39 protein-coding genes are annotated in these 50628 nt (G+C 45.9%); 12 read left to right on the forward strand and 27 right to left on the reverse strand.

From position 1 onward, the window contains the following. Positions 1-121 precede the first annotated feature (121 nt). The 5 genes from add to A8708_RS01145 form a co-directional block, all read right to left on the reverse strand. Positions 122-1159, reverse strand: coding sequence for an adenosine deaminase (gene add, locus A8708_RS01125; RefSeq protein ID WP_068661737.1), 1038 nt, complete (start codon positions 1157-1159; stop codon positions 122-124). Between the two features lie 225 nt (positions 1160-1384). Continuing rightward, entirely contained in the window at positions 1385-2413 is a 1029-nt protein-coding gene (locus A8708_RS01130) for a FecCD family ABC transporter permease (protein WP_068661738.1), read from the reverse strand. Between the two features lie 12 nt (positions 2414-2425). After that, complete coding sequence (locus tag A8708_RS01135; RefSeq protein WP_068661705.1) at positions 2426-3466, reverse strand: FecCD family ABC transporter permease; 1041 nt, start codon at positions 3464-3466, stop codon at positions 2426-2428. 14 nt (positions 3467-3480) lie between these two features. After that, on the reverse strand, positions 3481-4491 hold the full coding sequence (locus A8708_RS01140; protein WP_239696482.1) for an ABC transporter substrate-binding protein: 1011 nt from the start codon (positions 4489-4491) through the stop codon (positions 3481-3483). 87 nt (positions 4492-4578) lie between these two features. Then, positions 4579-5274 carry a DNA alkylation repair protein gene (locus A8708_RS01145; protein WP_068661706.1) on the reverse strand — a complete coding sequence of 232 codons (696 nt, stop codon included), beginning with the start codon at positions 5272-5274 and terminating at the stop codon, positions 4579-4581. Positions 5275-5391: 117 nt separating this feature from the next. Here A8708_RS01145 and A8708_RS01150 point away from each other — a divergent pair, with 117 nt between their 5' ends. Next, complete coding sequence (locus A8708_RS01150; protein WP_068661707.1) at positions 5392-6189, forward strand: Cof-type HAD-IIB family hydrolase; 798 nt, start codon at positions 5392-5394, stop codon at positions 6187-6189. 679 nt (positions 6190-6868) lie between these two features. Here A8708_RS01150 and A8708_RS01155 read toward each other — a convergent pair. Beyond that, the gene (locus A8708_RS01155) at positions 6869-7324 is read right to left on the reverse strand and encodes a GNAT family N-acetyltransferase (protein WP_068661708.1); all 456 of its coding nucleotides are present in this window, start codon (positions 7322-7324) and stop codon (positions 6869-6871) included. Positions 7325-7590: 266 nt separating this feature from the next. Between A8708_RS01155 and A8708_RS01160 the strand changes: the two genes are divergently transcribed. After that, positions 7591-8442, forward strand: a complete 852-nt coding sequence (locus tag A8708_RS01160; RefSeq protein WP_068661709.1) for an SDR family oxidoreductase — start codon at positions 7591-7593, stop codon at positions 8440-8442. A gap of 949 nt (positions 8443-9391) precedes the next feature. On the opposite strand, the gene A8708_RS01165 is transcribed toward A8708_RS01160, so the two are convergent. The 5 genes from A8708_RS01165 to A8708_RS01190 form a co-directional block, all read right to left on the reverse strand. Next, positions 9392-10246 carry a carbohydrate ABC transporter permease gene (locus A8708_RS01165; protein WP_068661740.1) on the reverse strand — a complete coding sequence of 285 codons (855 nt, stop codon included), beginning with the start codon at positions 10244-10246 and terminating at the stop codon, positions 9392-9394. Positions 10247-10310: 64 nt separating this feature from the next. Next, positions 10311-11186 carry a carbohydrate ABC transporter permease gene (locus A8708_RS01170; RefSeq protein ID WP_068661710.1) on the reverse strand — a complete coding sequence of 292 codons (876 nt, stop codon included), beginning with the start codon at positions 11184-11186 and terminating at the stop codon, positions 10311-10313. A gap of 167 nt (positions 11187-11353) precedes the next feature. Beyond that, entirely contained in the window at positions 11354-12700 is a 1347-nt protein-coding gene (locus tag A8708_RS01180) for an extracellular solute-binding protein (protein WP_068661712.1), read from the reverse strand. Positions 12701-12832: 132 nt separating this feature from the next. Beyond that, positions 12833-14386: a response regulator gene (locus A8708_RS01185; protein WP_068661713.1), complete on the reverse strand. Its 1554-nt coding sequence runs from the start codon at positions 14384-14386 to the stop codon at positions 12833-12835. After that, positions 14383-16179: a sensor histidine kinase gene (locus A8708_RS01190; RefSeq protein WP_068661714.1), complete on the reverse strand. Its 1797-nt coding sequence runs from the start codon at positions 16177-16179 to the stop codon at positions 14383-14385. Before A8708_RS01190 ends, A8708_RS01185 begins: the two co-directional genes overlap by 4 nt. 205 nt (positions 16180-16384) lie before the next feature. On the opposite strand from A8708_RS01190, the gene A8708_RS01195 reads away from it, so the two are divergent. The 4 genes from A8708_RS01195 to A8708_RS01210 are packed head-to-tail and all read left to right on the forward strand — an operon-like array spanning position 16385 to position 20313. After that, positions 16385-17053, forward strand: coding sequence for a helix-turn-helix transcriptional regulator (locus tag A8708_RS01195; RefSeq protein ID WP_068661715.1), 669 nt, complete (start codon positions 16385-16387; stop codon positions 17051-17053). Continuing rightward, positions 17050-18159 (forward strand): alanine racemase, encoded by a 1110-nt coding sequence (locus tag A8708_RS01200; protein ID WP_068661716.1) that lies wholly within the window; start codon positions 17050-17052, stop codon positions 18157-18159. Before A8708_RS01195 ends, A8708_RS01200 begins: the two co-directional genes overlap by 4 nt. A 37-nt stretch (positions 18160-18196) precedes the next feature. Then, positions 18197-19801 carry an N-acyl-D-amino-acid deacylase family protein gene (locus A8708_RS01205; protein ID WP_068661717.1) on the forward strand — a complete coding sequence of 535 codons (1605 nt, stop codon included), beginning with the start codon at positions 18197-18199 and terminating at the stop codon, positions 19799-19801. 47 nt (positions 19802-19848) lie between these two features. Next, a complete protein-coding gene (locus A8708_RS01210; RefSeq protein ID WP_028557558.1) occupies positions 19849-20313 on the forward strand; it encodes a RidA family protein in 465 nt (154 codons plus the stop codon). A 280-nt stretch (positions 20314-20593) separates the two neighbouring features. Here A8708_RS01210 and A8708_RS01215 read toward each other — a convergent pair whose 3' ends face one another. From A8708_RS01215 to A8708_RS01285, 16 genes are all read right to left on the reverse strand, one after another. Next, positions 20594-21733 (reverse strand): toxic anion resistance protein, encoded by a 1140-nt coding sequence (locus tag A8708_RS01215; RefSeq protein ID WP_068661718.1) that lies wholly within the window; start codon positions 21731-21733, stop codon positions 20594-20596. Between the two features lie 30 nt (positions 21734-21763). Further along, on the reverse strand, positions 21764-23449 hold the full coding sequence (locus A8708_RS01220; protein ID WP_068661719.1) for a vWA domain-containing protein: 1686 nt from the start codon (positions 23447-23449) through the stop codon (positions 21764-21766). Between the two features lie 16 nt (positions 23450-23465). After that, positions 23466-24206 carry a hypothetical protein gene (locus A8708_RS01225; RefSeq protein WP_068661720.1) on the reverse strand — a complete coding sequence of 247 codons (741 nt, stop codon included), beginning with the start codon at positions 24204-24206 and terminating at the stop codon, positions 23466-23468. Between the two features lie 257 nt (positions 24207-24463). Next, positions 24464-25315 (reverse strand): hypothetical protein, encoded by an 852-nt coding sequence (locus A8708_RS01230; protein WP_068661721.1) that lies wholly within the window; start codon positions 25313-25315, stop codon positions 24464-24466. A 184-nt stretch (positions 25316-25499) separates the two neighbouring features. Beyond that, positions 25500-25721 carry a helix-turn-helix domain-containing protein gene (locus tag A8708_RS37025; RefSeq protein ID WP_082927199.1) on the reverse strand — a complete coding sequence of 74 codons (222 nt, stop codon included), beginning with the start codon at positions 25719-25721 and terminating at the stop codon, positions 25500-25502. A 144-nt stretch (positions 25722-25865) separates the two neighbouring features. Beyond that, positions 25866-27248 carry a hypothetical protein gene (locus A8708_RS01235; RefSeq protein ID WP_068661722.1) on the reverse strand — a complete coding sequence of 461 codons (1383 nt, stop codon included), beginning with the start codon at positions 27246-27248 and terminating at the stop codon, positions 25866-25868. Positions 27249-27750: 502 nt separating this feature from the next. Next, complete coding sequence (locus A8708_RS01240; protein WP_068661723.1) at positions 27751-30600, reverse strand: AAA family ATPase; 2850 nt, start codon at positions 30598-30600, stop codon at positions 27751-27753. Continuing rightward, positions 30590-31165 carry an ABC-three component system middle component 1 gene (locus A8708_RS01245; protein ID WP_068661724.1) on the reverse strand — a complete coding sequence of 192 codons (576 nt, stop codon included), beginning with the start codon at positions 31163-31165 and terminating at the stop codon, positions 30590-30592. Before A8708_RS01245 ends, A8708_RS01240 begins: the two co-directional genes overlap by 11 nt. Before the next feature lie 2 nt (positions 31166-31167). After that, a complete protein-coding gene (locus A8708_RS01250) occupies positions 31168-32796 on the reverse strand; it encodes an ABC-three component system protein (protein WP_239696484.1) in 1629 nt (542 codons plus the stop codon). Between the two features lie 703 nt (positions 32797-33499). Beyond that, the gene (locus tag A8708_RS01255; RefSeq protein WP_167355841.1) at positions 33500-35284 is read right to left on the reverse strand and encodes a methyl-accepting chemotaxis protein; all 1785 of its coding nucleotides are present in this window, start codon (positions 35282-35284) and stop codon (positions 33500-33502) included. Positions 35285-35369: 85 nt separating this feature from the next. Then, positions 35370-36401: a galactose/methyl galactoside ABC transporter permease MglC gene (gene mglC / locus A8708_RS01260; RefSeq protein ID WP_068661726.1), complete on the reverse strand. Its 1032-nt coding sequence runs from the start codon at positions 36399-36401 to the stop codon at positions 35370-35372. Positions 36402-36419: 18 nt separating this feature from the next. Beyond that, a complete protein-coding gene (locus tag A8708_RS01265) occupies positions 36420-37937 on the reverse strand; it encodes a sugar ABC transporter ATP-binding protein (protein WP_068661727.1) in 1518 nt (505 codons plus the stop codon). Positions 37938-38084: 147 nt separating this feature from the next. After that, entirely contained in the window at positions 38085-39176 is a 1092-nt protein-coding gene (locus A8708_RS01270) for a galactose ABC transporter substrate-binding protein (RefSeq protein WP_068661728.1), read from the reverse strand. 114 nt (positions 39177-39290) lie between these two features. Next, a complete protein-coding gene (locus A8708_RS01275) occupies positions 39291-40259 on the reverse strand; it encodes a substrate-binding domain-containing protein (RefSeq protein ID WP_068661729.1) in 969 nt (322 codons plus the stop codon). Next, positions 40256-42010 (reverse strand): histidine kinase, encoded by a 1755-nt coding sequence (locus A8708_RS01280; RefSeq protein ID WP_082927202.1) that lies wholly within the window; start codon positions 42008-42010, stop codon positions 40256-40258. Before A8708_RS01280 ends, A8708_RS01275 begins: the two co-directional genes overlap by 4 nt. Positions 42011-42078: 68 nt before the next feature. Then, entirely contained in the window at positions 42079-43737 is a 1659-nt protein-coding gene (locus A8708_RS01285) for a response regulator (RefSeq protein WP_068661731.1), read from the reverse strand. A gap of 524 nt (positions 43738-44261) precedes the next feature. Between A8708_RS01285 and A8708_RS01290 the strand changes: the two genes are divergently transcribed. From A8708_RS01290 to A8708_RS01310, 6 genes are all read left to right on the forward strand, one after another. Continuing rightward, positions 44262-45218, forward strand: a complete 957-nt coding sequence (locus A8708_RS01290; protein WP_068661732.1) for an AAA family ATPase — start codon at positions 44262-44264, stop codon at positions 45216-45218. A 7-nt stretch (positions 45219-45225) separates the two neighbouring features. Next, entirely contained in the window at positions 45226-46359 is a 1134-nt protein-coding gene (locus A8708_RS01295) for a DUF58 domain-containing protein (RefSeq protein WP_068661733.1), read from the forward strand. Next, positions 46340-47722, forward strand: a complete 1383-nt coding sequence (locus A8708_RS01300; RefSeq protein ID WP_068661734.1) for a DUF4129 domain-containing protein — start codon at positions 46340-46342, stop codon at positions 47720-47722. Before A8708_RS01295 ends, A8708_RS01300 begins: the two co-directional genes overlap by 20 nt. Before the next feature lie 161 nt (positions 47723-47883). Then, positions 47884-48054 (forward strand): hypothetical protein, encoded by a 171-nt coding sequence (locus A8708_RS35190; RefSeq protein ID WP_157264501.1) that lies wholly within the window; start codon positions 47884-47886, stop codon positions 48052-48054. A 305-nt stretch (positions 48055-48359) separates the two neighbouring features. Next, the gene (gene hprK / locus A8708_RS01305) at positions 48360-49274 is read left to right on the forward strand and encodes an HPr(Ser) kinase/phosphatase (protein ID WP_068661735.1); all 915 of its coding nucleotides are present in this window, start codon (positions 48360-48362) and stop codon (positions 49272-49274) included. A gap of 95 nt (positions 49275-49369) precedes the next feature. Further along, a complete protein-coding gene (locus tag A8708_RS01310; protein ID WP_204787447.1) occupies positions 49370-50236 on the forward strand; it encodes a hypothetical protein in 867 nt (288 codons plus the stop codon). Positions 50237-50628 lie beyond the last annotated feature (392 nt).

A 50628-nucleotide genomic window follows, 5' to 3' on the forward strand; every position in this document is an offset into this window, starting at 1 on the left:
CTGTCGGCTATGTACTTCCGCCACCTCGCGGTGTACTGGAGACTTTCACTCCTTAGTCGTTGCGCTGCCAAGCGCACAAAAATCTGTTGCGTAATCGCAACAGATTCTCTTCCACCTTCATTTAATTATACACACCTAAGCTGATGAGCTCGGCTTCCATCTCGCTTCTAAAAATCCTTTTGTCGTGTTCTTCCATAAAAGCGGCTTCCACGCCATTCATGATCAACTTCACGAGTTCCGGTGTTGTAAAAGCGAAGCGGTCGGCAATCGTGCGATACTCCTTCGTAATATCGGTTCCCGACACACTAGGATTATCTGTGTTGATCGTTACGATCAAACCTTGTTCCAAGTACGCCCGGATCGGATACGCCTCCCAGGAAGCCACAGCCTTCGTTTGGATATTGGAGATTGGACACATTTCCAATGGGATACGGCGGTCTTTGATCATCTCTAGAATAGCGGCATTCTCCCCAAGCCTCACCCCATGCCCGATTCGGGTGGCACCTAGATGCGCGACAGCCTCGTAGACGTTAACCGCACCTGCAGCCTCGCCAGCATGAATAGTAACTGGAATGCCCAGCTTATGTGATCTTGCAAACACTTCCCGGAAAAACTCAGGCGGATAATTCGCCTCATCGCCAGCCAAATCAACAGCAACGACGCCCTTCCCTACAAATTTGGCGGCCGCTTCAATGACTTCCAAATTATCCTCATAGGAGTGATTTCGCATACAAATAGCTATTACACCGAATCTCGTCCCATAATCGCTCCTTGCGCGCTTTAATCCTTGGGTGACATAATGGAAGGTCTCTTCCAAGGTTAACCCCATGTTGCGATGCAATTGAGGCGCAAAGCGAACCTCCACATAGCGACAGTTATGCTCCAAGGATTGCTCTATGACTTCATAAGCAACTCGTTCTAAAGCTGCACCTGTTTGTAGAAACTTCGTCGTAAAATCAAATTTTCCTAAGTATTCAATCAGACTGCCACAATCGTCTGTCACTCGCATATGCGGGATCAGCCCATCCTTATCATAGACAGGGAGTGATATGCCTTGCTCAAGAGCGAGCTCCAAGATCGTCTCGGGCTTCACACTTCCATCCAAATGTAAATGAAGATCCACCTTCGGCAATCTCGCTAACAAATCATTTGTTCGCATGTGAGCCATCTCCCATCTCTCCCGTTGTCCCTCGTAGGCGCCAGTGCGCTAGAGAAGAATTTTTATTACTTTAATCTAATGTGATGATTATGTCAATATACATTACACTATGTTGCCATTTTATCATATGCGTCACCTTATCTAACATTTCTTATTTTACTTATAAAATGAAAAAAAATCCACATCAGGCTACTAAGCCTACTGTGGATCTCTATGTTCGCCTTCTTACGAAGCTCTCGTTCGAACTAATAAGTACAGAAAGTATGGCGCTCCAATTACAGCGGCCACAATTCCCGTCGGAACTTCTGTTGGCTGAAACATCCCCCGAGAAATCGTATCCGCGACAATTAGCAGCAGCCCTCCCGTGAGTGCCGAAGCTGGAATCAAGAATTGATGCTTAGGTCCAACTAACCTTCGAGCAAGGTGTGGTCCTATCAAACCTACGAAGCCGATTCCACCACCGACAGCGACACATGCGCCTGCCAGCGCAACAGCTGCAGCTAGCAATCCAAGTCGTTCCCGTTCCATTCTAATCCCGAGCCCAATAGACGTCATCTCTCCCAGATTCAATACATTTAACACATTGGCTTTATATATGACGTATGGAATAAGAATGACGATCCAAGGTAATAAAGCGACAACAAACTTCCAGTTAGTTCCCCAGATACTCCCTGCTAACCAGATCTGAACGAACTGAAAATCAGTCGGATCCAAGCGAATGCTCAGAACCATCATCAGGGAAGCAATACCAGCGGAAACCGCGATCCCCACAAGGAGCAAACGGGATGAAGAGATTCCTTTACCTTTGACATACGAAAGCGTATAGATCAAGAAAGCAGCCAAACCCGCGCCAAGCATAGCGATCATCGGCATGAAGAATAGCGGTGCCCCAACATTATTGGGATAAAAGGATACGACCAGAATGATGGCAAGTCCTGCTCCTGCATTAATGCCCAGAATCCCTGGGTCAGCTAACATATTCCGCGAAATCCCTTGCAGGATCGCTCCAGAAACCGCTAAGCCAGCTCCTACCAGTATTGCAATCACGATGCGTGGAAGTCGAAAATCCCATAGAATAATGCTTTGTTTGGCAGTACCGCCTCCAAAAAATGTTCGCAGCACTTCAAGCGGACTCAAACGGATTACGCCCGTATTCATACTTATAATAAAAACAATAATAATGAGGACTATTAAAATTGACATCACCGCGATCGCTTTAGCCAATCTCGGCTTCTTGATGCTTCCAGGTTGCATGGATGCCACTTTCTAATCCCTCCCCTTTTTACGCGCTAGATAGAGGAAGAAGGGCACACCAATTAGTGCAATAATGGAACCTATCGGTGTTTCAAATGGCGGATGGACCATGCGCGCTCCGATATCCGCCAGCACAACCAACAATCCACCTAATACGGCAGAAGTCGGGATGATCCAACGATAATCAACACCAACGAGATAACGAACAACGTGCGGGATAATAAGACCAATGAATCCAATAGCCCCTACCGTTGCTACTGCTGCACCTGCGAGAACTAGAACCAGTACAAAGGCTGCTAGCTTCACAAGCCCCGTCCGCAGACCGAGACCTGTTGCAACATCTTCCCCCATGCTTAACAGCGTAATCCAGGGTGAGATGAACATTGCCCCAAGTAAGGCAACGATAATCCAAGGTGCCATAATATCAACTTGCAACCACTTCGTACCCGCAACTCCTCCTGCAAACCAAAAAGCGAGATCCTGACCAATATGGTAGGAAATCGCAATCCCTTCACTGAGTGCCACGAGTAAGGCACTGACAGCAGACCCCGCCAGAACGATTCGAACAGGTGTTACGCCACCCTTGGCCAACGCACTAATGCCATAGACAAGTCCCGTCCCTATTGCAGCACCGAGGAATGAGAATAGAATGACATAATGAAATGGCAGATGCGGTAAAAAGGCAAAACACAGGGCAAGCATGAAGCCTGCACCTGCGTTGATACCAAGAATACCCGGGTCCGATAACGGATTGCGTGTAACACCTTGCATAATCGCCCCTGCCACAGCAAAAGCAGCCCCAACTAAAGCGCCAGCGATTGCTCGTGGAAGCCGTAATTGTTGGATGATCAAATGCTGAGTTGAATCCCCATTAAATTGAAAGATGGCTTGCCATACCTCGCCGAAAGAGATATCTGCTGCCCCAACTGAAATAGAGGCAATCAGGCTAATCAGCAACAAAGCCAGTCCACCAAAAATAATGGCTGATGCAGTCAATGGACGGGATTTCAATGGAGGATGGCTTGCGGGAACTTGGCTTTTTGAACCCGTCATACCTTAACCCCCAATTATTTAATAAGTTTAACGATATCGTCCATCACACGCTCGCCAGCGATGACACCGTTGTACAACCAGCTACTTGTCTTGTCTATTTCAAATACTTTACCTGATTTCACAGCGGGAACGTTCTTCCACAGTGGATCTTCCAAGTTGCCTGCTTGACCTTTATCGCTGTTAACCAAGAAAATATAGTCTGCGTCTAATTGAGCAAGTTTTTCTAGTGAGATTGGCACCCAATTAGCTTTCGCTTCAGGCAGTACGGCCAAAATATTAGGCAGTTTCAACCCAAGGTCTCCATAAGCAACCGCGCCGCTGGCAACTTTACCATTAACGACATAAAAGTTTTTATTCGTTACCCATAGAATGGCAACCTTTTTATCCCCAATAATGGGAGCAAGTTTTGCTTTTGTTTCTGTTACTTTTTGATCATATTTTTTGAGCGCTGCGTTCGCCGCATCTGTCTTATTAAGAATTTCGCCCATTTTCAAAAGCGTCTTACGGTAATCCGCTATTACTTCACTGCCGAGCACAAATGTCGGTACAACTTTGGAGTACTGCTCATATAGACCTTTCTCAACCGCCGACTCACTGCCAACGATCATGAAATCCGGAGTAACTTTCAATATGGATTCCACGGGAAGCGTGGACGCAATGGGAGGAACACCAGCTAACTGTGTTTGCAAATAATCTTGCACGCTTGTTTCTTTAACCGACCATTGAACAATCGGTTTAATGCCTAGTGTGAGAAGCGGATCCTCCAAGTAGGAAGCGATGACTGCTTTCGGATTGGCGGGTACTTTCACGTCGTGTCCCATGCTATCTTTAAGAACTTTATCTAGGGCAGGCGCAGGCGTCGCTGTCACTGCTGCAGTAGCTGCCGGAGCAGTTGACGTTGCAGGTGTTGTTGTGCTCGCTGCTTCTTTATCGCTTCCACAAGCTGTTGCGAGTAGAGCGGCCATACATACGGAAAGGACAGTGAATGTAACTTTAGTAGTTTTAGTTGTATTGAAACGTGACAAGGTGGACCCTCCTGAGTATCTAATTATGTATGATATTGATTCTCAATTCATAATAATGAAAATGATTATCAATGTCAACAAATTCAGCTATATCCCAGTATTTCCTTGTTTTTTGTGAATGACCTTCAGTGCTTCACGTACACTCAGGGGTGATAAGTCATGATTGGCGACGAACGTTTGCACAGACTCCGCATCCGTCTTGGAATATTCACGCAGTGCCCATCCAATCGCTTTGCGGATGAAAAACTCCTTCGAATCAGCCATCGTTGTAATGCAGTGAAACAGCAGCGGCACATCGGTCTTCTCTTTATATTTCAACTGAAATAAAATCGCTGTTCGCTGAAGCCACATATGATTGGAAGCTAACCATTTCTCTACGTAGTCTGGGATTAACGTTGGAAACCGTTGGAGATGATAACCGATCAGGTGATCCGCCACCGTATCTACCGTGTCCCACCAGGATTGGGTGACGATGTAAGACTCCAGCACATCAATGTGCGCAGCATGTACTGTTTTTCTTATTTGCAGAAGTATCATAATAGCCGTGTAGTGGAACTCCCGCTCAGGCAAGGACCAAAGCTCTTGAGCGACGCGAACAGCCTCCTCCCCTTTCGGAAAGCCATGCTCCTTCGTGAATTGTTTGGTCAGAGAAACGCGCTCCGGATTACGAATCCCGAGGAATGGAAAATGATTCTTCATATACGCTTCCATGCTTGGTGCATTTTCCGTATTTGCATGCGCTCTAAGCCATTTTTCCAAGTTAATCGTGTAGGGGGATGTCATCGTGAAAGTGCCTCCTTATAGCTGTCTCATATGCACTTATTGTAGCAATTCGCTAGCAATTCGGGTATGCTATTAGCAGAATTTTAATAGAGATGATGAATAGGATCGGTGAGAAACATGACGTATAAATTAGTTGCTGCTGACTTGGATGATACGCTGTTGCGTGATGATTTGACGATTTCACAAGAGACAATTGAAGCTATGCATCTAGCTGTTGCCAAAGGGGTAACGGTCACTATCGCCACAGGAAGAAGCTTCCCTTCTGCTGCCAAAATTGCCAATCGTATCGGACTCAACGTGCCCATCATTACGTATCAAGGGGCTTTGATCAAAAACTTATTGGACGAGAACGTCCTCTATGAGCGCACCGTCCCTGTGGAGAGTGCCCGCTTCCTTCTCGATTATTGTGAGAAGAACAACTATCATCTTCAGCTTTACCATGGGGATGAGCTTTATGCAGCTGAGGATAACGATAAGATCAAAAACTATGTGAGCTTGTCCAAGACACCTTATATCATTGGTGATTTGCGTCAATGGATCGATATCCCGCAGCCAAAGCTGCTGATCGTGGACAAACCGGAGGTTTGCGACCAAATTCGTGAGGAGCTTCTCCCTCTACTGGGAGATAAACTGCATATCACGAAATCCAAACCGCACTATTTGGAGTTTATGCATAAGGAAGGTACGAAGGGACATGCGATCACGTTCCTCGCTGAGCACATCGGATGTTCATTAGATGAAGTAATTGCACTGGGCGATGCCTGGAATGATCGGGAAATGCTGGAAGTGGCTGGCCTCGGCGTTGCCATGGAGAATGCGCTGCCTGAGCTGAAAGCGTTGGCGAACTTCGTGACGAAGAGCAATAACGAGGATGGCGTGAGGCATGTGTTGGAGAAGTTTGTTTTGGCGGATTGATCCGTGGACGAAATGAAATGAGAGAAAGAGGTCCTTGGGGACCTCTTTTTTGTGTGGATAGAAGATAACTTAATAGTACTATAAAAATATAGTACTTTCTTGAGAATTAACACTAACCTATTATTAATTTAATGAAATAAGTTAGGTGGGAACTACAATTCATACAAATAGGATATTTAGAGCAAATTTAATTGGTGTAATTCTAATGGTAATATTGCTCAACTTGATATGGGCCATTCCTTGCATGGAATTTGAATGCATGATCATTTTCATTTTACTTTTTATTTGTTGTTTAATTTTTATCGTGTACTTTCTTGCTTTGTTTATATATGCAAAACTAAATCAATATTCCTGCTCAGTTGGGTGGTTTTTGTTCCCCATTATGAACTTAGCCTTTTTTTATGGCTTCATATCTCATATTTCGGATGTTGTTTATGTATGGATTGGCCTTAGTGGAGTGCTACTATTTATGACAATCAAACTACTAAACATAAAATTTTCATCTTATTTACTTGGACTTTCCATTAATATGATTTTATTTACAATATATTATTTATTCTCATTTCAATTCAGAATATGGCCATTTTGATATTAAAGAATTCTAACCCCTCTTGTAAGACTACGCCACCATCCAAAAAAGACCTCCAGCAACATCCTGAAGGTCTCCGCTATCACGCGCTTATAATTCCAACGTCATAAATGAACTTAATGGGTCATCTGTATAATCCGCGAATGGTCCACAATAGGTAAACCCAAACTTTTCATATAATTTCCTAGCTGGTTCGAACGCTTCCATGGAGCCTGTCTCTAAACTAATTCGCGTATAGCCGCGTTGTTTCGCTTCATTAATAATGTGATCGAGAATTTGCCTCGCAACGCCCTTCCTATGATGTGCTGCGGAAGTTCGCATGGATTTTAATTCGCCATGTTGACGATCCAATTCCTTGATCGCCCCGCAACCGACTAAATCCCCTTGTTCCCAACCACTCCAAAATGTGATACCAGGTTTCTTCAATCCATCCAGATTTAAGGCATGTGTACTCTCTGGCGGGGATAACGATTGCATATGTAGAAGATGCTCCATAATGAGCGCTCTTACTTCAGGACCCGATAAGTCATCCACTTTGATCTCCATAACGGCCTCTCCTCTGTCTCTAATTTTTAATCACTAGAATACAACATTACAACGGTCAATTACAACTACTCTTGGGATGAAGCACAATAGGGAGAGCACTGATTGTGTACTGTGACAATGCAACTATAGGTACTAGACAGTAAGGTTGTTGGTATGAGAACATGAGTTATTAGTAATTATGTAAGCGTTATCTATTTCTTTAAGGGTATAAAGATTTCATATGCTTAATATCCATAGCCATGAGGTAAAAAAGGAGCGTGTATCCTATGTTCGATGGCGCATTACTCCAGGATAAAGTCATACTGATTACCGGCGGCGGCACAGGGCTTGGCCGCGCGATGGGTGAGAAATTCCTGTCGCTCGGCGCAAAGCTTGCTATCACGAGTCGGCGTGAAGAGGTACTGGCGAAAGCTGCGGCAGAAATGAGTAGTGACGGCGGGGATGTGTTCTACCATCCCTGCGATGTCCGTGATCCGCAGCAGGTAGCTGCCATGATCACGGCCGTGGAACAGCACTTCGGTCGCATCGACGTGCTGATCAACAATGCGGCGGGCAACTTTGCCAGCCCGACTGAGCATTTATCACCGCGAGCGGTCGATGCGGTGCTGAACATTGTGCTCCACGGGACGTTCTACACCACATTGGAGCTGGGTAAGCGGTGGATCGAGCAAGGCATAGGAGGTACGATGCTGAACATCGTCACCTCCTATGCCTCCACCGGATCCGCCTTTGTTGTGCCTTCCGCCGCCGCGAAGGCCGGCGTACTTGCTCTTACCCGCTCACTCGCCGTCGAGTGGGCGCGGTACGGGATCCGGCAAGTCGCGATCGCGCCGGGGCTGTTCCCGACCGATGGCGCGTGGAGCCGGCTGGCTCCCACGCCCGAGCTGTCGCAGAAGCTCTTGCACCGCGTCCCTCTGGGGCGCGTTGGGGAAAAAGATGAGCTGGCGAACCTCGCCGCTTATCTGATTTCGGACTTCGCCGGGTATATTAACGGCGAAGTGATCACGATTGACGGCGGCGAGTGGCTGCAAGGCGCCGGGCAATTCAATGACCTGCTCGAGGTAACCGATGAGCAGTGGGTTTCCCTTGCGGAGATGACCCGCAAGGGGAAATCGTAGGGTTGGATTGCTCGCCGATTGCGGATTAGTCAGGTTTTATCGAATTAATCTTGCTATCTGCCGCAACAAACCCTAGTTAGTCCCAAATAACACAACTAAATCGACTAGAATATGTCCCTAGCTAAGAAAATGGAGAAATAAGTGGGCATTTGACAATTCGGCGCATCTGTTGGGTGGATTAACTGGAAAAACTACATCTAAATCTATACATTTTAGAGATTTTGATGAAATAAATGGAAAATGTACATCTAAATATGAGGAATCGTGCTGTTTATTAGAAATAGTTAAAATTAGATGGAGAAAATCCAGTTATCTTCCTTTTCCAATGGAATTAGGTAGAAATAACTGGATATTCTCCATCTATTTGGTTGCTGGTAGGCAGATCTACTCTACTCTACTCTTCATATAAAATAGGCTTACAGATGTAAACCCTTCATCTGTAAGCCTATTTCTAGCTACCGCCGGGGTGGTCTGAGCTTAGCTGTAGGAGTTGGATTGGCGGTTATACTTAGTTGATGTGTTTCTGATTTGCGGGTTGCCGGGTTGCAGCATATTATTGGGGTTGCTGAGTTACTAGGCCACTGAACGCTGTGTTACAAACTTGCTGAATTACTAAGTCGCTGAACGCTGTGCTACTAACTTGCTGAGTTACTTGGTCGCTGGACGTCGTGTTACCAACTTGCTGCGTTATTTGGTTGCTGGGTACCGTGTCACTAACTTGCTGTGTTACTACCCCGCCAAGTTGATACTTAGTAGCTGTGCTACTGACTTACCAGTTAGCTACGTAATCCTGGAGTTCGTTGAGTTCCTGACTTACTAGGCCATCGATTCACCGACATCCCCGTTCGTGGTGGGATGAGATCGAGCGCCGCCAATTATCCCTAACATTTACGTCTCCCAACGTTGACGCTCAGCTTGTATTTAAGCATTTACTCACTGAGGCTTACCCTTACCCCTTCACAGCCCCTGCGGTCATACCCTTCATTATCTGTTCCTGGAACAGCAGGAACACGATAATCGTCGGTAGTACGGCAATGGCTAGTGCAGCCATCGTCAATTCGTAATCGGTCATGTAGCCTGTGGCGAAGGCGGATAGGCTGAGCGGTACGGTTTTGAGTGCAGGCTTACTAATGAAGACCAATGCAAAAGCGAAGTCGTTCCAGAACCGGAGAAAGCCCAGAATGGCAACGGTTGATAACGCAGGAACACTGAGCGGAAGCATCATGCGGAAGAAAATGCCCCAGTAGCCCGTACCATCGATCAGCGCGGCCTCTTCGATTTCTTTGGGAATACTCACTAAGTACGCAGCTACGATGAAGATGGCTAATGGCAATTCAAATGCGACATAGGGCAAAATAAGTGCACCGTACGTGTTCAACAACCCTACTTTTTTCATAATAATAAATAGCGGTACAAGTGTGCTATGAATCGGAATGAGCATGCCTAGCAGGAACAAACCTGTGAAGAATGCCTTCAACTTAAACTCAAAACGCGCGATAATAAAGGCCGCTAAAGCGCCAAGAATCAGTGTCAGCACTAAGGAAGCTACCGTTACAACGGTGGAGTTCCATAAGGAAAGGCCCATTCCCGAGACTTTCCATGCGCGGACTAAGTTATCCCACTTCCATACGGTTGGCAGCAGAAAAGGCCGGGAATAAAATTCTTCATTTGATTTAACAGCACTAATAAATAACCATATTAATGGATACAACGTGACCAGTGCATACAAGGATAGAACGGTATTGATGGCGCCGCGCGTCCATACTTTACGTTGTTTAGCTCCAGCGGGAATACCCGTCTGCATCGCTACAACCTGCTTCATAGATGTCCCTCCTACAAGAGATGAATGATGATAATAGTTGATCTGCCTAACGATAGTCTCGCTTCATGAGATATTGACTGCCCACGATCAGAAGCAAGCTAAGAATAATAATCGCTGTAGATAATGCACTGCCGAATCCGAAACGATACACATTGAAAGTGCTGTTGTACATATAGGATGCCAACAATTCCGTAGAATGCGCAGGGCCGCCGCCTGTCATGACATAGATCAGATCGAAGGCTTTCAAAGAGCCTGAAATACAAAGCACGATCGCTACCTTCACCGTATCCCAAATCATTGGCAATGTGACGGCAAATAGTTTACGCACGGGTCCGACACCATCCAACTGGGCAGCGTCTTCAATTTCAGGTGAAATATTTTGTAAGGCAGCAATGAACATAATCATGTAAGGACCAATATAATTCCAGATGATCGGCACCATCAGCGCGAACATCGATACTTTCGGATCGGAGAGCCAAGCTTTCTTCCAACTATCAAGATGGGCACCATCAAGCAAGAAGTTCAGAATACCGATTTGCGGGTGGTAGATGTAACCCCAGATAATCCCGACGACAACAGAAGATAATACCATGGGCATAAAGACGGAAGCTCGAATGATACGTTGAAAAGGCGTGCTGCGCATCAAGAGCAGCGCTAAGATCATAGCGATCGGAACCTGCCCGAAGACGGAAGCGGCAACGATAAGCATGTTATTTTTAAAAGCTTTCCAGAAGATCGGATCTGTAAATACCTCCATATAGTTATCCATCCCAATAAACTTCGCTGCGCCAATGCCTTTCCAATCGAAGAAGCCATAGTACGCCGACCAGAACAGGGGAACGATAACAAAAAACAAATAGATGATTAAGGCTGGAAGGAGCCCTATGGTGATGAATCCTCTCATTCTTGCGGACACGTTCATGATGCCCCTCCTTGTAAGCTTTTTTGGAAAAAAGACTCCAGCCGAGCTGAGGCTGAAGTCCTTTGGCACAAATAAGAATTTATATGTTTCACATGATAAGTCTGCTATTTGTCTAGATAAACGCTCGCGTCCTTTAAAGGACGGCGTAGTCGTTTATTTCGCTAACCTTATTTGCCGATAGCTTTCGCTTGCGCATCTTGCACTTTCTTCGCAATATCTTCTGGCTTACCGCCCATTAGAAGCTCTTGAAGTCCATTGTTCACCACATCTGCGCTGGATGAGCTCAGTCTGCCGTCATAAACAGGCGTCATTTTCACGGTGCCCATCATTTTGTAAACTTCAGCGAAGAGGGAAGTTACTTTGCTTGTATCCAAAGCTACTTTGTAACTAACAAGCTGATTGCCTTCTAAAATCGCTTTCTGTGCTTCTGGACCAGACAACGCGTAGATCAGCTCGTAAGCGGCAGCTTTTTGTGCGCCAGTTACTTTTTTGCTCATACCTAAACCTGTTCCAACAACACCAGAGAGTGTGTTCGGATCACCCTTCCCATTCGGTACGGATGGCAATACGGTAACGGCCATGTTCGCAAGCGCTTCTTTGGAAGCGCTAGCTGCTAGGTTCGGCAATGCCCAACCGCCATCGATCATCATCGCGGCTTTTCCTTGCGCGAACATTTGTTCCATCTGTGTGTTATCAATGCTGTTGAACCCTTCTTGGAAAGCGCCTGCTTTGCCAAGCTGTTGCAGGTACGTTAAGGATTGAACGAATTCAGGATCCGTAAACTTCGCCCCATTTTGATCAACAGCCTTCAAGAACCATTCAGTTCCTGTCACACGGTCAGCCAAGGAGCTTAGGATACTCGATTGTGCAACCCATGCCGCTTTGTTGCCGAGCGCGATTGGCGTTACGTTATTCTTTTTGAACGTATCCACCAGTTTCATCATGTCGTCCCACGTTTTCGGGGGTTGAACGTTATATTTGTTGAAGATTTCTTTGTTGTAATAAAGAATGGATGTTGGCGATAAGGCCATTGGCGCTGCATATGTTTTGCCAGAAATCGTGAAATCGTCGAAGGAACCTGGCATAAAGTTGCCCTTCCACTCTGCTTTACTATCCAGAAGCTCATTGATCGGTTGGATCAAGTCCCCACCGACGAATTCCTTCGTCATTACGCCTGGCCACATCACGAACAGATCCGGCATTTCATTCGCTGCCGCTACGGTTTTAAGACGCGGACGGTACCCATCGGGTGGAATCCCCTGAATATCCAACTCCACATTCGGATGATCCTTCTTGAATTTATCCATATATTCGCGCATCGTTTTGGCACGTGTATCTTCGCCTGTATAGTTGTGCCAGATCGAAAGCTTCACTTTCTCACCAGGTTTCGCTGTCTCTGTTTTAGCTGGTGCCGTGCTGCCTTGTGCCCCATCTGTAGTTCCACTCGACCCACAACCTGCTATCAACGAAAGTGACATCGCAGCCGCCAGTGTAACGATAAATGACTTTTTCATTCGTTCGGACCTCCTAAAAGTTTCGTAGCAACTAGCTCCACTACTTGCAAGCTCTCTCCGTTACTCCTTTAGTATAGGGGACAATGTTCTACAGAGGTACGGGAGAGACTTCGGCGCGAAGGGGGACATTGTTCAGTCTTTGCCCCCTTGTCGATATTCGGACGGCGCTCTTCCTGTATGCTTTTTGAACTGCCCCGTAAAGTATTTGATATCCTCATAACCCACGCGCCTTGCAATATCGCTCACTTTCAATTGCGTACTCTGCACAAGATCTGTTGCCAGCTTCATACGTTCCCGAGTCACGAACTCTAGATACGTATACCCGGTCTCCCGCTTAAAAACCTCACTGAAATGATTAGGATTAATATGGACGAAACCAGCCACTTGCTGAAGCGAAATCGGCTGATGTAAATTATCTCGAATGTACGCAATCGCCTTATGGATGTACGCATATTTATTCTGATGGAGTCCCTGGTGGAATATGCCCATAATCCCTGAGAGCACCTTGAACACCTCCTCTTCAGGACGGCCTTCGCCTTCTAGCTTGGATAGTGCACTGAGTACCGACTGATCCTGCTCGGCAGTGCTAGCTCTCTCTAACCAACGATGGCCTGCTACCACGATCGATTGTAAATAACCTTGAACGGACATTGGCGTAGCCGCGGCATCCTCAAGTTGTGTGCGAACCTTCAGATTCACCCAATGTCTAAGGTCCGTCGCGTTATCTTTCATTAGAATCGCCGCTAGCTCTGTTTCTTCTTTCTCCGAGCAAACCGTCCGGCTCCCGCTTCGATCTTGAATATCTTGCAGGGTGTAAAGCCCACTTGGGCCTAACAGACCTTGGTAGGCGAACACTTCCTTCGCGGTGCAATAGGACGCACGCAGCCCCTCATCATCGTACGCAACAGGTCCCAGCGATGCAAAAACCGTGCATTTCAGTGTTTCGGTAACTCGTTGGAGCGCTTTATGTAGCCCTGGGACATCGGTTACCCCAACTTCATATCGAACGACCATAACGAAATGGTCCTTTTGCATCAGCGTCACACAAGGGAGAAGTTCGTACAACATATTCTCTGCGGCTCCTTGCAGAAGATTAGCGAAGGTCACCCAACCCGAACAGGATACGAGAAGCACCTGCCTGGCAATTCCCACCCCCTCATCCGCGGAGGAGTCGACACCGTTTTTGCGAAACCAATGATGTAACTGGGTACGCGCTTCTTCATCATCGTGTAAACCACGATTCAAAGCCCTGTCCAACAATTGTGAGCGAAGCGCTGCCTGTTGAAGGTTATCCTGCTTCATCGACTCCCATTTATCCATGATGTTCTGCTGCGCTTTCAACGCTGCTTTGATGATCTCCTCTGGACGGCTTGTTTTCAGCAAATAATCGGTCACGCCTCCGCGTAAAGCCTGCTGAGCATAGTTGAAATCATCATATCCCGTGAGAATAACGATCTCCGTATCCGGTAGAATTAACTTGATTTCCCGGGCAAGCTCAATACCATCCATCCCAGACATCCGGATATCGGTCAGCACAATATGTGGCTTCTCCTGCGGAATGCGCTCTAATGCCTCTTCAGCCGATGAAGCGGCAGGCAGCAGTTCCAATCCAAGCTCTTTCCAATCAATTACGGTACACAAGCCCGTACGAATAATCACTTCATCATCCACAATCAGAATTCTCATAGGGACAACTCTCCTCTCTCTCTCGGAATCAGGAATGTAATGCGGGTACCCGTTCCCAGCGTACTCTCCAGCACAAGACCCGCACCCGCGCCATAGTGCAGCAGTAACCTGCGATGCACATTGATAAGTCCATAACTGGTCACAACTTTCTTCCTCTCTTCATCCGCTTCACTTCGGATCCCTAGCTTCTGATTAGCCGAAGCCAACTGCCCATGAATATCTCTGAGCTTCACTTCATCCATCCCGATGCCCGTATCCTCCACCACAAATTTCATATCATGCTCCCGCAGCTCGCCGTGGACATAGATGTGGCCTTTGGTTTTCTTCTTCTGAATGCCGTGAATTAAACTGTTCTCTATCAAGGGTTGGAGCAGCAGCTTTAACATGATATTTGTCGTCATTTCAGGGTCAATAAAAAATTCGATCTCGAACTGATCCGGGAATCGAATCGCTTGTATGTACGCATAGTTCTGTGCGTGGGACACCTCTTGTTGAACAACACAGAACTCCTCTCCCTTATTTAAGCTAAAGCGTAAGAAATCACTGAGCGCACCGACCATCTCGGCAATTTGTCGATCTTTGTTCATCAACGCAATCCAATGGATAGACGACAAGGTGTTGTATAAAAAGTGCGGATTAATCTGTGCTTGGAGCGCCATAATATCCGCCTCCTTCTTCATCGCTTCGTTCAGCTGAACTTGATCCTTGAGACGACTGATCCGGTCACTGAGCTTATTGTAGCTGTGAACGAGCAGGCCGACTTCATCTACGCTCCTCACTTCAAACGTCGGAATCATCTCGTCAGGATTCAAATCTTTGAGATATTTGGTCAATTTCATGAGCGGGTTCGTGACCCATCGTAAGAAATAGATGACCAGCGCCATGGCAAGTAAGAGTGCAATAAGGATGGTAACAGCCGTTACGGTCAGGACGAAGCCATTTTGCTTTTGATAAATTTCGGTCGGAATGAATCCGACTAATTTCCAGCCCACGCGTGGAAGTCCGTTGTATAGAACGGTATAAGGATGCATGCCTTGCAACACATTCGACACACCGCTTGTTTCTGTAAGTCCATGCAGATTGGGGAATACTTCGGACATATCCTTCATCAGCCACTTCCGATCGCCGCCAGCAATAATACGATTATTCGCATCTACCAGGACGACAAACCCACTCGTTTCCCAGCCCGCATCCGTCAAATAATGCTCAATCTCTGATTGATCTAGGGAAAAGGATAAGGTGCCTAACGCTTTGAACAGAGAGAAATCCCGAATCGGTCTCACCAGTGAAATCACCTTGCGTAAACCGTCAGAGGTTTGAATGTCATAGAGCGGTGACCACCATTTGGGAGCCGATTTATTCGTTGTTTCGTACTGTTGCAGAAGTGGCGCCAGGCCAGAATTCGTAATCGTTGTTGTATATAACACAGGATTACTGTTTTTCGGGGTAATCGTAATGTTGGCAATATACTTTTTGGAATAGGATAAGTTCCATAGTGTCCCAATAAGCTGCGAATACAGATTAATATCACTTTCTTCTTTGCCAAGGTAGGCCTGAACATCCCTCTGTCCAATCAAGAAGATTGACATGTTCTCTACGTCCTGAATAACAAAATCAAGCTTATCTGTCATCTGCCTCAAGGTGTTCATCCCTGCCTCCTTCGCTTTATCCTCGGTGACCGAGGTTGCAATTCGATAGGAGACCGTTCCCATCGTAAGTAAGGGTAAGACGACTGCGAATAAAATGAGCAATGAGAGCTTGCGATTGAGTGATTTGGCAAACCACCGCTTCATGGGAAATCCTCCATTCATCTAGCGATCCTACTTCTGGCAACACTTAGCATTCCTCATACCACGATCTTTTTACCATAGTATCATGAGCGAACCTGGAAAATCATACTTTTTTTTAGCCTAACAAACTTTTTGTTTGACATTCGAAAAGTTTGTGTTACCATTTTGCTCAGAATAACCTACAAGCTGTGAGGGGGGGATAACTGGTATGGAATCCATTCAGGATGAATTTGAATTTCTGACCGATATGGTGACTGGCCTTGCTGCTCAATTCGGCGAGAACTGCGAGGTTGTGCTGCACGATTTGACTGGTTCCTATGAGAGCACCATTGTCGCTATTGCCAACGGTCATATCACGGGACGCAAAATCGGAGATCCTGGCACGAATCTTGGTCTTGAGCTGCTGCGAGGCAATCATGTAAACGGCAACAAGTTCAACTATTTGACCCAAACGAAGGACGGACGCATTCTGCGCTCCAGCTCGATTTATATGAAAAATAAAGCGGGCAAAATTATCGGTTCTCTCTGTATTAACACAGACATCACGGATCTCATGGTCGCTGAGAAAACACTGAAGAATCTCATTAACCCTGCTGGCGAGCAAACCGAGGTGAAGGAATCGTTCGTCACGAGTGTCAGCGATCTCCTCGATGCTCTCATTCAAGAAGCGCAGGAAATCATCGATAAACCTGTTGCTGTTATGACCAAAGAAGATAAGATGCGCATGATTCAGCTTCTCGATGCCAAAGGGGCTTTTCTGATCAAAAAAGGCGGCGAGAAAATTTGTACGTATCTCAACATATCCAAATACACGCTGTACAGCCATCTGGAAGAAGGCAAAAGTAACGCGAAAGAAAGTGAGAGTGAATCCCTATGATGGTCTCCCTAGAAACGCCTTGTCTCCTGATCGATACGGATATTTTGGGACGTAATATTGCCTTTATGGCGGACCGTGTTCGTCAACATAGCGGCGTGAAGTTAAGACCCCATGCGAAGACGCACAAGCTTCCTTCTGTCGCTCAGCAACAAATTGACGCTGGCGCTGTTGGCATCACTGTTGCCAAAGTGTCAGAGGCCGAGGTTATGGCAGCGCATGGAATTGCTAACATCTTCATCGCGTACCCGTTGGTAACCGCGAGCAAGATCGAACGCGCGATTCGCATCAGCGAAGGGATCGAGCTTATCGTTGGCGTGGACAGCTTGGCCGGCGCCAAGCTGATGGAACAGACTGCGTCCAAGCATGGCCATACGCTGCAGGTGCGGTTAGAGATTGACACCGGGCTGCGCAGAACCGGTGTGCCGTATGAAGAGGCCGCCGCGCTGGCTGCGGAGATTGCCGGTATGCCGCATCTGCGGCTAACCGGCATCTACACGTTCCGCGGCGCGCTGCTTGCTGGCAAGCCCACGCTCGACGTGGCGGCCGCTGGCCTAGAAGAAGGCCAGCTGATGGTACAGCTGGCCGACCGCCTTAGAGCCGCTGGCATCGCTATCGCCGATGTCAGCGTGGGCTCGACGCCGACGGCTCTGTATGCCGCGGCAGTCCCAGGCGTGACGGAGGTGCGCCCTGGCACCTACGTCTATCAAGACCGGATGCAGGCGCAGCTAGGCGTCTGCGAGCTTGAAGACTGTGCCGGCAGCGTGCTCGTCACCGTCGTGAGCCGACCCTCGGCGGATCTCGCGATCGTCGACGGCGGCAGCAAGACCTTCGCAACGGATGTGCAGCCAGGCACACATCCCTTGCAGTTACGAGGCTTCGGCCATATTCATGGCCTCGAAGATGCACTGCTCGTGCGGATGACCGAGGAGCACGGCATGGTCGAGCTTGGGCCTCTGGCACAAGCTGCTGGTTTGAAAGTCGGCGACCAGCTGCGCATCATTCCGAATCATATATGCAGTACGGTTAACCTGCACAATCATGTTGTGATGCAGCGTGAAGATACATGTGATCGCGTGCCTGTGCTTGCACGAGGCATGCTCGAATAATTGAAGCAGCTGAAATAAATCTGGGAGGTGCCCCATCATGTTGGATCTACTACTGAAAAACGGACGCATCGTCGATGGCACTGGTAATCCTTGGTTTGCTGGCGATGTCGGTATCCAAGGCAACCAAATTGTCGCTATCGGTCAGCTCCATGAGGATGCCTTGAAGGTCATCGATGTGAATAAACAAGTGATCTCGCCTGGCTTCATTGACGGGCATTGCCATTCCGATCTGATGATTTTTGATTATCCGCACAGTGAAATCAAAATGCGTCAAGGCGTTACCGCCGAAGTCGTCGGCAACTGCGGGCTCGCTCCCGCTCCCTTCGTTCCTTCCCAAGCTGAACTTCTCCAAAGTTATGTTCAGCCAGTGTTAGGTCAAACCAAATGGCCATGGCCATGGGAAACCGTTGCCGAGTATATGGAAGCTGTCGCAAACTCGCGTCCCTCTGAGCATATGGCTACCTATGTGGCACATGGGGCACTGCGTATCGCGGTGATGGGATTCGCCAATCGTCCAGCAACTGGGCCCGAGATCGCACAGATGAAGGTGATGCTGGAAGATGGCCTGCGGGCTGGTGCAATTGGCTTCTCGATCGGGCTGCTCTATGCGCCAGGCAGTTATACGAGCAAAGAAGAAATTGCGGAGCTCTGCTCCGTTTTACCGAAGTATAACGGCCTGTTCTCTACGCACATTCGCGGTGAGGGAAACAATTTGTTGCCTTCCGTCAAGGAAGTCATCTGGATTGCGGAAAAGGCCGGGGTTTCGCTGCATATCTCTCATCTCAAAGCTGCCGGCAAACGCAACTGGGGGCAAATCAACGATGCGCTGGAGCTCATTGAAGATGCACGCTCACGTGGCATGGACGTCACTTGTGATGTGTACCCCTATAATGCAGGCTCCACCAGCTTAACGACGATTCTTCCCCCTTGGGTTCTCGAAGGCGGAATCGAAAGTGCGCTTGAAGTGCTGCGTGATCCTTCGCTTCGTGCCCGTGTTCGCGATGAATTGAGCCACGAACAGACGACGTGGGACAACTTGGTTTGTTCCACGGGCTGGCAAAGTGTGTTCCTCTCCGCCATGCACACGGAGCGCAATCGCCACCTCGAAGGCAAGCACCTTGCCGAGATCAGCGAAATTCGCGGGCAGGAGCCAGCGGAATGTATGATGGATCTCCTTTTGGAAGAAGAAGGCCGTATCTCCATCGTCTACTTCCATATGTCTGACGAAGATGTGAAGCAAGTTGTTGCTTATGATAAATCACTCATCGCGTCTGATAGTCTCACTTGTGATACCGGTAAGCCGCACCCTCGCTTATATGGGACATTCCCTCGCGTATTCGCGAAATATGTTCGGGAGAATCGTATTTTGACTCTGGAGCAGGCGGTGCGCAAAGTGACATCGTTCCCTGTTCAGCGCTTCAAGCTGGGCAAGCGAGGGCTAATTGTTCCTGGCTACATCGCGGATGTGGCGGTGTTCAATCCGGATACCATTCAGGATCATGCGACATTCGAGAATCCGCGGCAGTATCCAGACGGTATCTCGCATGTCGTCGTGAATGGCGCCCTTTCGTTGACCGGTGGTCAACACACGCATGCGCGGGAAGGCAGCTTCATTCGCGCACAGCATTGCTGCAAGCACTAAATTTTCTAATAAAACCTAAACTTAACTTTGACTTGGAGGTCATTCACATGTCCGTTATTGAACAACGTTTGCAAGAGCTTGGTATCACGCTTCCCCCTTCACCAGAACCGCGTTTCACATATATTCCATGTAATCAAACAGGGAACCTGATCTACTTGTCCGGTCAAGATTGCCGTATCAACGGTGAACTTATGTATGAAGGTAAACTCGGCCGCGAAGTCACGATCGAGCAAGGCCAAGAGGCAGCTCGTCAGACGATCATCAACTGCTTAGCGGTAATGAAAGGGTATCTTGGCGATTTAGACCGCGTTGTCAAAATCGTCAAAATGCTTGGCTTCGTCAACAGCGAATCCGGTTTCGGCGACCAACCATACGTCATCAACGGTGCATCCAACCTGCTTGTTGAGATCTTTGGCGAAAACGGCAAACATGCCCGCTCCGCGATCGGAACGAGCGACCTGCCTTTCCACACACCTGTGGAAATCGAACTAATCGTTGAGATTCGCGATTAGAAAACCTTTGACCAGCAGTCAAAACTAATTAACTGGAAAATGTACAGCTATTTAGAAGGAAATTCCGCAAATTTTTGATTTAAATGGAAAATAGGTAGTTATTTATCACCAATTTTGCTCAAAGAGTTAAACATCCAAAAAATAGCTGTAGGTAATCCAGTTATTCGGCATTTGAAGCCTGATTCTATGGATTTAACTACAGGAAATCCAGTTATCTCATTTCAAGAATAGAACAAAACAAAAGGAACCTCAGACTTTACTAAGTCCAAGGTTCCTTTGCTTATAACCCCACAGCCGCGCCTCTCTCCAACCGCAGAATCTGCTTCTCTCCCGTTTCAGCCAGCTCACGGAATTGGGTAATCGTTTCGCGCATTTTGGGCAGCGCTTCTTGCTTATACGTACTGATCGCCTGCAAGGCTTCAAAGCTGTCAGCGAAAGCTTTTTTGAGCGAATCTGCTGAAATGCTGGCTTCAATCGCACCTTTTTGAATTTCCACACCTTGCTGCTTCAACATCTGCCCTGTATGTTCAATGAACGTATTGGTCGTGTTATACAAAGCATTCAGTTGCTTTAGCACCACCCTCTGATTTGCTAGGGCACTTGCCGCCGTAACAGCAACTCGCAGAGCTGCAACCGTTACTGTACTTGCACGATCCACACCGCGGATAAGTTCCTTATTATTCCTTATAACGACTTCAAAGGTGATAAAGCCCTGCTGATTGACTGCCATCATCGCTTGCATATCGAGCGTCCTCTGACGAAGTGGAAAAAGCACCTCTTCCGTTATGAATTGGATCTTCTCCGGATCATCATTTCGAGCTTTGGCAAGCGCGATCTGGGCTTCAATCGATTCATCCATATAGGAAACCAATTGGATTTCTTTACGAAGTTTTTTGGTAAGATCCCGCAGCGCATGCTGTTCGAGAAGAAGTGTTGTATTGTCATCCTTGAGCCCTAACTTCCCTTTATTCAGCGTTTCGATAATCTCGGCAATGACCATATCTGCCTTATCAAACTGATGGAAGTAGGAGCGCAGCGGATTAAAAAACTTCCCTAGAAACCCGCGTTTGACGAAGTCGATCCCGCTAGGATCGAGGTCTTTCATTTGAAGTTGCAGCTCCCCGAGTCCCTTAGCCACAATCCCCCCCTCATCACCAGCCCTCGATAGCTGCCCTATTGTCACTTGGAGCAAAGCATTTTTCTGAGAGGATGCTCGCATCGTTTCAATGCCGAAGTTTTCTACCGCAGCTAGAATATTTTTGCGTTTCTCCAGCGAATCGAGATCGATCTCCATGATCGTCTGCACATTCTGTTCTGCTTGTGCTTTCAGCTTTACAACTTCCTCGGCCACAGGCTTCACTTGTTCCTCAACAACGGCTTTGAGCACCTCATCGCCAGCAATCTCCAACGAAAAAGACATTCGAATTCCCCCTCATAAGGTAAATTAATCCTACATCTGGACGTTAAGTAGATTACTTATTTTATAAACAACATCATCCGTGTCTGCATTGATACTTGCTGCCTCGTTAATACTCGAAATGCTCTGAAGTGCCGCAATATCGGCATTATATCCAATCGTATAGATGGGAATCTGCAATGTCTCGATCAAGCCTCGAATGTCCTTCAAGGAATGTCCTGCATTGGTTTCTCCATCACTCAGTACGAAGATAATCGGTTTCACATTCGGATCCCCTACCATGTAGTCCTCCAGCATTTTCATAGCAACCGCAATGGCATCGAACGTAGCTGTGCCTCCACCTGCCTGGAGCGTACCCACAGTGCCCACAAACAGTGATTGTTGATTCGTATCATACTTGGCAATGGGGAGATTGATCGTCACCCCGTTCGAATAGGATACAAGACCAATTCTATTTTCCTTGCCCAGGTACTTCTGACCTTTGAGCAGGGATTCTTTCAATCGACTAAGCGGTTTACCATCCATGCTGCCTGATACATCCGTCACAAAAACAGCGGCAATCGGCTTGCTTCCATTTTTCTTTTCCTTCCAAACCTTCTGAGCAGTTGAAAGTGTATTGCCATCTATCGCAGAGAGCTCACTCTTGTAATTGTCTAGCCCATTAAACCCTTTATCCTTAGCTGCTTGTTGATATTTCGCCCCCCCAACAAATTCAGCAAATCGCTTAATTACATCAAGTTTCACGAGGGGCAAATCACCAAGGGCATAGAGCGGGCTGTCGTGCCTATATCCAAAAGGTGTAAATACATAGTCATTCGTAAGCTCTGCCGCATTCTGGAATGTCTGGTATTCCAATACAAAACCATCCAACATCCCCGATTTCGCAGCGTCTCGCATTTGTATAGTTGTAGATGCGATAAACGGTACGTTGGTTTGGAATTTCTCAAATTCTTGAACGGCCTTCTCACTAATTGGATTTCTATTATCCCATGTGCTTAAAGCTGTTACGAGGAAATTAAGACCGGTTGAACTCGCAAAAGGGTCCGTATAGCCCATAGCAAATTCATTATTTGAAATAGCTTGCGTCACGGTATTCACATTAATGGAGCCGTATTTGGCCACGAGGGCATCATATTTTTTCTTCGCGATCACAATGCCAGGAACATTCCCTACCAGACTTTTGGTGACTAGTTGTATTTTCGGACCGCCCGACTTGATCATCTCTCCCCATAACTCGTTGGAAGGCGTGAACGCATCCGGCACATATTTACCTGACTTGATATAGTCCGTCGCCGTTCCAGAAGCAATATTACGAATTTTCACAGAGGCCGTCTTCCCGTTAACCATAATCTGCGCTTTATTAAATTCATTCGCTACATCCGTTAACCAACCATCCACCCCGCTGCCCGACTTCTCTGTAGAGGAGAAAATTTCTACGAAATAATCTGTCGTATTATTCACTGTGATTGGAAATTTCGAAATATCAGGCAGCGATGAAGCGACATCGGCTGGATTAATATCAATCTGTCCTTTGACGGGTGTTCCATTCACCACGGAGATCTTGTCATACACCTTGTTCAATTGCTTAGCTGCACTCTCCGCTGTCACTTGATTTTGGGATTTACCCAAGTTAGCTGTAAAAGAAACGCCCGCATACACACCGATAAATACAATAATGACGATAAGCAGCGATATGAAGAAGAACTTCGTTTTATTCATGTTAGGAGCACCACCTCTACGGTTTGTAGAATTGTGTTTGCTTGATCAAGGCATCAATCTCTTGCATGCCAGGCATTTGCCCGATATCGCCATTCGCCATGCTATCCAGTTGAGAAATTTCTAGCAGCAACCTATCCAATTTGAGCAAAATTTCTTCATTAATATGTAGAGAAGATTTAACAAACGACATATGTGCCTTATATACAGTTCTTTTTTCTTGCAAAAACTCGGGAGATAACTGGCTCGTTGACTGTTTAGTGATGCTTTGGAACTCTTCTTCATCGAACACATGGAGACGGTTTATCATACTCCGTATATTGTGAAAAAATAACTTCTCAACCTCTCGCGTCGTAGAAGCAAATTTCTGAAAGCTAAGTCCGCTCGGTTCAAACCTCTGGGTGAGGACACTTCGTATCGTCTCTTGTTTCTTACGCATTCGCTCCAATTGATGCAAGCCAAGCGCAATTTCCTGTGCAAGGGATTTAATTCCTTTGAATTGTTTCAGGGCCCCCTCCAGATCTTCAGGGCTCTTCATCTGTTTGATAGGGAGTCGTAGATTTGACTTCATAACTATGCTGTAAATGCCAAATAGTAATAGGAGCGTACTTCCGAGCAGAATGGATACGGTGAATGCCGTTTCTAGTGCGCTGTGTCCGATACCTATCCCTAGAAATCCCGGTGAAAGCATAACAATATCAAACAAAGCAACCCCGCTCGTTAGCACAATTAATTTCGTTATTTTACGTGCAGCTTCCATCAAAGGAACTCTCTCCTCTCTTCGTAATTTCTAATCCAACTCACCCTGATCACAAGGAAATATCCGTCTGTTTCGTTTACTATCGCACGAAGTATGCTGATATTGCATTATATGCAGGACATATAGGACATATCTGCTTTCTGCTGTTCAAAGTGGAAGGAAAGATGTCCTTGAGCCATTTTATTCTCGCTAAAATGACAAAGGCTGTCCCACGAAGTAGATACGACTACTTGAGGACAGCCCTGTTCGACACTCAGCTAAGCTATATTCAATAAATGAAATGTTCCCTTCTGTACCCAATATATGTGGTCGGATACTGGCTGAGGCATCACTACATAACTTCTGCGAACAATATCCGTAAACTTTGATTGCTTCGCTAACCTAGCGGCAGCCCCCTCCGAATCGATTGTCTCTGTTGAACGCATGACGAGTGTCTGTTTGCGATTCGTGAAGGCGATGAGGAAACTCTCTGGCATGTGAGCCTGTATCCAGTCTGGGTTCAGAAATTGACACTCAAATGGAAAGGGATTATCTGTAAATACATCAACCGTACAAGTCTTCCTAGCTGGACTTAACAGCTCTAAGCTTGGATGTATCCAACCCTCTGCCCTTAAATTCCGGTATCCGATTCGCTTTACCTTCTCCTCGGTTAGCTTTGGATTTGCTTCTAACAAACTCCTGGTCACAATTTTGTTGTGCTCCGTCTTAATCTCAAGAAATAGAACACACATACCTGGTATAATCTCATCTGCGACCATATGTAGTCCTTTACCCGCTTCTTCTACAAACCGAGCGTCCCTCAGTATTGGATAAATATACGAAGAATCCAGTCTCATGGCTTCATCTTCGTTGCGACAATACGCCGTAGCTCCTATAATCCCATTCAAGTAAGTAATTGCTGCATTGATGTCGCCTGTATTGTGATAGGTTTGGAATACACCGTGAAGACTGACTACTAGTTCCTCCTCTTCTTCCTTCATAACACTTAACAAAAGCGGATTATTTACTGGGTCCTTCTGCTGGACTAGCGTACCTAAACTCTCTTCTAAATGCCTCATCATCATACATGCGAACTCTTTTGGTGTTTCATATAGCAATGCTTGTCTCACCTTTCTGCTTCCTCCTTGTTTCGGCAAATGAATGCAAAAACCCCTGACCAGTAGGCGTATCATCTACGCTTACTAGTCAGGGGTGTGCTTCACCGCCATTTGATTAACTACAATATATCATATATGTAAAATTATAGATATAAAATATGTGATCATTCTCTAACTCTCCGCTACCAATAGTTGATTAGACATGTACCACTTGGTTTCCAGCAATTGCATGTTCATCGGTTTCACTTAGTTGAACTTGCATTCCAAGGGCTATCGCTACTTTAATCAACGTGTCTACTCGCGGAATTTGCGAACTGTTTTCTAAACGTGCAATCTGTGCTTGAGAAAGACCAACCTTTTTCGCAACTTCGATTTGAGTTAACCCAGCTAGGGGACTTCTGTGTTTCTTTGCATAAATGGTTCAACAGAATGAAAACCTTCCTTTGCGTGAAAACATGACCCTATTTTATTTAACTGAAATTCGCATATGTAAACCACAAAGACTCAGGGTCCCCTTATTTATCTTCATAAAATTCTACTCGGGATACTGCTAGCTTGGCTCCTATTTCAGTATTAAATTAATTGATTTATACCAGAACACTACTAATTTAACAATCACAATAAAAAAACTCCCAGTAGCATATGCTACACAACATACTAAGAGAAGAATTATTGCTACCTGCATAATCCGTCTTTTTATCCGAATCCAAAACAGACCTTTATTCAACCCATCTGTTGCACTCCAACTAAATGGCATGAACATTAACCTGTGCCACATATCCCTACTTTTCATCCTAAGCCAAGTAATTTCGTAAGGCAGAATACGTTTACCAAAAATTCTAATATAATTATACCTATTAAGTATAAAAAAATAAGTTCGGATTAAATGTATGCCAAACACTTTTACGTTTTTTGCTACTTTTCCGTCATGCTCCATAATAATAATCTCAGTATGAAACTCATCCCAATTTCCTTGCTTTTTCTGCTCGATTAACTTTTCGATTCTTATGCCTTTACGTGGCGGAATTATGTCTTCTTTAAAATAAACTTCATCTACCTTATAATCATTATCATAAAAAGTGACCTTACCTGAAATACCTTTAATTTCATATTCAGTAGAATTTCGAATACTTATTTCTCGTAAGACCTTCCATTTCCTATTATCTAAAATATCACTGTCATATACTGTAGTTGTAATAGGTTGTTTTTCTCTTGATACAATTTGCTTTGGTCGGTAATGCTCTTCTCTTTCTTCAGTAAACTTTGAATCGCTAATTCTTAATACTGTTACTACAAAGGCAAGAAAAATAAAGAATAGAATTAAGCCCCACTTATGCTCAAATAAGATGAAACTACTAGACGATAACGCAGATGTAATGTCTGCAGGCGCTATAAGGTATACTAAAACAATTAAGAGGACTACTAGAAATAAAATAAAAGATTTCTTACTTATGTGAGCTTTCTTATTATCTTCGTTATTCCTGTTTTTAAAACTTATTTCTGGATAGTGCTTGTTTAGTTCGGGAAGATCTGTAGTTAAATCTTGAATGAGATCTTCCCAAAATAGTAGCTGAATAGTAAACTTATGCATCGTCTTGCGTTCTTCTGATAATAAATGTATTTTCTCCTGAAGTTTAGCATCTCTCCTTGCAGTTGTTGCTATGTAATATATATCAAGATTGGGTAAGAATTCTTCTGATTTTAAAACCTCATCAACAATAATATTTAGATTCAAATTTCCTTCAGTCAGTTTACACTGCACACCAGCTCTTCTTCCTGAGTCATCATTTCCATATATATCAACCCCATGTTGAGCTTGTCCGCTTCTTCCAATCCTGCTTATATTTTTATTCTTCCATCGTATCCGTAAGCAGCTAGCAACTATTTCTTCGAATTCATTCCAGTCTTTTGGAGCTGGTATAAGAGAGTTTGCCATTGTAGGCATTCTCATTTTCCCCTTCCTGCTTATAGTTTAAATATTTCCAGCCACCTATTTCTATTATTCTACAATATCATCACATGTAGAATGTATACTAAAATTTCACAAGATATACCGGCACATATGGTTACATCATAACTATGCGCTTCGAGAATAGGTAGTACAGAAGCATCAGATAAAGTAAATATTCAAAAAATATTCCATGGAAGTACTGCATTATGTCAGTTACATAAATAGATACTTTTCTTTGTTAACCTACTAAATGAGTAAGTTTTCTAAAAAACTAGTATATTTGACAAATGATGTACCTGAATATTAATAATTTCTTTTTTATTCACAGCACACAACATTCCATTAACATCCAATTAATTTTAATGAAATTCTTATTCTTACCATTATCCAACTAGAAACTGCTAATTTGTATTGAGTTAATTTTGTACATTAATATCGCATCTATTATTCTCCCCTCATAAAAGAACGTTTTTTTTGTAGAAGGCTATTATAAAAGCTAATTCGTTAAACTTTTGGCGAAAATTGCAATCGATTTGTGTTCTTGTGCCTCGATTAAATACTGTTTATAAGTAGGGCCAGCCTCTGAATACGAATCATACTCAACAATCCCAACATTTAAAACTCTGAACTTTTTGCGCATAAGCTCGTAAAATGTCGAATCATGTGTCGAAATAATAAATTGCTTATGATTTTGCTGCACAGGGTTTGCTAGGTCGCGAATCAAGTCAATTAACGCGGTAACATTCAAATCATCCATACTTTGGACCGGATCATCCATTGCAACAAACTGTAAAGGAGACCATGCTTGGGTTAAAGACATTGCAAGGAAAAATGATATGGCTGTCGCATTAACTTGTGCGGCACTAAATATGTAAGAAGGATTTGCTTCCTGTGGACCGAGCGGTGAATCCCCACCCGTCATAACCTTTAAAAAAAGTCGGTTATTATTATATTTTTTGTCCGTGTCGTAATCAATGTCTGTGAACAAAGGATGCGAGTTGATTCGGACAAAAATCGCTCGCATTGTGTCGAACATTTGGTCCATTACTCTTTCTGTCAATGCATTAATGGCGTCAGGAACGGTGATTTCAGCATCTTTGAGCGTATCGAACGTTTCTTTCAACGAACGTAACCCGTCCTCGACTCGTTGGATAACCTTCTGCTTGGATGCAATATGCTGTTGTAACTCCTCGAAAAGTTCTAAATACTTGTCCGTCCTGTATACTTTAAGTAATTGCTTCGGTATCGCATGACGACGAGCATTCTCCTGAATATTATCCTGCAGTGCAATAGTTTTTGATTCCAATTTCTCCTCAATAGCCTGCCAATCGGCTTCTAGACTGTCCGCTATGACAATACCAACCGAGGTCAACCTCCCTATCCATATAAGTATTTCTTTACTCAGATGTTGGATATCTTGATTTTGATCGTGAAGCGGCTTGACAGTAAATGATGAGGAAACAGCTTCTAACATGTCCCGTAAACCTTCCATTTGCTGCTTGAAATTATGAAGACTACTCGAAATCCGCTCCTTCAGATCAAATTGCATTACATTGATTTCGAGTACTTCCGCTCGCTGCTTGTAGTTCTCTTGCCTTAGGCTAATCTGTTGTATATCTTCAAGTAGCTCATTACGCTTTGCTCTCACTGCTGTCTCTTGCGCAAGCAGGCTTCCATGCTGTTGCCGCCATTTCAGTAACAAATCACGGAGAGTTCTCTCTGCGCTAATCCAATTCTTTTGTGTAACTAGTAGATGAGACTCACTAGCCTGCTTAATTTGGTCTAAGTCTAATTCCCTCATCTTAGCAGGAGCTAGCTCCGGATGAATGCGATCCAATTGAAATCTTGCATATTGCTGCAAATGATTAGCATGAATCCCCTCCGTCCCGCAAGCTGGGCAATGCTCTAATTCCGGCTGCTCTACAGCAAACTGCATAACATGTTTAAGAAACGCTTGATGCTTCTCTTCATGCTGTACCAATTGTTGAACTAATGCGGAATGCTGAGAGTGGATCAGTTCAGCCTCCCTGAAATTTTTCTCACACACTTTAAGTGATTTCCATTGAACCTCAAGTTGTTGGAGTGCTTCAAACAGTTCAACGCGGGCAACCTCTTCCAAAGACGGGTAATTCATGGCGAAAGCTCCACTCAAACCACCATAGTTTTGAACGAGTCTTGCATTATCAATTGAGCCTGTTACGTTATCCAGTGCTTTATCTAATTGATCAGCAGTGCTCCTAGTTCGTAGTGCTTGAACTAGCAATTCATCGGCTTGTTGAACTTTCTGACACGTTATCTGTTCAGTCTCTTGATACAAATCTGTGTCAGTTAATAATTGCTGTAATTGCTCTACCTTGGACTTTGCATCCTTTAGATAATTACCAAGTTGGTACTGATGCTTCCACTGGTTTAACTGAGGCTGTTTGACCTTTAAATATGCAAGGGCAGACTTCGCTAACTCTAGCTCCCTGAACGCGAAATTATCCAATTTGCTTCGCTCCATCTCAAGTCTTCCAGACTGTAACTCCGCTTCATGAACCCACTCTTTGATTTCGCGTGGCTCACTAGTGGAAGTCAATGGTTCGAATTCTTCTTGAAAGTGTTGAAGGGTCGTTTGCCATTGCGAATGACGTGACAGATTAGATACATCGGATAGTTCAACCTTGAGCTCCTGTAATCTCTTTTCTAATGCTACTTCATCCGCCTTCAATGAATCTAACTTACGTTGAAATTCGTCCCGCCTCACTTCAAGTTCCATCTTCGCCTTATGTACAATGTCACGATAGATGCTGAACTGCTCTGTTCCGAAAATACGAGAGACGGCGTGATAACGGTCTTTCTCCTTCATTCCCCTCAAAATCCCATTCATTCTCTCTTGGCACAGCAAATGAGTAAGAAATAGGCTCTTGTTCACATCCACACGTTCTAGCCACTCTTTATGGACAAGCAATAGTTTTAGCACCTGTTCTGCCGTATCATCCTCTAAACTCTTCCCATTGACTTCGACCTTAAGATAGCTTGTATCTTCACCTGATCGGATCGACTGGTAGCCTCCCCCTGTTCGAGTTACTTTTAATTTCGTTATTGCATTGCTCAGCTCAATAGTGACTCTAGGAGGTCTACCGTTTGCAAAATGATTTCCAATGTACTGATATGCTTTTCTTTCCGAATCTTCTTCGTAGCGGTATATCGTCCCAGTAAGTCCCCACTCGATAGCATCAAAAAAAGATGTTTTACCGTAGCCATTAGGTCCGTGCAGGATAATAATGTTTGTGTCTGGAAATTTAAATGTTCTCTCTTCTTGAAAACCGCGGAAAGCTTCAATTGTAATTGCATTAATTCTCATCTCCCAGCACCTCCGCTAGGTTAGGTAAGCATAAGGCCTGAATTAGACTTTCTGCTGAGTTGTTTCCCCTTTGAAACAGAGCTTGATCCAACCTTTCCCTTGTAGAACCTTTCACACATGCCTGCCATTGCATTAAAAAATGACGGTCATCGAACCAAAGACGCTCTGGCCATTGGTCCTGTACATTTATGGAGAAGCCTAACGGTAGCTTTTCAGAGAGTCGTTCTAAATCAGCATGTGTAAGGACAATTTTGCGAAAAAAGAATCGGTTCGACTCAATTCGCTTTTTCAACTCATTACTAATTATCTCATCTACGTATAGGACCAAATACATGTCCCACCGAAGATCATCAAGCTCTCGAGGCATTTGGTTTTGCACCCGGTAAGCAAATTGATAAGCTGCTCGCTCCCACTGTTTCGCCATTTGGGACTCTGATTCATAGCATGAGATACCATAAATTTGCTGCGCTGAGAAGTACAGTTCATCGATATGACGAATTCGCAGGTCAGATAGCTTCTGTAGACCTTTCTGGCAATCAAAATAGTGGATTAAGATTTCACTCATAATTAGATCACCTTCCTTAGTTTTTTGCATATTTCCGTATAGTTACTCTCTTGCCTAACTTGCCGCAAGCAAGAGGAACAACTAATACTAACCGTACCAGATAACTTATTTGGCTCCAGACCATCGAAAATACGAGAATGCGTACTTTGACCAAATTGAAGCAATATTTTGGAGAAGTCAGCCTGTCTACTGGAATTGCAGTGCTCGCACAAATTTTCAGGGTTGTTAGAAGTTAGGGATTCTGAATTAATATTCTCCAGCAACAACCGATATGGAAAGAGTTCCTCCCCACCACTACTAAGTAGAAAGGGGCGAAGAGAACTATTATATAATTTGGCGATAAAACCAATTACTAGCTCGGGCATTGTCTCTTTGTCCTGTGAGAAGAGAATACGAACCCACCTTTCTGAATCCAACTGAAGATTCGGGAGTTGAATCACTTCATTTGGATCTGTAAAATTCCAATCAGGGTATACAAGATGGACCAATGCAAGCAACTCCCACAACTCCCGCAGTCCGGAATTACCGCTGGGCGGTTGGTGGTTGGTGTAGTGGTATAGACTAAGAAACTGCTTCATTTTTTTGTCATCCATGGCTTCTAGTTTTTGAAATACTTCGTTCATGGAGCCGATTAATCTAGTCCGAATCTGATCCTCATCTCTGAAACGGTTGATAAAGACACTCTCCAACACTTGCCGATGCCCTTCAAGCTGTTGAACAACTTGGCCTTTTACTGTTTCTGTATGCACTGTTGGAGATACTGACTCGTCTAATCGTTCTGAATCCTGATTTGAATGGACTGATCGAAAACCAAAAGTTGGGGGATCGAAGGTATCGAGCACATCAAGAAGCAGGCCTTTAAGTAAATCGTAATTGGTTGTCTGGTGACCATGCGGAACGTCGAGGATCGAACCATGGTCACCAGGAAGAACTTGCGCTTGTAAATAGGTGCTGGAATGCCCCATATTTGGTACTGCACTCCCTTGTTCCACTACATCATCTTTAACGCCAAAGCAGTATATAGACGGGAATAAACTATTCAGTTTCTGATGAGCGTCAGCAAAGCATCTGTTCATATCATCGAGAAATTCACAGTTAGAACGAAGCTCTTCTATTTGTGTATGTTTCTGGAATCGTTTTATAATATGATGAAATTGCGCAAACTTGGATCCGTTATACGGTGTCGCGTAGCTAATGAAACCACCAATGCGGTTCAATTGATCATTGCGGTGCAAATATTCGTTCAAAATAAAGCGCTTACCAATTAATCCACCCATGCTATGACCAGCAACTACAATTTTCTCATACTTTCTATACATGTACCCATTCAATATCGTTTTTAACTGTTGCGCCAGAAGCTGAATAGATAAGGGACTATCCTTACTAACACTTAATCGATGCCCAAGTATTTCAAATTCGCCTTCGATTCCAAATAGACCACTAATAAGGTGAGATGTGTCATAAGTGACAATCCCGACATCGATACCTTCAAGTTCAGGATCGTCCTTGATTAGTTGTGACCAATCTCTTCCTGATTCCACCCATGTTCTTGGTGCACCAAGGCCATGAATAAACAAGACGAGTATCTTACCTTTGACACTTGGGTCTCTCTGTTTCAATATGATCTGCATCGACAAGTTTAATTCCCCCTTCCCATTCCGACCAGTTTAATAACTTCTACTTGACACTTCATCTTGCTCTTCATAATTTAGTAGTACGTTTTACTATCCTCATAGATGCTATGGGTTCAGAAACTCACATTTCTAGTTTGTTTCTATCTACTCTTTCTCTTCTTATTAGACTGTAAGAGCCGAAAAGACTCCTAGAGGTACTAAGTATCTACGAGGAACAACAACATCTTTCCTGCCATACCTAGTTGTACTCTATGTATGCTACCATTTTACATTAGATGGGTATATTTTCCTATGTAAAGCCATAAATAAGTAGCATTTTAAATCGAATCCATGTCGAAAGAACAGACAAATGACAATTAAAGACTGACCAAATAAAATATGAAAATGGCTTTTCATGTTTAAATTGGTCAGTATATTAAATATATAATATTATTAAATTAGTCACATTATGGATATAATCTCGTAAAAACATCCTATAATTTCAAATAATAAAATATTTGACCCTATTAGTAGATTTCACCTTTGGGAGGTATCAGCAACAGAGCTATTTAAGCCTGCCGTTTTTGATCCACGCTAAAGCTCATGCAAGAACCCCTGAATGGTTGCGTATTAACTACGAAACCATTCAGGGGTTCTCTCCATCACCTTTTTAATTATTATAATTATACTACATAAGTAAAAACATGGATGGTTTTCCACCTCACACCCGAAACCGCCCAATCAACCCCTGCAGCTCCGCAGCCATGGAGCTGAGCACCGTCGCGGAGGAGACGATCTCCTCCATGCTCGCGTACTGCCCCTCGATGTTGGCGGAGACGTTCTTCGCGCCTGCAGCCATCTGCCCCGCCACCTCGTCGATGGCGCGGATCACGCGAACGGCGACGTGCGTCTTCTCGGAGATCGCCTCCGAGCTCCCCGCCACTTCCTCGATCTGCCGGGCGACCTCGTCCATCGCCGAACGGATGCGCCGGAACGTCGCTCCCGCTTCGCCGACGACCTCAAGCCCCGTCTCCACCTCGCGGCTGCCCGCCTCGGTGGAGCGTATAACGTCCCTCGTCTCCTCCTGGATACTCGTGACGAGAGAAGCCACTTCCTCCGCCGCTGCGCCGGTCTGCATGGACAGCTTGCGGACTTCTTCCGCAACCACGGCAAACCCCTTGCCAGCGGCTCCTGCACGTGCCGCCTCAATCGAAGCATTGAGCGCCAGCATATTCGTCTGCCGCGCAATACCTGCGATCATCGCATTCGCGCCGACGATTTTCTCCGAGCGGCCGCTTAGTCGATCGACCGAGACTGCCAATTCATCCATCTTCCGATGGATAGCTTTCATTTGCCCCATCGCAGTCTCTATCGCGGACGTGCCTTCCCCTGCCTCCTGCTGCGCAAACAGAGATTGCTTATTCGCTGTCTGCGTGACACTAGCAATCTGCGTAACTGCTGCTGACATTTCCTCCATGATGGCCACACCTTGATGTACACTACCTACTTGTGCATCCGTGCCTTGCGAAATGATTTGAATCGTTCCCGTGATCCGCTCGGAAAGCTCACTAACCTGATTGGCATTCGCACTAAGCTCTTCCGAAGCCGCAGCAACTTGCTCGCTGCTACTGCCTACTTGGCAAATCAACCCCTGCAGATTACCTTTCATCTGATTGAAAGCTATAGCCAAATCCTGCAGCTCATCGCGGCTGTTTACCGCAATATCGCCAACGGATAAATCGCAATTCGCGATTCGCTCTGACGCTCTTACCATGGCGCGCACTGGCGCTACAATAGAACGCGAAACCCAAAGCCCTACCACCAGCGCAACGACTAACGCCGCTCCACTCACCCAAATCAACGTCCTTATGGTCGATGATATGGTCTCATGATTTCGCAAAGCCGCCTCGGTTTGAATGCCTGCCTCGAGTTCTTCTATTTTAGCCGCCCCTTGCGTCAAGGTTTCCGTTGTTGGAATCGCCCACTGCATGGCTTCCGCCTTAGCCAAGGACGCATCCCCTTTTTCGCCATAAGCAACAACCTTCTGAGCTAGTCTAGCAAAGGTTTGATTAGCTTCCAGCATTGCCTGGACCGCGGATTTCTTTTCTTCATATCCACCTGCATCACGCATTTTCGCTATGATACCTGCAAGCTCCGCATTCATATCCATTAAACGCTTTTCTCTTTCTTTCGTCGAATCCAGTACATATCCAAATAATAAGCTTGTTTGCATCTGTGTTTTCTCTTTGATTTCTGCAACTTCCTGAAGCAATCTCACATTCGTATCGAACAGCTCGGTGTAGGAATTATCGACTTTTTTTATATACATGTAAGACAACCCGCTCGTAATCCCTACCAGTAAAGAAACGAGAACAAAAGCTCCCACCAGCTTCGTTTGCAGAGACATAAATAAGAGCCGTTTCTTTTTCCTGTCAGTAGCAATGTCTGGTTCTCTGTCTGGTTCTCTGTCTGGTTCGCTGTCTGTTTTATTGCCATTTGTACGCATTGTTCTACTCCCCTCATCCATTCGTAACCGCTTTCATGTCTCTCCACTATAAAAAGCTGCCGATCATGTCGACAGCCTCTTAAGCTTACTTCGAATTCATATATTTCCGCATATCAAACGCTACCGCTGCAACGATGATCACACCTTTGATAATCAACTGCCAGTATGGGCTAATTCCGATGAACGTCAACCCGTAGTTGATAACGCTGAAAATTAATACCCCTGCAAGAACGCCTGGTACCGTACCGATACCACCTGAAGTGGATACACCGCCGACAACGCAAGCCGCGATCGCATCAAGCTCGTACATGTTGCCGTAGTTGTTCGTTGCTCCACCCGTTCTCGCTGCTTCCAATACCCCAGCAAGTCCGTAAAGTGCACCAGCAATACCATAGATGTAGATCAAGTAACGGTTTACGTTAATTCCTGAAACGACAGCAGCATGAATGTTACCACCGATAGCGTACATGTATTTGCCAAGCTTTGTTTTATTAAATACAATCCATACAATGACGGACACAACAAGCGCAAATATTACAATGTAGGGTATCGAGTACGTTGCACTTGAACCAATGGAACCTGTTCCTAAGTTACTGAAATCAGGACGTAGACCACCAATCGGTTGTGATTGATTCGGCTTCATATCGAAGTACAGAGAGTTCGCACCGTATACGGCTACCATCGTACCTAGTGTTGCAATGAATGGAGGAACGCGAAGCTTAGCAACGACAATCCCGTTAATAAGTCCAATCACAAGACCCGCGATGATCGCGATGATGATTGGAATAGCTAAGTTCAGGTGCGGCAGGTCTGGGAAAAATCTTCTGCCATAATCTTGCGTTTGCAGCATAGATGCGGAGATAACCGCCGATAATCCGACAATTCGCCCTGCGGATAAATCCGTTCCGCCTGTAATTAGAATGAACGCTGCTCCCAACGCGATAATGACGCGTGTGGAAGACTGCAATAAAATATCGCGTAGGATACTTACGGATAGAAAGCGTGGATCATAAATCGCGATCCCAATGACTAGAACAACTAGTACGATGTAGATGGCGTATTTGGTAATGAACCCGCTAAAGTCTCTAGATTTCAATGTTTCTGTTTTGGTAGTCATGGTTCTAGGCCCCCTCCATTATGCCATATGCTGTGCAGCAAGGCGCATAATCTCTTCTTCTGTTGCTTTTTTTCCTTCTACAATGCCCGTAAGACGTCCCTCACACATAACCATAATTCGGTCTGACATCCCTAGAAGCTCGGGCATTTCAGAAGAGATCATGATAATACTTTTCCCCTGCTTCGCAAGGTCAGCAATGATGGAGTAAATCTCAAATTTCGCTCCTACGTCAATTCCCCGAGTCGGTTCATCGAGAAGAAGGACATCAGGTTCGGTTAACAACCATCTGGCCAGCAAAACCTTTTGCTGATTACCACCAGACAAGTTCTTAATCAGCGCATGCATATTTGGCGTCTTCACGCGTAGCATTTCAATACTTTGCTTAACTTCTTCTTTACGTTTGGCTTCCTGAATGAAGCCTAATGGATTCATGTACCGTCCCAAATTGGCAATGACCGTGTTCTCCAAAACCGATAGCACAGGGAAAATACCTGTTACGCGGCGTTCTTCTGTCAGCAGGGCAATCTTCTGCTTGATCGCATCCATCGGCGATTTCAACCTGACAGGTTTGCCGTGAATGGAAATGCTTCCTGAAGCAATACCTCTCATCCCGAACAAGGATTCAATCAACTCCGTCCGCTGTGCCCCAACAAGGCCGCCAACACCGAGAATCTCACCCTTTTTCAGCTCAAAAGACACATTCTTGAATGATTTAGGAACGACCGAAGTTAGGTCCTCTACCTTCATCAATACGCCATTTGGCACATTACTGCGCTCAGGGAAACGCTCTTTCAGATCACGTCCAACCATCTTCGAGATGATCATATCTGTCGTAAGCTCGGAAGATGCCCATGTCCCAATTTTGGTGCCATCGCGCATAATCGTAACTTCGTCCGAGATTTCCAGAATCTCTTCCATTTTATGTGAAATATAGATGATCGAAACACCGCGGCTCTTCAGATCGCGAATGATGCGAAACAACTGCTCAACTTCGTTACCCGTAAGCGATGAAGTCGGCTCATCCATAACAATGACTTTCGAATTGAAAGAAACAGCCTTCGCGATTTCAATGGATTGCACTTTGGATACCGATAAGGTACCGACCAGTGTATCCGGCTTAATGTCCATTTGGAGTTGTTTGAACAAACTCTCTGTATCTGTACGCATTTTCTTGTGGTCCACTAATTTCAAAGGTCCGATCCCTTTTAGCGGAAATCTGCCTAACCAGATGTTCTCCATCACATTGCGATGTGGAACAGGGTGAAGCTCTTGATGAATCATGGAAATGCCGTTCGCTAGTGCATCTTTGGAGTTCGTAATCGAAGCTAATTCACCGTTCAGCTTAATTTCTCCACCATCAGGCTTGTAAATGCCGAATAAGCATTTCATGAGCGTCGATTTACCCGCTCCGTTCTCTCCCATCAGCGCATGTACGCTTCCTGGGCGAACTTTGAGGGTGACATTATCCAGCGCTTTGACGCCGGGGAACTCTTTGGAGATTTGATTCATTTCCAATAAATAGTCATGTACAGTCATGGTAACTCCCCCTACAGCTCACGATAATCCCCACAAAGTGAAGCCTTTATTCGAAGCCTATTTCTCTTTATCTTCACGGGTTTCCAAAAAAGGAAGGCAAAAGCGCGATTGTTGCTTAGTTATCGCCTCTCTTGCCCTTTCTCACAATTACTTCGCTTCGTTCATGTTCGCTTTTGTGATTTTTTTGTAGGAAATCCACACGTATTTACCGTCAGTGATATCGTAACCAGTCGTTTCTTTGCTTGGCACTAAACCATTAGCAAGTGCTGTTGCTACGCTAGTTGTTGCCGCACCTTGGTTTTTCGCATCGTTGAGAACTGTTCCTAGAAGCGTTCCATCACTTAGTGCTTGTAGCGCTGGAGCTGTTGCATCTACACCAACGACTGGAAGGAATTTGTTGTCTTTGAAATAGCCTTTTGCTTTCAAAGCTTCGATTGCACCAAGCGCCATGTCATCGTTGTTCGCGAGAACAGCTTCGATTTTGCTTTCGCTGGAAGCTAGGAATGCTGCCATTTTCTCTTGACCTTTAACGCGATCCCACATCGCTGTATCTTCTGCAACTTTTTCTACACCCATACCGGAATCCGTGATAGCTTGAATGGAGAACTTCGTACGAAGCTCAGCATCTTGGTGTCCTGGCTCGCCTTTAAGCATAACGTATTGGATTTTACCGTCTTTGTTTTTGTCAGCTTCTGGGTGAGCTTTGAAGTAGTCTACCAATAGTTGGCCTTCCATGGTTCCGGATTGCTCAGCTTTAGCGCCAACATAGTAAACTTTATCCCATTTCTTCATGTCCGTATCAAGCGGCTCACGGTTCAAGAAGACAACTGGAATGTTTGCTGTTTTGGCTTTATCGATGATAACGCCAGCTGCTGTACGGTCAACGGCGTTGATAGCAAGTGCATTTACTTTTTTCGTGATGAAGAGGTCAACTTTATCGTTTTGTGTTGGTTGGGAGTTTTGGCTGTCTACGATATCAACAGTCGCTTTATCTTTCGCTGCATCTGAAATGGCTGCACGAACGCCGGACATGAACGTATCGTCAAATTTATAGATCGCAACACCGATTGTTGGTTTTTTGCCTGCTGCTGGAGCTGTCGTTGCCGCTGCAGTTGCTGCTGCACCTGTGGAAGCTGCTGGAGCTGTGCTTGCTGCTGGTGTTTCTGTTTTATTTCCACAACCTGCAACGGTTGCAACTAGCGCGCCTGCTACGGCAAGTGTAAGTAATTTTTTCAAGATAAGACCCTCCCTAAAAGGTGTATTGTTTGTTTACATTCCTTACTATAATGGTTCAAAGGGCATAAACAAATGCAATATCCTCATGTCTTCTATCAAAATTCTCATCACTTTTCTTCACTTTATGAATGGGAATAGCAATTTTTGATTGTCTGACCAGAACATATTATTCAAATCAATGGCCTTAATTCCCGTCTCCACGCGCTTGGGCACACTTTTACCCTTCAGAGCATCTACCGCACTTTTCACGCCCAAATAACCGATACTAAACGGATTTTGAATAATCGTTGCTTGAATAACACCCTCTTGGAGCAGCTCTAGCTCCTCTGAGGTACTGTCAAACGTGATGATTTTCACCTTTTCATTCAAATTCCGACTCTGTACCGCACTGGCAACGCCAATCGAGGAAATCTCATTTAGCGCCACAATTCCATCCAGCTCGGGATGTTTGTCAATAATATCATGTGTCAGTTTGGCGGAAAGTTCCCGATCCGTTAAGCTATATACCGTATCAAGTACCTGTACGCCCGGAAACTTCGATATTTCGTCCAAAAGCCCTTTTTCCCGCAGCTCCGTATTGCGCTCCCCTTTGCGGAAGCTCATAATGGCAATTTGCCCACTCGTTCCGATCAGTTTAATCAATTGTCGCCCTGCTAGTTGACCTGCCTCATAATTATTCGCCCCAATAAAACTGCGCACATTCTTCGTCTCTACCTCAGAATCGACCGTAATGACTGGAATATGCGCTTCACCCGCTTCATCCACGATAGGAGAAAGCTCCTTATAGTCATTAGCGGCTAAGACAATCGCGTCCGGCGAGCTGGCAATAGACTGCTCCAACAAGGCAATCTGCCCCTTCACATCGGCCTCATCACCCGGTGCTCGGAAGTCGAGCGTCACATCAAACTCCTTCGCCGCGACCTCTGCCCCCAACTTAACGGTTTTCCAATAGTCGCCTTCTTGACTGCGGAGAACGACCTCTAGGTGCTTCTTTTGCTCAGTTGGCAAAGTTTCCACACTTTCCGTGCAGGAGGAAATCGAGAGAAGAGCGACGAGAAGAGCAATCATTAGTGGTTTCCATCTCATTCTTCACTCCCCCCTTCGCCATCTAGAATAGCTGGAATCGTAATTCGGACCGTCGTTCCTTCTTCCAGCTCACTACTCACATGCACTCCATAGTCCATGCCAAAATAAAGCTGAATCCGCTCATTCACATTTCGCAAACCGACACCTGATCCCTTGTCACTTTTCACCTGGCCGTTCATAATACTTTTCAGCGTTTCCTCTGACATCCCAACCCCATTATCTCGAATCTCGAAGAGAATCTTCCCATGATCCATCGAGACGATGAGCTCAATCAATCCTTCATCCACCATGTACTCGATCCCGTGATAAAGCGCATTTTCCACAAAAGGCTGTAGAATCAACTTGAGCGTTTTGTAAGGAAGCACCTCTTCCGAGACATGGATCTCATACTCAAACTTGTCCTTATATCTCATCTTCTGAATGATCAAATAGTTGCGAATATGCTCGATTTCTTCCCCGATCGTAATAATGTTCTTGCCCTTGCTGAGCGATATCCGGAAGAACTTCGACAGCGATGTGATCGTCGTCACAACCTCTTCCGTCCTCCCGTTGCCAACCATTCGCACAACCGAATTGAGTGTATTGTATAAAAAATGCGGATTAATCTGCGATTGGAGAACCTCTAGCTCATTCTTCCGCTTAATCTCTTGCTCTTCAATACTCTGATCCATCAGTTCGCGAACCCTCGACACCATCAAATTGAAGCGCCGCGAGAGCTGCTCGACTTCATCGGCCCCTCGCACATGAATATACGTGTCGAAATGCCCCTTCTCCACCATTTCCATAGACTTCTTTAGACGTTTAATCGGCTGGGAAATACGGGCAGACATGAACGAGGAAATTAACAAAATGAAGAACAACACGATCACTAACAACCAAATCATGAATGTCGAAATTTCCTTGCGCGTCGTCACAATTTCATCGAGATACGATACCCCGATAATTTTCCACCCGATGTTATTAACGGTCCGCACAACGTTTAACCGCGACTCCCCTTCACTCTCATCCATATATCGACCATATGAGAATTTAAGGGCTTGCTCTACATTCTCATACTTCAGACCAATATAAATCAGCTGTTGCTGCGGATGATACACAATGCTGCCTGCAGAATCATCAATGATGTAGACATAACCCTTATTACCGAGCGATACCGTACGAAACACATCGTCCAATGTCTTGAAATTAATATCCACCAAAATAACTGCATTCACCAAGTTCCCATTTTGCTCAATCGTGACCCCTTTACTCATAGAGACCACCCACTTATAGGGATCTTTGAATAGGTTCTGGATATGCGGTAAGGAAAACGTAAGATGATTCGGGTTATCTAGGGCAGACCGAAACCACGGCTGCTCGAGCAGCCGTGTATTTTTGCGCATCTCTGTCGTTGGTACACCGGTAACCAATCCGCCATCCGCGGTAAATAGATGAATAGATACAATGTCCTCACGCGTACTCGCGATTGTATCTAGCTGTTCGAGCAGCTTGTCCGACGGGATGCCGCGGCTCCTGGCAATTTTGGCATCAACGACTTCGAACGTATCTGACATCCCCTTAATGTACTGCTCCAGATTGAATTGCACTTGCTCAATGACCTGGGCCGTACTTAGAAAGGCGCTCTCCTCTGCTGTTTTGGCAAATTTATTATAGAGCACCAAGGAGACAACAAGCATGACGGTTACGGTAATAAGAATGAATGACATGGTTATGGTAAACTGAATACTTTTTACCCGCATCGTATCGAGCATGACGTTATATAAAGCTTTCAGCAGCGTACTCACTCTGCGTTTCAAAGCACTTCTACCCCCTTCTAGTCCTACAGCCCTTTGGCGCTGTTATTGCGATACTCCTTCGGGGAAACGCCCACATTTTTGCGAAAGGAGAAGGAGAAATAATTCGCATCCGCATAGCCCACCTTTTCAGCGATTTCTAACGCCTTCATATCCGTTGAACGCAAGAGCTCTTTCGCCGCTTCCATCCGAATGTGGTTCAAATAGTTTACGAAGGTCATTTTGGTTTCTTTTTTGAAAATGGAACTGAAATAACCCGCGCTAATATGCAGATGTCCGCACACTTTATTAATCGTGATATCACCTTCATGATAGTGGGTCTTCGTATAATCTTTCGCTAGATCCACGAGGTTTTTATACGTATACTGACGATCGGTGGCAATGTGACTCATCATGCTCGCACAGAGCTCGACCAACCAATGTTTCGCTTCCTCCAAGGAAGTGAACTTATTAATCTCCGTAAACGGGATAAAACTCTCGCCAAATACCTCGTCAACATTTAGGTTCGAGTCCTTGGCTGCTTTGAGAATACAAGTAAGAATTTCAAGCAGATAAATCTGATAATCCTTCACAGACACACCGGCCTCGATGCCTTGAAACAGCTCATCAATCGTCTCCCGGATCTCTTGTGATGTGCCTACCTTAATACAGCGGGTCAATGCATGTTCCTTCACATCATCGAAGCGAATCTTATCCACGCTGCGCTTCTCCACATCATCAATGTATATCATCCGGTTACTGCCCAGAATCAGTCTGTAATCGAGAGAAAGCACAGCATCCTCATACGAATAGCTAATTTTCGTAACGTCCTTCATCACACTGCCGATCCCAACAGTAAGGGTGAATTTCAAATATTTTTCCACACTCTGCCGAATTTCTTCCAGCACCCTCATCGTCTCCTGCAGCGCTGCCTCCTTGTCCCTATTCTCTCTCGCCGCTAGCAACACTACCTGATCATCATGCATGAAAACGAGACCGAGGCCACGCTTGCCCGCAATTTCTTCGGAAATATTTAAGAGGGCGAAATATTTCAACGCCTGATCCTCCGAATACTTCAAAGATATCGACTTCGACAGTTCCTCCCGATTCTCCACATCTTCTTCCGAAATAAACACACCATCGATGCTCAAAACGGCCACCACATAGCTATTCCCGCTGAGCTCAATGCCATAGTTGGCTGCCTTCTCAAACACCTCGTCTCGAGGAAGCTTCCGATTCATTAATGTCGCTAAGAAATTCTCCTTCAGTACGGGCATACTCTTGCGGTAATGCTCTTTAAGCAACTGCACATCCTTCCGATGCGCAACCTCTTCTTGCACCTGAGCCTTCACCTTCAGCAAAGCGTTCACCAGCTCTTGTGCGGAAAAAGGCTTCAGCACATATTCATCAATATGCAGCTTAATCGCCCGTTGGGCATACTCAAATTCATCATGTCCGGTCAGGATGATGAGCTTAATCGTGGGAAAGCGCTCTCTAATGGCCTCAGCAAGCTGCAAGCCATTCATGAAAGGCATTTGAATATCCGTCACAACCACATCCGGCTGCAGACGCTCCACCATTTCCAGCGCTTCTTTCCCATTCTCCGCCTTATCGACAACTTCAAAGCCAATCGCTTCCCAATTTATTTCACGGACGACACCTTCGCGTACATCCTCTTCATCATCTACTAACAGCAGCTTGTACATGCTTGACCTCCCTGGCTCCCCATATTAGAAGCATCCACTTAACGTTACGAATGATCACCATCATTGTACTCACTGGCTACCCATTATACAAATAGAATTCGAGAGACGCGCGAGGTACATTCAAATAAACCCATCATTTGTTCCATAGTCCGATTTGGCCGAACTACTTCCACTCTCAGTGCCAACAATCCTCCTCCATTAGTCCGAATTAATCGATCTAAATCGCCCCAACTAACCTACTCCCGCAAAAAGTGGACATTTAGTTCGGGGGAATCGGACTATATACACTTTTCCCCATGGAATCCGCGATTTAGTTTGGAAAAGTCGGACTATCGTCATTGAATAATGAAGGGTAAGCTTCGCAACTCTTTACTCTGCTAACAGTCGCAAATGAATAGTTGGTAAATAACACCTGTTGGATGGTAAAATTAGATGACGTATATGTAAATCCTGACACTTCAGCTACTCTTGCGAACCAACAACAGCATTCCTTCACATCATTCATTATTCAGGAGGTTAACGACTTGAACATTGCACCCATTTCACGCATCGCATCTCGCATTCAAGAAAACGTTGGTCACGTTATTATAGGCAAAAACGATACCATCGAGCTCCTCGTCATCGCACTCATCGCTTCTGGTCACGTCCTGCTCGAAGATGTACCCGGCACTGGTAAGACCCAGCTGGCCAAGGCATTAGCCCGCTCCCTCCATGGCTCCATGAAGCGGATCCAGTTCACGCCTGACTTGCTGCCGTCCGATGTAAGCGGCATCAATTTCTTCAACCAGAAGCTGGGCGAATTCGAATTCCGCCCAGGGCCGCTCTTCGCGCACATCGTGCTCGCCGATGAGATTAACCGCGCGACGCCGCGCACACAATCCAGCTTGCTGGAGAGCATGGAGGAGCGCCAGGTTAGCATCGACGGGGAAACGCGCAAGCTCGAAGCGCCGTTCCTCGTCATTGCCACGCAGAACCCTGTCGAGAACCAGGGGACCTTTCCTTTGCCGGAAGCGCAGCTCGACCGCTTCCTGATGAAGCTGTCCCTCGGCTACCCGACGGCAGCCGAGCAGGTCTTGATCTTGCAGCGTTACCAGCAGCAAGATCCACTGGATGCGCTGCTGCCGGTCGTGAGCCGCGCGGAGCTGCTCGAAGCGCAGCTCCTGTTCCCGCAGGTGCGCGTCAGCGACGAGCTGCTGCACTACATCGTGCAGCTCGCGGAAGCGACGCGCACGCATGCGGACGCTGCGCTCGGCGTCAGCCCGCGCGGCGTGCGCGCCTTGATGAAGGCAGCGCAGGTGTATGCCGCGCTGCGCGGCCGCGATTACGTGCTGCCGGACGACGTCAAGGCGCTGGCTGCGCCCGTCTGGGCGCATCGCATTCTTCTGCGCACGCGCTCGCGCCAGCAAGATCAGCAAGTGCTTGCACTGCTGAAGAGCATCCTTGCCGCTACCCCCGTTCCTACGGAAGTGAAGATGGGGTAGCGGACGGATGAGCATAAGCTGGATAGTCATTATCGCTGCCGCTCTCTTCTTTCTCCAGTTTCAGTTTTTCGCTCGCTGGGGGTTTCGTGGACTTCGCATAGAACGGAACTTTGATACCACACATTGCCATGTCGGCGATGATATTCTCATGATTGAAACCATCGTGAATCGTAAGCTTGCGCCGATTCCCTGGCTGCGCTTGGAATCAACGATTCATGCCGGTCTCCACTTCACGCAAATGAATAATCTGGAAGTGAGCAGCGGCTCCCTCTTTCAGAACCATCGTAGTCTATTCAGCCTCATGCCCTATACCCGCATCGTGCGGCGCCATGGTGTGCATGCAGCGAAACGCGGTTGGTACAAGCTCGAAACCATCGCCGCAACGATGGGGGATTTCGTCGGTTTACAAGCTGCCTCTACTACGCACCGCATACATGTAGAGCTTCTAGTTTACCCGCGTCTGGTGAATCGCGACGACATTCCGCTCCTCTCCAGCCGGTGGCAAGGCGATGTAACGGTTCAGCGCTGGATTATGCCTGATCCATTCCTCGTCTCCGGTGCAAGGGAATACCGCTATGGCGATACAATGAACAGTATTCATTGGAAAGCAACGGCACGCAGTCAGCGGCTTCAAGTCTACAACCGTGAATTTACGGCAGATCCTCGATTACTTATTGTCGTTAACAGTCAAGTGACCGAAACGATGTGGGACGCCGTGACCGACCCTGAACTTGTCGAGAAAGCCCTCTCCTACGCGGCAACATTAGCCGAACATGCTGTTAGCCGAGGGGTTCCTGTCGGTTTTGGCTATAACGGTTGGCTGCTGAATGAACCGGGTATTCCCGTGTACTGCGCGCCTGAAGGCGGCTGGGGACAATTGGAGCATCTATTTCAAACGATGGCGAAGCTCGCGATCTCTTGTGCCCGTTCCTGTGAGGATTTTCTTGATTACGGCATCGAGGTGGAAGGTGAGGCGTTGGATATCATCCTGCTAACGGCTTTCGTTTCTGAAGGAATGGCGCGCAGCATCGAACGACTTGAAGCAGCTGGACATTCGGTCTTCCTTGTTCCCTTACAACATAATCTGCTGGACCTCGGTGATAAGGAGGCGGCTCCATCTGATGCTCAAGCCCTTGCTTAATCAAACGAATTCCCCGCCTTCTCGTCTATCCTACATTCTGCGAGGAAGCGGCATGGCACTCTTATTTGCTATCGTCGAGCTGGTTATCTTTGCTCCGCTAGTTACGTTATCTCAAGTTTATGTCCTCGATAGCGCGCTTGCGCTAACTTGCATTCAATTGTTACTCTGCTTCCTGATTGGTGCTTATGTGGGACAATTCAAGTGGCTCTCTCGCATAGGCTACGAGATCCTTGTCTGCGTAGCCGCAGGTTACGGATTATCCTATATTTTTCAAATGGAACCCTTGCACGTTGCTTTAAGCGCAGCCATTAGTGTACTACTCGTCTACCGAGGGATTCGTTATGCCAAGAATGGCTGGTTCTCCCTTTATCCAGCTGGGGTATTCGTGATCTCTGGCGTGATGTACTTCATTGGTGTTCCCATTATGACCCGCGTAGCGATTATGCTTCCTTACAAAATAACCCTAAACGGACTTGGATTCGCCACGCTCATCCTTTTCTTCTTTATCACGAATCGTACACAGCTTCTTGTCGCTACCTTAGCAGGGAATGATCGGGCTGCCGCTTCGTCGTTATCTCAAACCGTGAAACGTTCCAGTCGCATTTGGCTAATCGGCTTTATTGCGGTTATTGCTGCCGTCGCATACTTTCAGCAAGTTAAACAAGCCCTCTTGCACCTTATGCGTGGCATCCTAGCTTGGCTTCTGGGATTGATGGCGTCTGAAGAAGCACCTGCTGTGCCTGAACCCAGCCCTTCCGCACCGCCTCCCATGGAACTTCCGCCAACTGCACCGCATGAGCCAAGTTGGTTTGGAATTCTCATGCAGTATGTTGTGCAAATTGTCGGGTATGTGTTGGTCATTGCACTCATTCTCGGCTGTCTCTATCTCATTCTAATGAAGCTTGCACCATTGCTTCTCTCGTTCATCCGGCGCTTTTGGAAGCGATCGTTACAACGGGAACAAGGAGATACAACTGACGGGTATACCGATGAGAAAGAAACCCTTCTCGATTGGCGAGAGCTTCCTAACTTATGGTGGCGCAAAGCAAGCTCTAAGCTATGGTCAACATCCAATCGCGAGCCATCTTGGTCGCAGCTTGTGAACAATCAGGAGCGTATTCGCTATCTATATCGTCTGTTGATTGGGCAAGCAAGCAGGGGTGGCTACACGTTCAAACGCGCATTAACACCCAACGAAACAGGTTGGGAGCTCACGCACCAAACACAGCTTGCAGAAACTTCTGTTCACGCGCTTACTACGGCTTATAATCGGGTGAGATATGGACGAGAAGCGATCTCAGATGAGGAACTTGCTCAAGTGCTTCAAACCATTGATCCGAGCATTCGGAGCCAGTTGAAATGAGATAAGCCTACCCTAAGAGACACCTCTTTATTTCCAAATGGTACAAAGAACAAGCTTCTTCCTGGGCTTGCTTACTCTCGTTTTGAAAATAACCGTCACATATTTTCAGAAATTGGCATATACATAATTGTTTGAATACATTCGATTGAGGTGGTTTTGAGATGTTAGCATTAAAAACCGGATCAGAAAAAGAAGAAGTGCTTCACACGCTTAACGAAATGGGCTTGGATCAAATCGCGAGATGGATCCTCGTATTACCTGAAGACAGGTGGGAAAGCATGTTTCTCTCGACATGGCCAACACTTGCCAAAAAATGCGGCTTTCACAGATAGCTGCTTTTACATACAGAGAAGCGGATGAAGGCAAGAGTTAATTTATAAAACGCTCTACACCATCTCGGTGCAGAGCGTTATTTTTTTACCATATTCCTTGTGAGTTACTTCCATATCCGTTTGATCCCATACTATTTTTTCTATTCTCCTACCAACCTAACTTGCAAAAGCAATGAAAGCCATAGAAATCCTTGTAATCTGCATGTTTAGCGTGCCCTTTCACCTTCATTTAAAGGATTGTTCCTATAGGAAAGAGAATCTAATAAAGAACGATCTCATGATCAACTCGAAGGAGGATCACCCGTTTGAAGTCCGTCACTGTCAAAGATTTAGTTGAACGCTTTTCGCTCGAGATTCTTGCTGGCCATTCGGAGCTCCACCGTCCTATTACCAAAACAAAGGCACACCGCCCTGGTTTGGAATTCGTCGGTTATTTTGAATATTTCCCACAAGCGCATGTGCAGCTATTAGGTCGCAAAGAAATCACCTACCTGCATAAGCTCAGCGAAAATGAAAGAAATTTGCACATCGGTAATATTGTCAAATATCACCCGCCTTGTTTCGTCGTAACGAGAAGCCAAGAGGGCTTGAAATACTTAAAGAAATACTGCGAAGAAGAGCGAATCCCCCTTCTTCGCACGAGCGCCCCTACAAGCAAATTCCAGGACTTGGTTGATTTGTTTTTGAGCAAATCACTAGCACAGGAAATAGCCGTCCACGGGGTCTGCGTCAACGTTTCAGGGATCGGCATCCTGCTGCGCGGAAAGTCCGGGGTTGGCAAGAGCGAAACCGCACACACGTTGATCCGCAGAGGCCATCGCCTAGTCGCCGATGATATCGTGGTGCTCAAGAAGATTAGCCCCGAAACGCTGCTCGGCACGCACAACGGCAAAACAAAGGAATTCCTCGCACTGCGCAGCGTTGGACTCATTAATGTCTCACGGCTTTATGGCCGCAAGGCTTTTCAAGATGAGACACGCATCGTGCTCGATATCGAGCTGACGAAGTGGCAGGAGCACGCTCTGAACAATGACTTAGAGTTAGAGCCTACATTTACCGATTATATGGACATTTCTATTCCCCATATTGAGATTCAGCTACAACCCGGACGTGATGTAGCCGGTCTTATCGAAGCTGCCGCCAATAGCTGGTATCTGCGTCAACAAGGTTACAGTGCAGCCGAAGAATTCATGCAACGGCTGCAATCCGACACAGACTAGGCTGCTGCGCTCCCTATATGGTTTTTGCACATACCGTCCCAAAACCTCCCCTCGGCTCGAAAGCTGTTAGCGGAGGTGTTTTTATGTTCTCAAAAATGAAAATAACAATTATAGCTTTTGGACTAGCTATCCTGATGCTCTGTGGCTGGACCACGTATGCGGCAACTTCATCCAGTGTGGCAACTTCTACATCAATTCAAGGCAAACTAGCAGCGCTGACGGCAGATACGATTACTTTACATACAGACACTGGTAATCAAACCGTCTCTTTGGCTTCTTCCGTCTGGGTATACCTGAATGACGAGAAAGCTCAGTTAAGCGATTTAAAGACGGGGAGCGAGGTTGAAATCATTCTGAATAACAAGAAACAGGCCGCTTATGTTAAAGGATCTTCAGAGAGCGCAATCGCTTCTGAAACCGAACAGTCTGTATCTCCCGTTCCGACGGAGTCGCCTGTACCCAATCAAGTACCTGTCCCGGGTACAGCAGCTCCGAGCCCATCTGCAAGTCCACCCCCTTCGCCTACGGTGGTGGATAAACAGCCAGAAGCTTCCCCGGCAGGTCAACGTTCTAACCTGAAGGATGTCGATCTGAGTGTAGATGGGCAGCATTTCAACTTTCATTTAAAGCAATCCAAGGGAGCACAAGGTTCACAGTATGATCTGAGTATCCAGTCTCCACATGCCGGCAGAGTTCATCTCACAGGAGCGCAGGCTCAAGCATGGGTATCCAAACTGCTAGGTTCTATTGACCTCACTGCCGCTGATGCTAAGCAAGTACTAAGCGAGCGGCTCGCCGAACAATACAATCTCGACGCCGATAAAATGAATGTTCATTTGAATGTACATGCCGATGACAAAGATGACAGCAAAGAACATGACAAGAAAGATCACAAGCAACCGCCAAGAGACAAAAAAAACAATGATAAAAAGCCCGGTAACAACAATAACCGTGACGAATAGAAAAAACCAGTTAACTTCCGATTTGCGGATGTTAACTGGTTTTTTTGCAGGTGCCCCCAAACGCGCCAAACTGATTAGTTTAGCTCAGTGAATCTCGGCCTCTCTGGACCGGACACAGACAAGAGATCTCCGCACTACAACGTTATTGGTAAATTTTGAATATGTAAGAAGCTGGCCCTGGCGCATTTGTAATAACTGGAAAATGTATTCCGGGAAATCTTCTCAAAATTTCGATTTAACTGTAAAACATGTAGGTAAAACTGCCTCTTGTGGTCAAACCAGTCTAATTGGTTAAGATTAACTGTAGATTCTCCAGGCCTGTTGATTAACCAAAAAAAGGTAGCCAAAAAGGCCGCTCATTCGGTATGGTATTTGTACCCCTACAAACACCC

The organism is Paenibacillus oryzisoli, assembly GCF_001653565.1.
In the GTDB taxonomy this organism is placed as follows: domain Bacteria; phylum Bacillota; class Bacilli; order Paenibacillales; family NBRC-103111; genus Paenibacillus_E; species Paenibacillus_E oryzisoli.

Coding starts and splice junctions, on each gene's coding strand:
- add (WP_068661737.1), bottom strand. CDS start 1,159: ATGCGAACAAATGATTTGTTAGCGAGATTGCCGAAGGTGGATCTTCAT.
- A8708_RS01130 (WP_068661738.1), bottom strand. CDS start 2,413: ATGCAACCTGGAAGCATCAAGAAGCCGAGATTGGCTAAAGCGATCGCG.
- A8708_RS01135 (WP_068661705.1), bottom strand. CDS start 3,466: ATGACGGGTTCAAAAAGCCAAGTTCCCGCAAGCCATCCTCCATTGAAA.
- A8708_RS01145 (WP_068661706.1), bottom strand. CDS start 5,274: ATGACATCCCCCTACACGATTAACTTGGAAAAATGGCTTAGAGCGCAT.
- A8708_RS01150 (WP_068661707.1), top strand. CDS start 5,392: ATGACGTATAAATTAGTTGCTGCTGACTTGGATGATACGCTGTTGCGT.
- A8708_RS01155 (WP_068661708.1), bottom strand. CDS start 7,324: ATGGAGATCAAAGTGGATGACTTATCGGGTCCTGAAGTAAGAGCGCTC.
- A8708_RS01160 (WP_068661709.1), top strand. CDS start 7,591: ATGTTCGATGGCGCATTACTCCAGGATAAAGTCATACTGATTACCGGC.
- A8708_RS01165 (WP_068661740.1), bottom strand. CDS start 10,246: ATGCAGACGGGTATTCCCGCTGGAGCTAAACAACGTAAAGTATGGACG.
- A8708_RS01170 (WP_068661710.1), bottom strand. CDS start 11,186: ATGAACGTGTCCGCAAGAATGAGAGGATTCATCACCATAGGGCTCCTT.
- A8708_RS01180 (WP_068661712.1), bottom strand. CDS start 12,700: ATGAAAAAGTCATTTATCGTTACACTGGCGGCTGCGATGTCACTTTCG.
- A8708_RS01185 (WP_068661713.1), bottom strand. CDS start 14,386: ATGAGAATTCTGATTGTGGATGATGAAGTGATTATTCGTACGGGCTTG.
- A8708_RS01190 (WP_068661714.1), bottom strand. CDS start 16,179: ATGAAGCGGTGGTTTGCCAAATCACTCAATCGCAAGCTCTCATTGCTC.
- A8708_RS01195 (WP_068661715.1), top strand. CDS start 16,385: ATGGAATCCATTCAGGATGAATTTGAATTTCTGACCGATATGGTGACT.
- A8708_RS01200 (WP_068661716.1), top strand. CDS start 17,050: ATGATGGTCTCCCTAGAAACGCCTTGTCTCCTGATCGATACGGATATT.
- A8708_RS01205 (WP_068661717.1), top strand. CDS start 18,197: ATGTTGGATCTACTACTGAAAAACGGACGCATCGTCGATGGCACTGGT.
- A8708_RS01210 (WP_028557558.1), top strand. CDS start 19,849: ATGTCCGTTATTGAACAACGTTTGCAAGAGCTTGGTATCACGCTTCCC.
- A8708_RS01215 (WP_068661718.1), bottom strand. CDS start 21,733: ATGTCTTTTTCGTTGGAGATTGCTGGCGATGAGGTGCTCAAAGCCGTT.
- A8708_RS01220 (WP_068661719.1), bottom strand. CDS start 23,449: ATGAATAAAACGAAGTTCTTCTTCATATCGCTGCTTATCGTCATTATT.
- A8708_RS01225 (WP_068661720.1), bottom strand. CDS start 24,206: ATGGAAGCTGCACGTAAAATAACGAAATTAATTGTGCTAACGAGCGGG.
- A8708_RS01235 (WP_068661722.1), bottom strand. CDS start 27,248: ATGCCTACAATGGCAAACTCTCTTATACCAGCTCCAAAAGACTGGAAT.
- A8708_RS01240 (WP_068661723.1), bottom strand. CDS start 30,600: ATGAGAATTAATGCAATTACAATTGAAGCTTTCCGCGGTTTTCAAGAA.
- A8708_RS01245 (WP_068661724.1), bottom strand. CDS start 31,165: ATGAGTGAAATCTTAATCCACTATTTTGATTGCCAGAAAGGTCTACAG.
- A8708_RS01250 (WP_239696484.1), bottom strand. CDS start 32,796: ATGCAGATCATATTGAAACAGAGAGACCCAAGTGTCAAAGGTAAGATA.
- A8708_RS01255 (WP_167355841.1), bottom strand. CDS start 35,284: ATGCGTACAAATGGCAATAAAACAGACAGCGAACCAGACAGAGAACCA.
- mglC (WP_068661726.1), bottom strand. CDS start 36,401: ATGACTACCAAAACAGAAACATTGAAATCTAGAGACTTTAGCGGGTTC.
- A8708_RS01265 (WP_068661727.1), bottom strand. CDS start 37,937: ATGACTGTACATGACTATTTATTGGAAATGAATCAAATCTCCAAAGAG.
- A8708_RS01275 (WP_068661729.1), bottom strand. CDS start 40,259: ATGAGATGGAAACCACTAATGATTGCTCTTCTCGTCGCTCTTCTCTCG.
- A8708_RS01280 (WP_082927202.1), bottom strand. CDS start 42,010: ATGCTCGATACGATGCGGGTAAAAAGTATTCAGTTTACCATAACCATG.
- A8708_RS01285 (WP_068661731.1), bottom strand. CDS start 43,737: ATGTACAAGCTGCTGTTAGTAGATGATGAAGAGGATGTACGCGAAGGT.
- A8708_RS01295 (WP_068661733.1), top strand. CDS start 45,226: ATGAGCATAAGCTGGATAGTCATTATCGCTGCCGCTCTCTTCTTTCTC.
- A8708_RS01300 (WP_068661734.1), top strand. CDS start 46,340: ATGCTCAAGCCCTTGCTTAATCAAACGAATTCCCCGCCTTCTCGTCTA.
- A8708_RS35190 (WP_157264501.1), top strand. CDS start 47,884: ATGTTAGCATTAAAAACCGGATCAGAAAAAGAAGAAGTGCTTCACACG.
- A8708_RS01310 (WP_204787447.1), top strand. CDS start 49,370: ATGAAAATAACAATTATAGCTTTTGGACTAGCTATCCTGATGCTCTGT.